The 57,671-nt window shown below is 49.0% G+C and carries 59 protein-coding genes and 1 pseudogene (1 of these 60 cut by a window edge); 54 read left to right on the top strand and 6 right to left on the bottom strand.

The genetic code is table 11. The features are described 5' to 3' along the window. Nucleotides 1-5 precede the first annotated feature (5 nt). From frr to A1sIIB76_RS04265, 24 genes are all read left to right on the top strand, one after another. Nucleotides 6-569, top strand: a complete 564-nt coding sequence (gene frr, locus A1sIIB76_RS04380) for a ribosome recycling factor (protein WP_095697096.1) — start codon at nt 6-8, stop codon at nt 567-569. Nucleotides 570-592: 23 nt separating this feature from the next. Further along, nucleotides 593-1,453: a phosphatidate cytidylyltransferase gene (locus tag A1sIIB76_RS04375; protein ID WP_095697095.1), complete on the top strand. Its 861-nt coding sequence runs from the start codon at nt 593-595 to the stop codon at nt 1,451-1,453. Further along, entirely contained in the window at nt 1,450-2,571 is a 1,122-nt protein-coding gene (gene rlmN, locus A1sIIB76_RS04370) for a dual-specificity RNA methyltransferase RlmN (RefSeq protein WP_095697094.1), read from the top strand. The genes A1sIIB76_RS04375 and rlmN overlap by 4 nt, the downstream gene beginning before the upstream one ends. A gap of 13 nt (nt 2,572-2,584) precedes the next feature. Further along, complete coding sequence (locus A1sIIB76_RS04365) at nt 2,585-3,055, top strand: DinB family protein (protein WP_095697093.1); 471 nt, start codon at nt 2,585-2,587, stop codon at nt 3,053-3,055. Between the two features lie 3 nt (nt 3,056-3,058). After that, entirely contained in the window at nt 3,059-4,486 is a 1,428-nt protein-coding gene (locus A1sIIB76_RS04360; RefSeq protein WP_095684858.1) for a gamma-aminobutyraldehyde dehydrogenase, read from the top strand. A gap of 135 nt (nt 4,487-4,621) precedes the next feature. Then, a complete protein-coding gene (locus A1sIIB76_RS04355; RefSeq protein ID WP_095697367.1) occupies nt 4,622-5,788 on the top strand; it encodes an ABC transporter substrate-binding protein in 1,167 nt (388 codons plus the stop codon). Beyond that, nucleotides 5,789-6,940, top strand: coding sequence for an ABC transporter ATP-binding protein (locus A1sIIB76_RS04350; RefSeq protein ID WP_095675004.1), 1,152 nt, complete (start codon nt 5,789-5,791; stop codon nt 6,938-6,940). Beyond that, complete coding sequence (locus tag A1sIIB76_RS04345; RefSeq protein WP_095697092.1) at nt 6,937-7,785, top strand: ABC transporter permease; 849 nt, start codon at nt 6,937-6,939, stop codon at nt 7,783-7,785. Before A1sIIB76_RS04350 ends, A1sIIB76_RS04345 begins: the two co-directional genes overlap by 4 nt. Next, complete coding sequence (locus A1sIIB76_RS04340; protein ID WP_095675002.1) at nt 7,782-8,576, top strand: ABC transporter permease; 795 nt, start codon at nt 7,782-7,784, stop codon at nt 8,574-8,576. The genes A1sIIB76_RS04345 and A1sIIB76_RS04340 overlap by 4 nt, the downstream gene beginning before the upstream one ends. Continuing rightward, nucleotides 8,573-9,721, top strand: coding sequence for a 1-deoxy-D-xylulose-5-phosphate reductoisomerase (gene dxr / locus A1sIIB76_RS04335; RefSeq protein ID WP_095697091.1), 1,149 nt, complete (start codon nt 8,573-8,575; stop codon nt 9,719-9,721). The genes A1sIIB76_RS04340 and dxr overlap by 4 nt, the downstream gene beginning before the upstream one ends. Then, nucleotides 9,721-10,860 carry a M50 family metallopeptidase gene (locus A1sIIB76_RS04330; RefSeq protein ID WP_095697090.1) on the top strand — a complete coding sequence of 380 codons (1,140 nt, stop codon included), beginning with the start codon at nt 9,721-9,723 and terminating at the stop codon, nt 10,858-10,860. The genes dxr and A1sIIB76_RS04330 overlap by 1 nt, the downstream gene beginning before the upstream one ends. A gap of 53 nt (nt 10,861-10,913) precedes the next feature. Continuing rightward, nucleotides 10,914-12,068, top strand: a complete 1,155-nt coding sequence (gene ispG / locus A1sIIB76_RS04325) for a flavodoxin-dependent (E)-4-hydroxy-3-methylbut-2-enyl-diphosphate synthase (RefSeq protein WP_190286261.1) — start codon at nt 10,914-10,916, stop codon at nt 12,066-12,068. 21 nt (nt 12,069-12,089) lie between these two features. Beyond that, nucleotides 12,090-13,823: a proline--tRNA ligase gene (locus A1sIIB76_RS04320; RefSeq protein ID WP_095697088.1), complete on the top strand. Its 1,734-nt coding sequence runs from the start codon at nt 12,090-12,092 to the stop codon at nt 13,821-13,823. A gap of 73 nt (nt 13,824-13,896) precedes the next feature. After that, nucleotides 13,897-14,373: a ribosome maturation factor RimP gene (gene rimP / locus A1sIIB76_RS04315; RefSeq protein WP_095697087.1), complete on the top strand. Its 477-nt coding sequence runs from the start codon at nt 13,897-13,899 to the stop codon at nt 14,371-14,373. Beyond that, entirely contained in the window at nt 14,373-15,341 is a 969-nt protein-coding gene (gene nusA, locus A1sIIB76_RS04310; RefSeq protein ID WP_095674995.1) for a transcription termination factor NusA, read from the top strand. Before rimP ends, nusA begins: the two co-directional genes overlap by 1 nt. A gap of 180 nt (nt 15,342-15,521) precedes the next feature. Beyond that, nucleotides 15,522-18,233 carry a translation initiation factor IF-2 gene (gene infB / locus A1sIIB76_RS04305; protein ID WP_095674994.1) on the top strand — a complete coding sequence of 904 codons (2,712 nt, stop codon included), beginning with the start codon at nt 15,522-15,524 and terminating at the stop codon, nt 18,231-18,233. A 14-nt stretch (nt 18,234-18,247) separates the two neighbouring features. Beyond that, nucleotides 18,248-18,688 carry a 30S ribosome-binding factor RbfA gene (gene rbfA / locus A1sIIB76_RS04300; protein WP_095674993.1) on the top strand — a complete coding sequence of 147 codons (441 nt, stop codon included), beginning with the start codon at nt 18,248-18,250 and terminating at the stop codon, nt 18,686-18,688. Next, nucleotides 18,688-19,563, top strand: coding sequence for a tRNA pseudouridine(55) synthase TruB (gene truB, locus A1sIIB76_RS04295; protein WP_095674992.1), 876 nt, complete (start codon nt 18,688-18,690; stop codon nt 19,561-19,563). Before rbfA ends, truB begins: the two co-directional genes overlap by 1 nt. A gap of 18 nt (nt 19,564-19,581) precedes the next feature. Next, a complete protein-coding gene (locus tag A1sIIB76_RS04290) occupies nt 19,582-20,469 on the top strand; it encodes a bifunctional riboflavin kinase/FAD synthetase (protein WP_095674991.1) in 888 nt (295 codons plus the stop codon). A 145-nt stretch (nt 20,470-20,614) separates the two neighbouring features. Further along, a complete protein-coding gene (rpsO, locus tag A1sIIB76_RS04285) occupies nt 20,615-20,884 on the top strand; it encodes a 30S ribosomal protein S15 (protein ID WP_095674990.1) in 270 nt (89 codons plus the stop codon). Between the two features lie 172 nt (nt 20,885-21,056). Next, complete coding sequence (locus A1sIIB76_RS04280) at nt 21,057-23,258, top strand: polyribonucleotide nucleotidyltransferase (RefSeq protein WP_095674989.1); 2,202 nt, start codon at nt 21,057-21,059, stop codon at nt 23,256-23,258. A 4-nt stretch (nt 23,259-23,262) separates the two neighbouring features. Then, on the top strand, nt 23,263-24,540 hold the full coding sequence (locus A1sIIB76_RS04275) for a M16 family metallopeptidase (RefSeq protein WP_095697086.1): 1,278 nt from the start codon (nt 23,263-23,265) through the stop codon (nt 24,538-24,540). Beyond that, nucleotides 24,537-25,271, top strand: a complete 735-nt coding sequence (gene dapB, locus A1sIIB76_RS04270; protein WP_095674987.1) for a 4-hydroxy-tetrahydrodipicolinate reductase — start codon at nt 24,537-24,539, stop codon at nt 25,269-25,271. The genes A1sIIB76_RS04275 and dapB overlap by 4 nt, the downstream gene beginning before the upstream one ends. A gap of 16 nt (nt 25,272-25,287) precedes the next feature. After that, on the top strand, nt 25,288-25,545 hold the full coding sequence (locus A1sIIB76_RS04265) for a glutaredoxin domain-containing protein (protein ID WP_095684841.1): 258 nt from the start codon (nt 25,288-25,290) through the stop codon (nt 25,543-25,545). Here A1sIIB76_RS04265 and A1sIIB76_RS04260 read toward each other — a convergent pair. Further along, nucleotides 25,542-25,847 carry an AzlD domain-containing protein gene (locus A1sIIB76_RS04260; RefSeq protein ID WP_095684840.1) on the bottom strand — a complete coding sequence of 102 codons (306 nt, stop codon included), beginning with the start codon at nt 25,845-25,847 and terminating at the stop codon, nt 25,542-25,544. The genes A1sIIB76_RS04265 and A1sIIB76_RS04260 overlap by 4 nt on opposite strands. Continuing rightward, nucleotides 25,844-26,512, bottom strand: coding sequence for an AzlC family ABC transporter permease (locus tag A1sIIB76_RS04255; protein WP_223298752.1), 669 nt, complete (start codon nt 26,510-26,512; stop codon nt 25,844-25,846). The genes A1sIIB76_RS04260 and A1sIIB76_RS04255 overlap by 4 nt, the downstream gene beginning before the upstream one ends. A gap of 60 nt (nt 26,513-26,572) precedes the next feature. Here A1sIIB76_RS04255 and thyX point away from each other — a divergent pair, with 60 nt between their 5' ends. From thyX to A1sIIB76_RS04200, 11 genes and pseudogenes are all read left to right on the top strand, one after another. After that, on the top strand, nt 26,573-27,292 hold the full coding sequence (thyX, locus tag A1sIIB76_RS04250) for an FAD-dependent thymidylate synthase (protein ID WP_095674983.1): 720 nt from the start codon (nt 26,573-26,575) through the stop codon (nt 27,290-27,292). Nucleotides 27,293-27,308: 16 nt separating this feature from the next. Further along, nucleotides 27,309-28,205 (top strand): 4-hydroxy-tetrahydrodipicolinate synthase, encoded by an 897-nt coding sequence (gene dapA / locus A1sIIB76_RS04245; protein ID WP_095674982.1) that lies wholly within the window; start codon nt 27,309-27,311, stop codon nt 28,203-28,205. 9 nt (nt 28,206-28,214) lie between these two features. Next, nucleotides 28,215-29,900 (top strand): ribonuclease J, encoded by a 1,686-nt coding sequence (locus A1sIIB76_RS04240; RefSeq protein ID WP_095674981.1) that lies wholly within the window; start codon nt 28,215-28,217, stop codon nt 29,898-29,900. Nucleotides 29,901-29,949: 49 nt separating this feature from the next. Further along, a complete protein-coding gene (locus A1sIIB76_RS04235) occupies nt 29,950-32,271 on the top strand; it encodes an FtsK/SpoIIIE family DNA translocase (protein WP_190277034.1) in 2,322 nt (773 codons plus the stop codon). A gap of 124 nt (nt 32,272-32,395) precedes the next feature. After that, nucleotides 32,396-33,127 (top strand): helix-turn-helix domain-containing protein, encoded by a 732-nt coding sequence (locus A1sIIB76_RS04230; RefSeq protein WP_095674980.1) that lies wholly within the window; start codon nt 32,396-32,398, stop codon nt 33,125-33,127. A 38-nt stretch (nt 33,128-33,165) separates the two neighbouring features. Continuing rightward, a complete protein-coding gene (gene rimO, locus A1sIIB76_RS04225) occupies nt 33,166-34,548 on the top strand; it encodes a 30S ribosomal protein S12 methylthiotransferase RimO (RefSeq protein WP_095674979.1) in 1,383 nt (460 codons plus the stop codon). Then, nucleotides 34,545-35,105, top strand: coding sequence for a CDP-diacylglycerol--glycerol-3-phosphate 3-phosphatidyltransferase (pgsA, locus tag A1sIIB76_RS04220; RefSeq protein ID WP_095674978.1), 561 nt, complete (start codon nt 34,545-34,547; stop codon nt 35,103-35,105). The genes rimO and pgsA overlap by 4 nt, the downstream gene beginning before the upstream one ends. Next, nucleotides 35,106-35,579, top strand: coding sequence for a CinA family protein (locus A1sIIB76_RS04215; protein ID WP_095674977.1), 474 nt, complete (start codon nt 35,106-35,108; stop codon nt 35,577-35,579). It begins immediately after the preceding gene. Between the two features lie 30 nt (nt 35,580-35,609). After that, nucleotides 35,610-35,799: pseudogene (locus A1sIIB76_RS04210) on the top strand (helix-turn-helix domain-containing protein); the annotation flags it as partial. A 60-nt stretch (nt 35,800-35,859) separates the two neighbouring features. Beyond that, entirely contained in the window at nt 35,860-36,387 is a 528-nt protein-coding gene (locus A1sIIB76_RS04205) for a TetR/AcrR family transcriptional regulator (protein ID WP_223298323.1), read from the top strand. An 11-nt stretch (nt 36,388-36,398) separates the two neighbouring features. Next, the gene (locus A1sIIB76_RS04200) at nt 36,399-36,599 is read left to right on the top strand and encodes a DUF3046 domain-containing protein (RefSeq protein WP_095674974.1); all 201 of its coding nucleotides are present in this window, start codon (nt 36,399-36,401) and stop codon (nt 36,597-36,599) included. Nucleotides 36,600-36,602: 3 nt separating this feature from the next. Here the strand turns inward: A1sIIB76_RS04200 and yaaA are convergent, their stop codons facing one another. Further along, nucleotides 36,603-37,157 carry a peroxide stress protein YaaA gene (gene yaaA, locus A1sIIB76_RS04195; protein WP_095697084.1) on the bottom strand — a complete coding sequence of 185 codons (555 nt, stop codon included), beginning with the start codon at nt 37,155-37,157 and terminating at the stop codon, nt 36,603-36,605. A 201-nt stretch (nt 37,158-37,358) separates the two neighbouring features. On the opposite strand from yaaA, the gene recA reads away from it, so the two are divergent. Both recA and A1sIIB76_RS04185 read left to right on the top strand, forming a co-directional pair. Further along, entirely contained in the window at nt 37,359-38,438 is a 1,080-nt protein-coding gene (gene recA, locus A1sIIB76_RS04190) for a recombinase RecA (RefSeq protein WP_095674972.1), read from the top strand. Then, a complete protein-coding gene (locus A1sIIB76_RS04185) occupies nt 38,438-38,944 on the top strand; it encodes a regulatory protein RecX (protein ID WP_420021859.1) in 507 nt (168 codons plus the stop codon). The genes recA and A1sIIB76_RS04185 overlap by 1 nt, the downstream gene beginning before the upstream one ends. On the opposite strand, the gene A1sIIB76_RS04180 is transcribed toward A1sIIB76_RS04185, so the two are convergent. Next, nucleotides 38,945-39,664: an IclR family transcriptional regulator gene (locus tag A1sIIB76_RS04180; protein WP_095697082.1), complete on the bottom strand. Its 720-nt coding sequence runs from the start codon at nt 39,662-39,664 to the stop codon at nt 38,945-38,947. Nucleotides 39,665-39,734: 70 nt separating this feature from the next. Here A1sIIB76_RS04180 and leuC point away from each other — a divergent pair, with 70 nt between their 5' ends. The 6 genes from leuC (at nt 39,735) to A1sIIB76_RS04150 (ending at nt 45,355) form a co-directional block, all read left to right on the top strand. After that, nucleotides 39,735-41,126: a 3-isopropylmalate dehydratase large subunit gene (gene leuC, locus A1sIIB76_RS04175; protein ID WP_095684829.1), complete on the top strand. Its 1,392-nt coding sequence runs from the start codon at nt 39,735-39,737 to the stop codon at nt 41,124-41,126. 14 nt (nt 41,127-41,140) lie between these two features. Beyond that, nucleotides 41,141-41,740 (top strand): 3-isopropylmalate dehydratase small subunit, encoded by a 600-nt coding sequence (gene leuD, locus A1sIIB76_RS04170; protein WP_095674968.1) that lies wholly within the window; start codon nt 41,141-41,143, stop codon nt 41,738-41,740. 245 nt (nt 41,741-41,985) lie between these two features. Then, complete coding sequence (locus A1sIIB76_RS06955) at nt 41,986-42,438, top strand: HU family DNA-binding protein (RefSeq protein WP_095684827.1); 453 nt, start codon at nt 41,986-41,988, stop codon at nt 42,436-42,438. A 75-nt stretch (nt 42,439-42,513) separates the two neighbouring features. Continuing rightward, a complete protein-coding gene (locus A1sIIB76_RS04160) occupies nt 42,514-43,293 on the top strand; it encodes a lysophospholipid acyltransferase family protein (RefSeq protein WP_095684826.1) in 780 nt (259 codons plus the stop codon). Beyond that, a complete protein-coding gene (locus A1sIIB76_RS04155) occupies nt 43,290-44,291 on the top strand; it encodes an NAD(P)H-dependent glycerol-3-phosphate dehydrogenase (RefSeq protein ID WP_095697081.1) in 1,002 nt (333 codons plus the stop codon). The genes A1sIIB76_RS04160 and A1sIIB76_RS04155 overlap by 4 nt, the downstream gene beginning before the upstream one ends. Next, nucleotides 44,288-45,355, top strand: a complete 1,068-nt coding sequence (locus tag A1sIIB76_RS04150) for a D-alanine--D-alanine ligase family protein (protein WP_095697080.1) — start codon at nt 44,288-44,290, stop codon at nt 45,353-45,355. Before A1sIIB76_RS04155 ends, A1sIIB76_RS04150 begins: the two co-directional genes overlap by 4 nt. Here A1sIIB76_RS04150 and A1sIIB76_RS04145 read toward each other — a convergent pair. Next, nucleotides 45,352-45,585: an Lrp/AsnC family transcriptional regulator gene (locus A1sIIB76_RS04145; protein WP_095697079.1), complete on the bottom strand. Its 234-nt coding sequence runs from the start codon at nt 45,583-45,585 to the stop codon at nt 45,352-45,354. The two genes, A1sIIB76_RS04150 and A1sIIB76_RS04145, sit on opposite strands and share 4 nt — an antisense overlap. Before the next feature lie 53 nt (nt 45,586-45,638). Between A1sIIB76_RS04145 and thiL the strand changes: the two genes are divergently transcribed. Further along, nucleotides 45,639-46,553 carry a thiamine-phosphate kinase gene (thiL, locus tag A1sIIB76_RS04140; protein ID WP_095697078.1) on the top strand — a complete coding sequence of 305 codons (915 nt, stop codon included), beginning with the start codon at nt 45,639-45,641 and terminating at the stop codon, nt 46,551-46,553. 6 nt (nt 46,554-46,559) lie between these two features. Here thiL and rpmB read toward each other — a convergent pair whose 3' ends face one another. Further along, nucleotides 46,560-46,745, bottom strand: coding sequence for a 50S ribosomal protein L28 (gene rpmB, locus A1sIIB76_RS04135; protein ID WP_095674961.1), 186 nt, complete (start codon nt 46,743-46,745; stop codon nt 46,560-46,562). Nucleotides 46,746-46,896: 151 nt separating this feature from the next. On the opposite strand from rpmB, the gene recG reads away from it, so the two are divergent. From recG to A1sIIB76_RS04085, 10 genes are all read left to right on the top strand, one after another. Further along, a complete protein-coding gene (gene recG, locus A1sIIB76_RS04130) occupies nt 46,897-49,062 on the top strand; it encodes an ATP-dependent DNA helicase RecG (RefSeq protein WP_095697077.1) in 2,166 nt (721 codons plus the stop codon). Between the two features lie 2 nt (nt 49,063-49,064). Then, on the top strand, nt 49,065-49,652 hold the full coding sequence (gene rsmD / locus A1sIIB76_RS04125) for a 16S rRNA (guanine(966)-N(2))-methyltransferase RsmD (RefSeq protein WP_095684821.1): 588 nt from the start codon (nt 49,065-49,067) through the stop codon (nt 49,650-49,652). Between the two features lie 29 nt (nt 49,653-49,681). Next, nucleotides 49,682-50,164: a pantetheine-phosphate adenylyltransferase gene (coaD, locus tag A1sIIB76_RS04120; protein WP_095674958.1), complete on the top strand. Its 483-nt coding sequence runs from the start codon at nt 49,682-49,684 to the stop codon at nt 50,162-50,164. Beyond that, nucleotides 50,161-50,649: an ATP synthase subunit B family protein gene (locus tag A1sIIB76_RS04115; RefSeq protein WP_223298751.1), complete on the top strand. Its 489-nt coding sequence runs from the start codon at nt 50,161-50,163 to the stop codon at nt 50,647-50,649. The genes coaD and A1sIIB76_RS04115 overlap by 4 nt, the downstream gene beginning before the upstream one ends. A 21-nt stretch (nt 50,650-50,670) precedes the next feature. Then, a complete protein-coding gene (locus tag A1sIIB76_RS04110; protein WP_095697076.1) occupies nt 50,671-51,240 on the top strand; it encodes a YceD family protein in 570 nt (189 codons plus the stop codon). Between the two features lie 94 nt (nt 51,241-51,334). Next, on the top strand, nt 51,335-51,508 hold the full coding sequence (rpmF, locus tag A1sIIB76_RS04105; protein ID WP_095674956.1) for a 50S ribosomal protein L32: 174 nt from the start codon (nt 51,335-51,337) through the stop codon (nt 51,506-51,508). A gap of 49 nt (nt 51,509-51,557) precedes the next feature. After that, the gene (gene rnc, locus A1sIIB76_RS04100; protein WP_236856100.1) at nt 51,558-52,190 is read left to right on the top strand and encodes a ribonuclease III; all 633 of its coding nucleotides are present in this window, start codon (nt 51,558-51,560) and stop codon (nt 52,188-52,190) included. Nucleotides 52,191-52,257: 67 nt separating this feature from the next. Continuing rightward, the gene (gene smc / locus A1sIIB76_RS04095; RefSeq protein WP_223298750.1) at nt 52,258-55,794 is read left to right on the top strand and encodes a chromosome segregation protein SMC; all 3,537 of its coding nucleotides are present in this window, start codon (nt 52,258-52,260) and stop codon (nt 55,792-55,794) included. 18 nt (nt 55,795-55,812) lie between these two features. Then, a complete protein-coding gene (gene ftsY, locus A1sIIB76_RS04090; RefSeq protein ID WP_095697075.1) occupies nt 55,813-56,649 on the top strand; it encodes a signal recognition particle-docking protein FtsY in 837 nt (278 codons plus the stop codon). A gap of 156 nt (nt 56,650-56,805) precedes the next feature. Continuing rightward, nucleotides 56,806-57,671: the 5' portion of an ammonium transporter gene (locus tag A1sIIB76_RS04085; protein ID WP_095697074.1), read on the top strand. It continues 439 nt past the right edge of the window; only the first 866 of its 1,305 coding nucleotides appear in the window; its start codon is at nt 56,806-56,808; the stop codon falls past the right edge of the window.

Genomic DNA, 57,671 nt, shown 5'->3' with positions numbered 1-57,671 from the left:
AGACCATGGCAGATGTAACCAGCGCACTTCATGAAGCGACCGAGAAGATGAATAAGGCTGTGGAAGTTGCCAAAGATGACTTTGGCGCTATTCGCACCGGCCGTGCTCACCCTGCCATGTTTAACAAGATCATGGTCGATTACTACGGTACCTACACTCCACTTTCACAGCTTGCCTCTATTCAGATCCCGGAATCACGGATGGCAATCATCTCTCCCTTTGATAAGGGCGCAAGTGCCTCAATTGAAAAAGCAATCCGGGAATCAGATTTGGGCGTCAACCCAGCTTCCGATGGCGCAGTGATTCGAGTGAGCTTTCCGCAGTTAACGGAGGAGCGCCGTAAGGATTACATCAAGGTGGCAAAGACTAAGGCGGAGGATTCAAAGATTTCCGTGCGCAATATCCGCCGCACTGCAAAAGAATTGATGGAGAAGTTAGAAAAAGATGGCGATATTGGAAAAGATGATTTAAGTCGTGGTGAGAAAGAGCTTGAGAAGATCACATCAGATCATGTGGCCAAGATTGATGAGCTTTTAAAGCATAAGGAGGCTGAGCTTCTAGAAGTCTAAGACTTCCTTGGGGCTCACTTACCGTGTCTGATTTACATTCGATTAACGAGGCTATTAATAAGCGCGCTGGTCGAAAACTTCTGCCCTCCATCCTGGTCAGCCTGGGAATCCTTCTCCTTGTCTGGTTATCACTTTCAACCTTCCGAGTTCTATTTGCTGTTCTAGTTACTGGCGCAGTCATTCTTGGAATCCGTGAGATCAATCGCGCCTTTACCGCCGTAGATATTCACATTCCACTCTGGTCCTTAACTACCGCCTCGATTGCACTGTGTGCATCAACCTGGCTTGGGGGAGTCTCTGGTTTAGCTGTTGCAACCGCAATCTCCTTCCCAGCATTACTAGTTCTCTTGCTACCGCGTGGAACTGAAAACTTCGTCAAGACTGCTTCAGCTTCAGCACTGGCTCTTATCTATCTACCATTTTTGGCTGGATTCTTGATTCTGCTGGCTCGCCCCTATAACGGACTTGAGCGCGTAATGACCTTCGTCATTCTGGTTTCGTGCAACGACACCTTTGCTTATCTGACCGGAGTTCTGATCGGTAAGCGTCCTCTTGCACCAAAGATCAGCCCGAAGAAGACTATTGAAGGTCTTGTTGGCTCTCTGATCTTTACGGTAATCGGTGGTTCACTCGCTTTTCGTTACATTATGGATTCTGATTGGTGGTTAGGTGCAGCAGCTGGCGTGCTCACCGTCTTTACCGCAACGGCCGGAGATCTCATTGAATCTGCACTGAAGCGAGATGTTGCCATTAAAGATATGGGAACTCTTCTGCCTGGACATGGGGGAGTTATGGATCGCCTAGATTCAGTTCTCTTTGCCGCACCTGCCTTGTGGCTCGCACTTGAAATTGTGCGACGTGCGCAAGATTCAGGTCTGATATGACAACTAATTCAGAGTTGAAATTAGTCTTTGATGAGCCAGTACAACGCAAGAAGGCTCCGAAGCATTTAGCTGATCTGGCACCGGCTGATAGAAAAGCATGGGCGAAGGAACTTGGTTTTCAACCATTTCGCGCAGCTCAAGTTGCAACGCATTACTTCTCTCATCTGTCTCACACACCCGATGATTGGTCTGATATCCCGGCAGCCGAGCGCCAAGTAATTGCTGATGCACTGACGCCAAAGATGATTGAGCTAGTGACCACTCGCACGACCGATGGTGGCATGACTCGCAAAGACTTGTGGAAGTTACACGATGGAGTTCTCGTCGAATCAGTATTGATGCGTTACACAGATCGCACAACAGTCTGCATTTCATCCCAAGCAGGATGTGGCATGAACTGTCCATTCTGTGCCACGGGCCAAGCTGGCCTTACTCGCAATTTATCGGCGGCAGAAATAACAGACCAAATCGTTGCCGCAGCTCGGGCCTGTGCCAATGGTGAGCTGCCAGGAGGACCCACAAGACTTTCCAATATTGTCTTTATGGGAATGGGTGAACCACTTGCTAACTACAAGGCAGTGGTGCGCACGCTGCGTAACATCACTGACCCCAACCCTGATGGCCTTGGCATCTCTGCTCGTTCAGTAGTTGTCTCTACCGTTGGCCTTGTTCCAGGAATCGAAAAACTGACGGATGAAGGGATTAATTGCACCTTAGCTGTTTCACTTCACACACCTGATGATGAACTCCGCGATTCACTTGTGCCAATTAATAATCGGTTTAATGTTCGTGAAGTACTTGCGGCAGCCGATGCCTATGAGAAGAAGACGGGTCGCCGCTACTCGATTGAGTACGCACTTATTCGCGATATCAACGATCAATCTTGGCGTTCAGATTTATTGGGAAGATTGCTGAAGAATCGCAATGCTCACGTGAATTTGATTCCGCTGAATCCAACCCCCGGATCTAAGTGGACCGCTTCAAGGCGGGAAGATGAAGCAGAATTTGTGCGAATTCTTGAGTCTTACGGTGTTCCGGTAACGGTGAGAGATACTCGTGGCCGAGAAATTGATGGAGCTTGTGGTCAGTTGGCCGCTAGCGAGAAGGAGAAGATTTAACTAGTATCCCGATATGGATATGAAGGAAGCAGCAGCGGCCTATGAGGCAGCCAGTCAGTATTTTCTTAACTTAGCGCGGGCGCTAACTCCAGAATTGTTGGATGTGCACGCAGAAAATGAATGGTCTGCTCGCCAATGTATTCATCACATGGCAGATTCGGAAGCCCAGTCTTATGCCCGCTTGCGCAGGCTGATTGCCGAGCCAGAGGGCTCGATTATTCAAGGATATGACGAAGGTGCCTGGGCTAATGAAGCAAAGCTTGGTTATGTTGACGCGCCGGTTGCAAACGCAATCGCTGTCTATGCCGCAGTGCGGGCAAGTTCACTAGATTTAGTGAAGCGCTTAGAGGAAAGTGATTTAGAGAAGTTTGGCGAGCATAGCGAATCAGGTAAATTCACTGTGGCCAGATGGCTAGAGGCGTATACAAAGCATCCATATGATCATGGTGATCAGATGGTTAGGGCAACGAAGGGTCAGGCATAAGAAGTGAAGAAGTTACAGAATTTCATCAATGGAAAATCAGTTGATAGCGCATCGGGTGAAGTCACAACCCTGATTAACCCGGCTACTGCCCAGCCTTTTGCCACCGCTCCTAAATCAAACGCTGCCGATATTGATAAGGCGATGAAGGCAGCAAGTGCCGCTTTTGTTGATTGGCGAGATTCCACACCATCTGAGCGCCAGAAAGCTTTGCTTAAAATTGCCGATGCCATTGAATCTAGAGCAGATGAGTTTGTTGCCATTGAATCAGAGAACTGCGGCAAGCCTGTGGGGCTTACCGCATCGGAGGAAGTTCCACCGATGGTGGATCAGATTCGCTTCTTTGCTGGTGCTGCTCGTAATTTGGAAGGTAAATCGGCCGGTGAATATATGAAGGGGATGACCTCATTTATTCGCCGCGAGCCGGTGGGAGTCTGCGCTCAAGTAACTCCGTGGAATTACCCCATGATGATGGCAGTGTGGAAATGGGCACCAGCTATTGCAGCTGGAAATACCGTTGTATTGAAGCCAAGTGATACCACACCAGCATCGACTGTCTTTATGGCACAGATCATGAGTGAGTTCTTACCTGATGGCGTGATCAATGTGGTCACTGGTGAACGTGAAACTGGTGCGCTACTAGTTGATCACCCAACTCCTGCCATGGTCTCTATTACCGGGTCGGTGCGCGCAGGTATGGAAGTTGCAGCAGGGGCTGCCAAATCACTTAAGCGCGTTCACTTAGAACTCGGCGGCAAGGCACCCGTTGTTGTCTTTAACGATGCTGATTTAGCAGCTGCGGCAGAAGGAATTGCTATCGCCGGATTTTTTAACGCCGGACAAGATTGCACTGCGGCTACTCGCGTGCTTGTGCAAGCCGGGGTGTATGACGAGATGGTGAAGTTATTAGCCGATCAAGCCACAAATCAGATTGCTATGGGTATGCCTTCAGAAGATGTCTTAGTGGGGCCGGTAAATAATAAGAACCAGTTTGACCGGGTCAGTGGCTTTATCTCCCGCGTGCCATCACATGCTCGGGTTGTGGCAGGGGGAGCGCCTACTGGATTAGCTGGCTACTTCATCGCACCTACGGTCATTGCAGATCTGAAGCAGAGTGATGAGTTGATTCAATCTGAAATCTTTGGGCCAGTAATTACCATTCAGAAGTTTGGCGATGAGGCAGAGGCGGTGGCGATGGCCAATGGCGTTGATTACGGCCTGGCATCTTCGGTCTGGACCAAAGACCATGCTCGCGCAATGCGGATGGCTAAGGCCTTTGACTTCGGATGCGTCTGGATTAATACCCACATCCCACTGGTGGCGGAGATGCCACATGGTGGTTTCAAGCGCAGTGGATATGGCAAGGATCTCTCCAGCTATGGCTTTGAGGATTACACCCGCATCAAGCATGTGATGAGCAACCTCAACGCGTAAGCATCAGGGGCATAAATCGGGTGAGAAAATCACCAGAAATTAACCGATTTATATTTGGCCTAGGGGGCAAAGAGTTACATAATGGGCCCTGCTCAACCGTCCCTTATTCCGGCAATTCAAAAAGGAGCCTTAACTATGGCTAAAAAACCGCTCTCTCCAGAAGCACGTTCAATTATCAATTCTAAAGTTTCGCGTCGCGCCGTTTTAGCTGGCGCTGGCGCAGTAGCTGGTGCAAGTGCGCTCGCTGCATGTGGTTCCGGTGGTGGATCTTCTGAGAACGCCATTCGTTGGGGCAACTGGCCGCTCTACCTTGATGTTGATGACTCAGGTAAGAATTATCCAACGCTGCAGGCATTTATTAAAGACAGTGGCATTGATGTTAAGTATTTGGAAGATTACAACGATAACGATGAGTTCTTTGGAAAAGTTCAGGCACAGCTAAAGTTAAAGAAAGATATTGGCTATGACCTAGTCTGCCCAACGGATTGGATGGCTGGCCGCTGGATTCGCCTCGGCTATGCGCAGAAGTTTGATTCTGCAAATATTCCAAATAAGAGCAATATCGTCGACACACTTGCCGCACCTTCTTATGATGCAAACCGCGATTACTCACTGACCTGGCAAGGCATCATGGGTGGTTTTGGTTGGAACACCACCAAGAATCCAAAGGGCATTCGCACACTCGATGATCTCTTCTCACCAGCTAATAAGGGAAAGATTGTGGTTCTCTCTGAAATGCGCGACACCATCGGAATCATCTTGATGGCGCAAGGTGTCAACCTACAGACAGTGACCGAAGCACAGTTTATGAATGGCGTTGACTTCCTAGCGCAGAAGATTGCTGATGGTTGGATTCGCGGAGTTAAGGGCAACGAATACGCTGAAGATCTCACATCAGGGGATGCAACTGCGGTCATTGGTTGGTCTGGCGATATGTTTATTCTAAAGTCAGAAAATGAAGGAAAGTTTGACTTTGCCATTCCAGAGTCAGGCGGAACTATCTCTGGCGATAATATGTTGATTCCTTCAACTGCAACCCCTGAGGCAAAGGCCAATGCGGAGAAGCTTATTAATTACTATTACGAGCCAGCAGTTGCCGCAGAAGTTGCGGCCTATGTTAATTACTTCTGTCCGGTCAAGGGCGCCCAAGCTGAGATGGAGAAGATTGATCCTGATCTAGCAGCAAGTGAGTTCATCTTCCCAACTGCTAAGACCATGGCCAACCTTTCGGTATTCCGTGCTCTAACACCAACGGAAGAGACAACCTGGACTGAAGCTTTCCAGAAGGCTGCCGGAAACTAAGTGTCAGATGCGGCAAGTTCTGCGCGGGGAGATCTAGGGCTTTCACACTTAACAAAGAGTTACGGTGATTTCACGGCCGTTAATGATTTGTCCTTGATCATTCCGAAGGGCTCTTTCTTTGCACTCCTTGGTCCATCCGGATGTGGAAAGACAACGACGCTTCGCATGATCGCGGGGCTAGAAGAACCTACGCAGGGAACTATCTCTTTGGGTGCTACTGACATTACCTATACGAAGCCGTATCAACGTCCTATCAATACCGTCTTTCAGAACTACGCCCTCTTTCCGCATCTGACCATCTTTGAAAATATTGCCTTCGGCCTACGCCGTCGCGGTATTAAAGATGTTGATGATGCGGTCAATAAGGCGTTAGATCTAGTGGAACTTCCACATCTTGCCCAACGCAAACCAACTCAGTTATCTGGTGGACAACAACAGCGCATCGCACTTGCTCGCGCCATTGTGAACCGGCCAGCGCTGCTTCTCCTTGATGAACCACTGGGCGCACTTGACCTTAAGCTGCGTCGTCAGATGCAGATTGAACTTAAGTGGATTCAGAAGGAAGTGGGAATTACCTTTGTGCACGTTACCCACGATCAGGAAGAAGCCATGACCATGGCTGACACCATCGCGGTGATGAACGAGGGCGAAATTGAGCAGATGGGTTCGCCAGCAGAACTCTATGACAATCCCAAGACCGCCTTTGTTGCCAACTTCCTTGGGCAGTCAAACCTGATTAAAGGAAGTATCACTGGCTCCGATGGAGCTAATCAAATTGTTGATCTCTTTGGGCAGAAGATTTCCCTGCAGAAAGATCGCTCACACGCAGTTGATAACTCAATTTTGGCAGGTATCAGACCAGAGAAGTTCCGTATTTCACGTCTTGAAACATCAACTTCTGGAAATGTGCTCACCGGCGGCAAGATTGAAGATGTTTCCTATATTGGCGTTTCTACCCAATACCAAGTGCTGATGCCATGGGGACAAGAGCTCATGGTCTTTGAACAAAACGATGATGGCGTTGCACCCTTTAGCGTTGGTGAGAGCGTGAACATCTCATGGGAGCCTGTCTTTACCTTTGCCCTACGTGGCGATGATGATGCCGAAGCCGGAACTGAAGTAAATCCCGAAGAGGATTTAGAAGAAGAATGAAAAAGATCAGCACCCCGTATCTCCTGTTGATTCCGGGGATGGGGTTCCTCTTCATCTTCTTCATACTTCCCTTATTTAACCTTGCTCAGACTTCTACCCAGACTCCAGTGGGTGGGGGAGATACAGGTGAGTACGAACAGACCTGGCGCTTTGCTAATTACTTCGATGCCTTTGTGGAAAATAGAGAGCAATTTGGTCGCTCATTTCTCTATGCACTCATTGCTACCGTTCTTGCGCTAGCAATTGCTTACCCACTTGCCTACACAATTGCATTTAAGGGTGGAAGATTTAAGAATGTGATGCTGGTACTTGTGATTGCGCCGTTCTTTACCTCCTTCTTACTTCGTACCATTGCGTGGAAACAAATTCTTGGCGAAGAAGGTTTTGTTGTTCCCACACTTCGCTCGCTGCACGTCATCTCCGAGAGCACGACCCTGACCTCTAGCGCTTTTGCGGTGGTCATGGGTATGACATATAACTTCTTACCCTTCATGACTCTGCCGCTCTATGCCTCCATTGATCGCATCGACCCGCGCACACTTGAAGCATCAGGTGATCTCTATGCCAATGGCTTTACTACTTTCCGCCGCGTGACTCTTCCGCTTTCGATGCCGGGAGTTGTTGCCGGAACGCTGCTGACATTTATTCCAGCAGCTGGTGATTATGTGAATGCGGCAATTCTGGGTAGCCCGCAGACAAAGATGTTGGGCAATGTGATTGAGTCCAGGTACTTTAGAATTGTTGATTACCCAACGGCTTCGGCGCTCTCATTTACGCTCATGGTCTCAATCTTGATTCTGGTTACCGTCTATGTGCGTAAAGCTGGAACCGAGGAGTTGGTATGAACACACTCTCGCGCTGGTTTGGCCGTAACTTACTTCGCATCTATGCCGTGGTTGCCTTTACCTACCTATTTATTCCAGTTGCCTACACCTTTGCCTTCTCATTTAATGACTCCGGCAAGAGCAATCTCATCTGGAAGGGTTTCACCTGGGCTAATTGGCAGAACCCATGTGGTGCACCTGAAGTGTGTACTGCGCTAGGAAATTCAATCAAGATCGGTTTACTTGCCACAATCTTTTCCACAATCCTAGGAACAATGATCGCTTTTGCTATTGGTCGTCATAAATTTAAGGGTCGTTCATCAACGAACCTACTTATCTTCTTGCCGATGGCAACCCCCGAGATTGTTCTTGGAGCCTCGCTGCTCTCACTCTTCCTTGTCTTTCAGATCAATCCAGGGTTCTGGCCGACAGTCATTGCCCATGTTCTTTTCTGCATGTCATTCGTTGTTGTCACCGTCAAAGCTCGTATTGCAAGTTTAGATCCACGGCTAGAACAAGCTGCCATGGATCTCTATGCAAATGAACGAGAAACTTTCCGCAGAGTAACTCTTCCTTTGGTGGCTCCAGGAATTGCAGCGGCTGCGCTCTTGGCTTTTAGTCTCTCCTTCGATGACTTCATCATTACCAACTTCAACTCTGGCACCATGACGACCTTTCCAAAGTTCATCTACACATCTGCCGCCCGTGGAATTCCAGCACAAGCAAATGTGATTGGTTCAGCTATGTTCTTCCTCGCACTTGCCATCGTGATTGTTGGGCAGCTGGTAACACGTAAACGCAAAGTTTCATGACCCGCGAACTTGTCATTCTTGGATCCACAGGCTCAATCGGCGTTCAGGCGCTGGAGATTGTGGAAGCTAATCCGGAGCTCTTTTCGGTAGTTGCTATCACTTCAGCTGGAACTCATCCGCAGCTAGTGATTGAACAAGCGAAGAAGTTTGCGGTGAAGCTAGTGGGTGTAACAAAGAACGCTGAGATTATTCGCCAAGGACTACCTGGAGTGCAGGTAGTAGATGGCCCCAATGCATCTACTGAAATAGCGGCAATTACCTGCGATGTTGTGCTCAATGCAATTACTGGCTCTATTGGCTTGGCACCCACACTTGCAGCGCTGAAAGCTGGCAATCATGTGGCACTGGCCAATAAGGAATCACTGGTTGCGGGTGGAGATTTAGTGATTGCCCACGCTAAAGCTGATCAAATTCTCCCGGTTGATTCTGAGCATTCTGCAATCTGGCAAGCGCTGCTGGGTGAGAAGAAATCTGAAATTTCTAAGTTAGTTCTTACCGCAAGTGGTGGGCCATTTCGTGATCGCGCTGACTTGTCTACCGTGACTTTGCAAGAAGCACTTGCACATCCCACATGGACCATGGGACCTGTTGTGACAATTAATTCAGCCTCCCTGATGAATAAGGGACTTGAAATTATTGAAGCTCACTATTTATTTGGCATTGCCTATTCACAGATAGAGGCAGTGATTCACCCGCAATCTGTGGTGCACTCGATGGTCGAATTCATCGATGGTTCAACTATCGCCCAAGCATCACCGCCGAATATGAAGGGGCCAATTTCATTGGCGCTCAGCCATCCGCATCGCGTTGCTCAGGCGACGAAGCCAATTGATTGGAGTACTTCTCACACTTGGAACTTTGCTCCCATTGATGAGAGTCGTTTTCCAGCGGTGGCACTTGCTCGCACCTGCGGTGAAATTGGGGGAGGACTCCCAGCTATTTTTAATGCTTCTAACGAGGTTGCCGTGCAAGCATTTATCGATGGGCAGATCTCATTTACCGACATTTTCGCCATTGTCAGTCAGAGCGTGGATCACCTTCGGGCATCAGCGGCCACAACTCTGCGCGATTTGGAAGATGTCAGTGCGGCAGAAGATGATGCTCGCCAGATAGCCGGTGAATTAGTTAAGAAAGTAGCTCTGTGATGAAAGTACTTGGAATCTTAGCTTTTGCAGTTGCGCTGCTTCTCTCTGTCATGGTGCACGAATTCGGGCATTACATCACCGCTAAGAAATTTAATATGAAGGTAACTGAATTCTTCCTAGGGTTCGGTACCAAGTTGTGGTCCTTTAGAAAGGGCGAGACCGAGTTTGGCGTGAAGGCGATTCCAGCCGGTGGCTACTGCCGCATCGAAGGAATGACACCTACTGATCGGATGCCGGCCGGGGAAGAATCGCGAGCTTTCTTTACCGCCTCATCGGGTAAGAAGTTGATTGTTTTAGGTGCAGGATCGTTCGCACATTTCATGATTGGCTTCCTGCTCATCTTCTCAATCTTCTTTGGAGTTGGTTACACCGCTCTACTTTCTAATATTGCCCAAGTTTCTCCTAACTCTGCCGCGTCCGAAGCAGGTTTTCTAGCTGGAGATAAAATCATTGAAGTAGATGGCCAGAAAGTTAAGGATTGGTATCTTGATTCGCGCAAGATTGCCGAGTCGCAAGGCAAGCAGATGCGATTTACTATTGAGCGTGCAGGTGAGGTTCTTACTCTTACTGCCACACCGCAATATGTCCAAGAGCAAAAGCGATATGTGCTGGGCGTGGTCACCCAGATCGGAAACAAACGAGAAAGCTTTTTCCCTGCCATATCTGCCTCTGCTAAAGCCACAGTCACGCTGACCAAAGAATCAGTGAAATCACTCTTTACTCTTCCTTCTAAGGTGCCACAGCTTATTCGCCAAACATTTATGGGAGAAGAGCGCAATCCTGATGGGCTTGTGGGAATTATTGGCGCAGCTCGAGTCTCAGGCGATGCGGTGAGTTCGCAGAACCTTAATAGCAATGAAAGAGTTTCCACCTTCATCCTTATCGTTGCCAGCTTAAATATTTTCGTTGGGCTCTTTAACTTACTGCCATTTCTGCCACTCGATGGTGGTCATATGGCCATTGCAATTGCCGATGAAGTCCGTGCCCTCTTTGCACGCATTCGCAGGAAGCCTCGGCCAGCAGGAATTGATGTCAATGTTATGACACCAATCACCATGGCTGTCTTTGGCGTCTTAGCTGTGCTGACGTTGATACTTCTTGTGGCAGATATCATCAATCCAATATCACTCAACTTCTAGCGCACACTACTCACCACCAGGAGCAAGATTGCGCGAGATAGGGCAGAATACGCATCATGGTTGATCTCGGAATTCCAAGTGCTCCACCGCCAACGCTGCACCCGCGTCGCAAGACGCGTCAGCTCAAAGTTGGCTCGGTTGGGGTTGGGTCCGAATCACAGGTAAGCGTGCAATCGATGTGCACCACTCTCACATCAGATGTCAACGCTACTTTGCAACAGATTGCAGAGCTCACCGCATCTGGTTGCCAGATTGTTCGAGTTGCCGTGCCTTCCCAAGATGATGCTGATGCACTGGCACAGATTGCTAAGAAATCTCAGATTCCAGTGATTGCAGATATTCACTTTCAACCAAAATATATCTTTGCCGCTATCGATGCTGGGTGCGCCGCCGTTCGTGTGAACCCTGGCAATATCAAGCAGTTTGATGACAAGGTCAAAGAAGTTGCCAAGGCGGCGGGAGATGCCGGCATTCCAATTCGTATTGGTGTGAACGCTGGTTCGCTAGATCCGCGACTGCTTGCAAAATATGGTAAGGCAACTCCAGAAGCTCTGGCTGAATCAGCGCTCTGGGAAGCATCACTATTTGAAGAGCATGGCTTTGGCGATATCAAGATTTCAGTCAAGCATCACGATCCGGTCACGATGGTCAACGCTTATCGAATTCTTGCCGCCAAATGTGATTATCCGCTGCACCTCGGGGTAACAGAAGCTGGTCCAATCTTTCAAGGAACAATTAAGTCTGCAACTGCCTTTGGAATCTTGCTAGCCGAAGGAATTGGCGACACTATTCGCGTCTCACTATCGGCGCCTCCGGTGGAGGAAGTAAAGGTTGGCATTTCTATCCTTGAATCACTGAACTTGCGTCAGCGTAAACTTGAGATTGTTTCTTGCCCATCATGTGGTCGCGCTCAAGTAGATGTCTATACCTTGGCTGAGAAAGTACAGGCAGGTTTGCAAGGAATGACAGTTCCACTGCGCGTTGCAGTCATGGGTTGCGTCGTCAACGGTCCTGGCGAAGCTCGCGAAGCAGACCTTGGTGTTGCATCTGGAAATGGAAAAGGTCAGATCTTTGTGAAGGGTCAAGTCATTAAAACAGTGCCGGAAGCACAGATTGTTGAAACTCTGATTGAAGAAGCGATGCGCTTAGCCGAAGAGATGGAAGCCGCCGGCGTTGCATCAGGAGTACCTTCCGTCACTACTTCGTAATCCTCCGGTAGGGTTCGCATTATGTTGCGAATGTCCACTCTCTTCTTGCGTACTTTGCGCGATGACCCAGCTGATGCTGAAGTTCCAAGTCATCGCCTCTTAGTACGCGCTGGATATATTCGTCGTATTGCAGCCGGGGTCTATTCCTGGCTACCACTAGGCGTCATCACACTTCGTAATATTGAAAACATTGTTCGCCAAGAGATGGATAAGGCTGGCTTTCAAGAAGTTCACTTTCCAGCGCTTTTGCCGAAAGATGCCTATGAGCAGACTGGTCGCTGGACTGATTACGGGCCAGATCTCTTTCGCTTGCAAGATCGAAAAGGTGCAGATTACTTACTAGGGCCAACTCACGAAGAGATGTTCACGTTGATGGTTAAGGGTGAGTACTCCTCTTATAAGGATTTGCCGCTCTCGCTCTATCAAATACAGACCAAGTATCGCGATGAAGCTCGTCCACGTTCTGGAATTATTCGTGGGCGCGAATTTGTCATGAAAGACTCTTATTCATTTGACCTCACCGATGAAGGTCTAGTTGATTCCTACATGCGCCATCGCGCTGCCTATATTGCAACCTTTGATCGGCTGCGCCTTAAGTACAACATTGTCAGTGCGGTATCAGGTGCCATGGGTGGCTCGGCATCAGAGGAATTCTTGGCACCATGTGAAACTGGTGAAGATACGTATGTTCTTTGTGAAAAGTGTGGCTATGCCGCAAATGTGGAAGCGGTGACAACAGTTGTTGCACCAGGTGACGCATCGACAGTGCCGGCACAAGAAGTCTTTGATTCACCTAACACTCCCACCATCGACACATTGGTTGAACTTCTGAATGCCAAGTTTGGCGGGGGATATGACGGGGCAAAGACTCTTAAGAACGTCATGCTGCTGGCTGATGAGAAAGCGATTTCCGTACTTGTGCCTGGCGACCGCGAAGTTGATCTCAAACGATTGCAAGCAAATCTTGCTGGTGTCAATGACTTGCGAGTATTTGAAGAGGCAGATTTTGCAAAGTTTCCAGGACTTGTGAAGGGTTACATCGGACCGCAAGATGCAAAGAAGAATGGCATCACTGTCTATGCCGATCCACGCATTGCTCCTGGCACAGCATGGGTAACAGGTGCCAATGCCAAAGATAAGCATGCACGTAATGTGGTCAATGGTCGCGACTTCGCTGTTGATCATTACGTGGAAGCAGCGCAGATTCGTCAAGGAGATGCATGTCCTAAGTGCACAGCTCCAGTTGTAATTGATCGCGCTATTGAAATTGGTCATATCTTCCAGCTGGGTCGCAAATATGCGCAGGCACTTAACCTCACTGTGCTCGATCAAAATGGAAAATCACAAGTTGTCACCATGGGTTCCTATGGAATTGGTGTCTCGCGCGCAGTTGCTGCCATTGCCGAACAGAGTTATGACGAGATCGGACTTTCTTGGCCGGTAGAAGTTGCACCTGCCAAGGTGCATGTTGTTGCCACAGGCAAAGAGGATAATATTTTTGAGACAGCCGAGAAGATTGGCGCCGAGCTAGAGGCGCGCGGAATATCTGTGATGTTAGATGATCGACGCGGCACTAGCCCAGGAGTTAAGTTTAAAGATGCCGAACTGATTGGAATTCCAGTCATTGTCGTTGTGGGCAAGGCGCTGGAAAACGGGAACGTTGAAATTCGGGTGCGCAATAGTGGTGAAATGTCAGAGATTGCCGTAGTGGGCGCAGTTGATGCAATCGCAGCTCTTCTACCCACCTTGCCCTAGTTAACAGTTTGTGGTCAACCACTGATAAAATCTGCTCTACAACTTAAGAACAATTAAATATGAAGGGCTAGAAATGGCAATCACGGATCAAATAGCGCAACTGGTTACACCTGCAGTTGAAGCTCAAGGATTCTTCCTGGAAGAAGTCTTACTTGTATCACCCGGCAAGCACCGCATTGTTACCTGCATCGTTGATGGCCAGAGTTCCTTAAATATGGATCAAGTCACCGCAGTCTCACGCGCCATCTCAGAACTTCTCGATGAATCCGCCTTTATGGGAGAAGCACCCTTTACCTTGGAGGTTACTTCTCCAGGTGTTGATCGCCCGCTAACTAAGCCACGTCACTTTGCCAAGAATGTAGATCGATTGCTCAAGGTTGTGCGCAATGATGGTGAGGTCGTTACTGGCCGAATCTCTGGAAATACTGAAACTGAGCTCACGCTGTCGGTAACGGAGAAGAAGGAAGTAAAAGAAGTTGTGATTGCGCTATCTGATATCAAGCGCGCAACAGTTGAAATTGAATTTAACCGGAAAGATAGTGATAAGTAATGGGCGTCGATATTGAGGCGCTCAAGCAACTGACCGATGCCAAAGGTATGCCGCTAGAGCAGTTGATTCAGGCAATCGAAGCTGGTGTGCTCACCGCATATTCTGAGACACTTGAGCCAAACCGATATGCGCGCGTGCAACTTGATCGCGAAACTGGAGACATTGCGATATTTGTTCCAGAGTTCAATGAACTAGGAGAGCGCGTTGCCGAGAATGTGCTTGAGGTAGAGGGCTTTGATCGCACTGCCACTTCCACTGCACGCCAAGTAATTAAACTTCAGATGCGTGCAACTAACGATGCTGAAATCGTTGGCGAGTTCACTGCCTCCGTCGGTGATGTCATCTCCGGAATTGTGCAACAGGGGCGCGATCCTAAGATGATCAACGTCAACCTGGGTCGAACAGAAGGTCGCATTCCGCCGCAAGAGCAGGTTCCTGGGGAAGTCTTTAACCATGGCGATCGCATTAAATGTTTTGTGGTTGAGGTAAAGCAAGGACTTAAGGGTCCAGAAATCATGTTATCCAGAAGCCACCCAGCACTGGTCAAGCAGTTATTTGCACTAGAAGTTCCGGAGATACAAGATCGCATCGTTGAGATTATGGCGGTTGCGCGAGAGGCAGGACATCGTACAAAGATTGCCGTGCGCTCTCACCGTGCTGGAGTTTCATCAAAGGGTTCACTGATTGGCCCAATGGGTTCTCGTGCACAAGCTGTCATGAATGAGCTACACGGAGAGAAGATTGATATCGTCGATTGGGATGAAGATCCAGTTAAGTTTGTGGCTCACGCACTTGCTCCAGCCAAAGTAACGAGTGTGACTATCGTCGATGAATCAATTCGTTCTGCAAAAGTCATTGTTCCGGATTACCAACTATCGCTGGCCATCGGAAAAGATGGACAAAATGCCCGTCTTGCCGCACGACTTACCGGCTGGCGAATAGATATCCACCCCGATACTCCCGCGTGAAATAGGGATTTCTCACCTCATTCGCTAGACTGGGGCCATCGCATAAGCGCATACGCGTGAGTGCAATTACTGAAATGGATGCGAAAGATATGAAACTCAAATGAGCTCGTTTACATCATGAGGTCGAACAACTAGGGCTCGCATCCCACAAATTTTAATGCGGGCCAAGACAGGAGAAATGTGTCAAAGGTCCGCGTACACGAGTTAGCAAAGCAGCTCGGTATGGAGAGCAAGGAAGTCCTTGCAAAGCTCCAAGAAATGGGCGAATTCGTCCGATCAGCATCATCAACAGTGGAAGCACCGGTTGTGCGCAAGTTAGTTGCGCTATACCCAGATGCTAAGCCTGCCGAAGAGAAGAAGCCTGTTAAAAAGGCTGCGGCGAAGAAAACTGCCGCCTCCAAGAAAACTGCTGAAGTAAATCCAGAACTTGCAGCAGAGTTAGCTGCCGAACTCGGCGTAGATCTTGCAGCCCTGAAAGCATCACGTGATGCTGCTGCAACCGCCCACGAAGAAGCAAAGAGTGCTGCAGCTGCAGAAGCTCACGCACCTGTGGCACCGACTACACCCGCTACACCTGGTGCACCACGTCCAGGAAATAATCCATTTTCATCAGGGGCAGCAGTTCCACGTCCACCGCGTCCTGGTAACAATCCATTTTCAACAGGTGGCAGCGTTCCTCGCCCACCTCAAAGACCAGCAGGTTCAACGGGTGCACCACGTGCCGGTATGGCAGGTGCTCGTCCCGGTTCTGTTCGTCCAGGTTTTGCAGCACGTCCTGGTGGTGCACGTCCGCCAGGTGCTGGTACTGGAACTGGAACTGGAAACTATCCACCACGTACAGGCGGCGCACCAACTTCATCAGGTCCATATCGTTCACAAGGGAATGCTCCAGCAGGTGGCGCACCTGGTGGTCCACAACGTCCAGGCGGCGGTGCTCCTAATCGCGGTCCAGGTCGTGGCGGAACTGCAGGTGCATTTGGAAAGAATGCAAGTAAATCTTCAAAGCGTAAGCAGAAGTCACGTAAGGCGCTGCGCGAAGAATTCGACAATATGCAAGCTCCACAATTAGGTGGAGCAGTTATTCCTCACGGTGATGGCAAGACAAAGATTCGCATGCGCCGTGGCTCATCACTTGCAGATTTTGCAGAGAAGATCAATGCAGATCCAGCAGCGTTGGTATCAGCGCTATTCCACCTAGGTGAAATGGTGACTGCAACGCAATCTGTTGATGCCGACACATTTGAAATTCTCGGTGCCCAACTTGGATATGTCATCGAAGTTGTTTCGCCTGAGGAAGAAGATCGTGAGCTCTTACAGGGATTTGATATCGATCTCGCTGCCGAAATGAGCGACTACGACGAGGAAAATCTCACTGCTCGCCCACCAGTTGTCACTGTTATGGGACACGTGGATCACGGTAAGACATCACTCCTTGATGCAGTTCGTAAGACTGAAGTGATTAAGGGCGAAGCTGGTGGCATCACACAGCACATCGGTGCCTACCAAATTCACCATGATCACGATGGCGTCAATCGTGCGATTACATTTATTGATACACCAGGTCACGAAGCCTTTACCGCTATGCGTGCACGTGGTGCCAAAGTCACTGATATTGCAGTGCTGGTAGTTGCAGCAGATGACGGCATCATGCCTCAGACGATTGAAGCACTTAACCACGCACAGGCAGCTGATGTGCCAATCGTGGTGGCAGTGAACAAGATTGATAAGGAAGGCGCCAACCCAGATAAGGTCCGCCAGCAACTTACTGAGTACAACTTGATTGCCGAGGAGTACGGCGGAGACACAATCTTCGTAAACGTCTCTGCTAAATCAGGTGTCGGAGTCAATGAACTCATTGATTCAATCTTGCTCACAGCAGATGCTGCTATTGATCTGCGCGCGGTGGCACTAGATGTCGCTCGCGGTGTTGCCATTGAAGCTCACCTCGACCGTGGTCGTGGACCAGTTGCCACTGTTCTTGTGCAGCGCGGAACACTCAAAGTCGGAGATGCCATCGTTGCCGGAGGATCATTTGGTCGCGTGCGCGCTATGCACGATGAAGATGGAAATACGGTTGAAGAGGCAGGACCATCACGTCCAGTGCAGGTTCTCGGATTCACATCCGTTCCTAATGCTGGGGATACATTCCTGGTTGCCGAAGATGACCGCACATCTCGTCAGATTGCTGAAAAGCGTCAAGCTGCAGAGCGCAACGCGCAATTGGCGAAGGCGCGCAAGAAGGTCTCACTTGAAGACTTCATGGAGCAATCCAAGATTTCAACTCTTAACCTCATCCTTAAGGGTGACGTTTCTGGTTCGGTGGAAGCACTCGAAGATGCACTGATGCAGCTCGATGTTGGCGCTGAAGTAGATCTACGAGTTATTCACCGCGGTGTTGGCGCAATTACTAAGAGCGATATCACTCTTGCATCTGCCTCAACTGCAGTTGTTATCGGCTTTAACGTTAAGCCAGAGCCACAGACTGCTATCTATGCTGATCAAGAAGGCGTCGAAGTCCGTTTCTACTCAGTTATCTATAACGCAATCGAAGAGATTGAACTCTCACTTAAGGGACTCCTTAAGCCAGAGTTTGAAGAGGTCATACTTGGCAGCGCTGAAGTACGCGATCTCTTTAAATCTTCAAAGGTTGGAACTATTGCCGGTTCGGTCGTCAGCGATGGAATCATTCGCCGAAATGCAAAGGCACGTGTCATACGTGGCGGAGCAGTCATTGCCGAAGAGGTCACTATCGAATCGCTCAAGCGATTTAAAGATGATGCCACTGAAGTCCGTGAGGGCTTTGAATGCGGTATCGGGGTAGGCAAGGGTGCTGACCTTCAAGTGGGAGACATCATTCAGGTCTTTGAGATGCGTGAGAAGAAGCGCGCATAACGCTTCGAAAAGAAATGGGAAATTCACACCGCAGCCAGAAGGTTGCAGACCGCATCAAGGTAGTAGTGGCACAGCTGCTTGAGACAAAGATTAAAGATCCGCGTCTTGGCTTTGTCACTGTTACCGATGCGCGGGTGACCGGAGATCTCCAGAACGCCTCTATCTTCTATACCGTCCTTGGTGGAGATGATGAGCGCGCTGCAACCGCCGCCGCACTCGAATCAGCAAAAGGTGTGATCCGCAGCGCTGTGGGAAAAGATTTAGGTACCCGCATTACGCCATCACTTGAGTTCATTCTTGATGGACTTCCAGAATCTGCCCAAGCACTTGACTCACTTTTAGAGCGAGTTCACCAACTTGATGCTGAAGTTGCGAAAGCGCGCGAGAATGCAAAGCCAGTGATGGAAGATGCCTATAAAGTCCCACGCGTCGTAGAAAACAAATTTGATAACTAATGACAGATGGATTCCTGGTTGTAGATAAAGCTGGGGGAATGACCAGTCATGATGTCGTAGCAGTGGGGCGAAAAGCACTGGGCACACGCAAAGTGGGCCATGCCGGAACACTTGATCCGATGGCTACAGGAGTATTAGTCCTAGGTTTCGGAAATGGCACACGCCTTTTGCAATACATCACCGATGGCGACAAGTCATACGTTGCAACAATTGTTCTTGGCGCATCAACTGTGACCGATGATAAAGAAGGCGAAGTGATTGCAACTACCCATGCAGCAGATGTTACTGATGGCGAGATTGCAAGAGTGTTAAAAACTATGGTTGGCACCATCGCCCAACGCCCATCATCTGTCTCGGCCGTAAAAGTTGGCGGAGAGCGTGCTTATGATCGTGTGCGAGCTGGTGAGAAGTTTGAACTGGGGTCGCGCCAAATAACAATCTCGCAACTAGATATTCTGGCAATTCGCCATTTAGCTGCCACAACTGAAGTTGATATTGAAGTGACCTGCTCAGCTGGAACATTTATTCGCGCCATTGCCCGCGACTTAGGGGAGGCGTTAAAAGTTGGGGGACACCTAAGCGCCTTGCGCCGCACGCGAGTTGCTGGCTTTAGTGAAAAAGATGCAGTCTCTTTTCAAGACCTTAAAGATCAGAAGTTCACACCACTAAAGCTTGCCGATGTGGCCCGGGTTACTTTTTCGGTGCGCGAGCTCACTCTGGAAGAAGTCACAGAGTTATCTTTTGGCAGGCCCCTGTCGGAAAATGGCGCCACCTCTATTACTGCTGCGATGTCACCAGATAATCGACTCATCGCACTGCTCAAAGATGATGGAATACATGCAAAACCCATCGCTGTCTTTGCGGCAGCGAACTAGGTAAGGCAAGATTGGAATATGTCCGAGACTAACGTTGTACTCATTGGGGTATTCGATGGGGTACATAAGGGACATCAACAACTGCTTAATCGCGCAAAAGAGATTGCAGCTGGACGACCAATCGTTGCCCTGACCTTTGATCCACATCCAACAACTGTTTATGCCCCTACGAAGGTGCCCACTTCTCTGACAACCCTGGCAGATCGGGTGGAACTCTTAAAGATTCACAACGCTGATCAGGTCGCGGTAATGAAGTTCAATGAGAAGTTTGCTGCAATGTCTCCCGAAGATTTTGTAGCCAATGTCTTGGTAGGCCAACTGCATGCCAGCACCGTGGTGGTGGGCAAGAACTTCACTTATGGTCACAAAGCAGCTGGAAATGTTGATTCACTTATCGCAGAGGGCCGCACACATAATTTCACAGTTGATGTGCAGGAGCTGAAAGCAGATACCGAGGTCATCTCATCTTCGCGCATTCGCACGCTAGTAATTGAAGGAAAAGTTGAAGAAGCGCGCACGCTTCTATCGCGACCTCATCGACTAGATGGCGTGGTGGTGCATGGTGAAAAGCGCGGCCGGGAAATCGGTTATCCCACAGCTAATTTAGGAAATATAGAGGGACAGACTATTCCTGCCGATGGTGTCTATGCCGGGTGGTTGACCGTGGGAATTAATTTCTGGCCAGCGGCAATTTCGATTGGTACCAATCCAACATTTGCAGGGGAACGCGCCAGACAAGTTGAAGCGTATGCACTTGATCAAGAGGGGCTAGAGCTCTATGACAAGAATGCATCGATTGAATTCGGTTGGTATCTACGCCCCACTCTGAAATTCGATAGCTTGGAAGAGCTATTGGTCCAGATGAAGAAAGATTGCGATAAAGCACGCGAATTAACCGAGAAATAAGGGCAATTCAGCCTCAATTTCACTTATCCACACCCCACAGGTAAACTTTGACCTGTCCAACGAGAAAGTGATTTCCCGTGATTCAAACCGGGAAGCCTCTTGAACAGTACTGATGTACTTAACATGAAAAGGAATACAGCAACCAATGGCACTAACACCAGAAGTAAAGAAAGAAATCATTGCGAAGTACGGCTCATCAGCTACTGATACAGGAAGCCCTGAAGCTCAGATCGCTTTATTGTCACGTCGCATCGATGACATTACGACTCACCTTAAGACCAACCCACATGATCACCACAACCGTCGTGGTCTGTTGTTGCTCGTAGGTCAGCGTCGTCGCATCTTGCAGTACCTCGCAAAGACAGATATCAATCGTTACCGTGGAATTCTCGAGAAACTCGGAATCCGTCGCTAATTAAGTAAGAACTACCCGCCGGGGGACTAATGGTCCTCGGTAGTGGTTTCCAGATGTTTGCATCTGTGAACTTCGATCGAAGATTCATTCGTTTCGCCTTGCGAGTAGTTACCGCTTCCAAGCTGTGCTCATGCACCTTGGAATATGCAACAAACGAATCAAAGGAGGACCCATGGAGGGTCAAGACGTAAAGACAGCAATAGCCGTTATCGATAACGGAAAGTACGGAAAGCGCGAGATCAAGTTCGAAACCGGACGCCTCGCAAAGCAAGCAGCAGGAGCTGCAGCTGTGTATCTAGATGATCAGACAATGATCTTCTCGGCAACAACAGCATCAAAGACACCTAAAGATCAATTCGATTTCTTCCCACTTACAGTTGATGTAGAAGAGAAGATGTATGCAATTGGCAAGATCCCAGGATCATTCTTCCGTCGTGAAGGCCGACCATCAGAAGAGGCAATTCTTACCTGCCGTCTGATTGATCGCCCATTGCGTCCATCATTTATTAAGGGACTTCGTAACGAAGTACAAATCGTTGTGACAGTAATGGCACTCGATCCTGACCACATGTATGACGTGATTGCTATCAACGCAGCATCAATGTCAACACAACTTGCAGGTCTGCCATTTTCAGGTCCTATCGGTGGAGTGCGTGTTGCACTTATCGAAGGCCAGTGGGTTGCATTCCCAAATCACTCACAGGTTGAGAACGCCGTTTTCGATATGGTCGTTGCAGGTCGCGTGACAGCTGACGATGTAGCAATCATGATGGTGGAAGCAGAAGCGACATCACGCACAATCGGTCTCATCGCCGGTGGCGCAGCAGCACCTACGGAAGAAATTGTTTCGCAAGGACTCGATGCAGCTAAGCCATTTATTCGCATTCTCTGCGAAGCGCAGTCAAAGCTGGCAGCAGTAGCTGCAAAGCCAACTGCAGATTTCCCAGTCTTCTTGGATTACCAAGATGATGTCTTTGCCGCAGTTGAAAAGGCTGCAAAAGATGATCTTGCAAAGGCGATGACAATCGCAGGTAAGCAAGAGCGCGAAACAAAGATTGATGAAATCTCTGCTGCAACTAAGGAATCTGTCTCTGCTGCCTTTGAAGGTCGCGAGAAGGAAGTTCCAGCAGCGTTTCGCTCACTGACAAAGAAGCTTGTTCGGCAGCGCGTATTGCGTGACAAGATCCGTATCGATGGCCGCGGTCTTCGTGATATTCGTGCCTTGTCTGCAGAAGTTGAAGTTATTCCTCGCGTTCACGGATCTGCAATCTTCGAACGAGGAGAGACTCAGATTCTCGGAGTGACAACTCTTAATATGCTCAAGATGGAACAGCAGCTCGACACAATGAGCCCTGAGACATCAAAGCGTTACATGCACAATTACAACTTCCCACCATATTCAACTGGTGAGACCGGTCGTGTGGGAACTCCAAAGCGTCGCGAAATCGGCCACGGAGCACTTGCAGAGCGCGCACTTATTCCAGTACTTCCAACTCGCGAAGAGTTCCCTTACGCAATCCGTCAGGTCTCTGAAGCACTTGGTTCAAATGGATCCACATCAATGGGTTCAGTTTGTGCATCAACGCTGTCAATGCTCCAAGCTGGTGTGCCACTAAAGGCTCCAGTTGCCGGTATTGCAATGGGTCTTATCTCAGATGACGTTGATGGCAAGATTGAATACGTTGCTCTGACAGATATTCTCGGTGCTGAAGATGCATTCGGAGATATGGACTTTAAGGTTGCCGGAACGAAGGACTTTATTACCGCCCTTCAACTTGATACCAAGCTCGATGGAATTCCAGCCTCAGTTCTCGCTGGCGCACTTCATCAGGCAAAGGAAGCGCGTTTAGCAATTCTTGATGTCATGAATGAAGCAATCGATACACCGGATGAGATGAGCCAATACGCTCCTCGCATCATCTCGGTGAAGATTCCAGTAGATCAGATCGGTGCAGTAATCGGGCCTAAGGGCAAGATTATTAACCAGATTCAAGATGAGACTGGCGCAGATATCTCGATTGAAGATGATGGAACTATCTACATCGGTGCCACCGATGGGCCTTCAGCTGAAGCAGCTCGCGCGCAGATTAACGCGATTGCTAATCCACAAATGCCAGAAGTGGGAGAGCGATACCTCGGAACTGTTGTGAAGCTTGCAACATTCGGTGCATTCATCTCATTGATGCCAGGTAAAGATGGCCTGCTCCACGTATCTCAGATTCGCAAGATGCATGGTGGAAAGCGCATTGAAAACCTAGAAGAGGTCATGAAGGTTGGCGACAAGATTCAGGTTGAAATCGGCGAGATTGATCCAAAGGGCAAGCTCTCTTTGGTTCCAGTTCTCGAAGATGGATCGACTCCAGCTGCTGAATAAGTAGATGTCAGTTAAACGCTCAGTTCACGCAAGTGGCCTGCGTATTGTTACGGAAGAAGTTCCGTCAGTACGCAGCGCTGCTGTGGGAATTTGGGTCAATGTAGGTTCTCGTGATGAAGCACCAGCTACGGCTGGTGCTTCTCATTTTCTGGAACATCTGCTCTTTAAAGGAACAACAAGTAGAACAGCGTTAGAGATATCTTCATCCATTGAGTCAGTCGGCGGTGAGATGAATGCCTTTACCTCTAAGGAATACACCTGCTTCTACGCCCGCGTAATTGATACTGACTTACCAATGGCAATCGATGTGGTTAGCGATCTCATCACTTCCTCCGTTGTCTCAGCCCTAGATGTCGATGCCGAGCGCAAAGTAGTTCTTGAAGAAATTGCGATGCGCGATGATGATCCCAGTGATCTGGTGCACGATCTCTTTAGCGATACCTATTATGGCGATACGCCGATCGGGCGCCCAATTCTAGGAACGATTGATTCAATCAATGCGATGTCTCGCAACGCAGTCTTTAACTACTATAAGAAGAAGTACTTACCGCAAGATCTGGTTGTTGCTGTGGCCGGCAATATCAAACATAAGCGCGTGGTTGCGATGGTTGAGCAAGCCCTTTCGCGCGATAACTTCCTTGATGTCATGGCTGCCCCTGTTATTCGCCCCAATATTCCGATTAAGAATTCAAAGCAACAATCTGTTGGTCTGATGTATAAAAAGAGCGAACAAGCTCATATGTTCTATGGGATGGAAGCTGTTGCAAGGGCAGATGAACGTCGCTTTGCGATGGGAGTTCTCTCTGCGGCCCTCGGCGGCGGCATGTCATCGCGCCTCTTCCAAGAGATTCGCGAAAAACGTGGTCTTGCCTACTCCGTCTACTCATATGCGCAACAATTTGCTGGCTCTGGCCTCATTGGTTTTTATGCCGGATGTAACCCAGCCAAAGCGGTGGAAGTCGTCGAAATTATTCGCAGCGTCTTAAGTGATGTTGCCGAAAACGGGATGACTCATGAAGAAATTGATCGCGCCAAAGGCGCTGTGCGTGGATCCCTGGTATTAAGCCAGGAAGATACTGGTTCGCGCATGAGCCGCATCGGCAAGAATGAGATTGTGTATGGCCAAGTGATGGATTTCGATGACATTCTCACCTCAATTGACCGAGTGAGCGCTCAAGACATACGCGAAATTGCCAGCGAGTTCTTGGTCAAAACGCCTACCCTTGCTCTTGTCGGTCCATTTAAAAATGAAGCGAAATTTGAAAAGGTGTTAGAGCGATGATCAAAGTTGCAGTCATTGGTGCGCGTGGTCGCATGGGTTCTGAGGTAGTAAAGGCTGTCAATGAAGCCAAGGATCTCGAACTCGTTGCGCAACTTGATCTTGGAGATTCACTCGACGCACTTCTTGCAAGTGGGGCAGTAGTTGCGGTTGATTTCACAACACCTGATTCAGTCATGGCTAACCTCGAATTTTTGATTTCTCACAACATCAATGCGGTTGTGGGCACAACTGGCTTTGATGATGCGCGCATTGCCAAGATTAAGTCTCTGCTGGCTAACTCAAAGTCAGGGGTACTAATTGCTCCCAACTTTGCCATTGGGGCAGTACTCATGATGGAGTTTGCAACCAAGGCAGCTAAGTACTTTGAATCTGCTGAAATCATTGAACTGCATCACCCAAATAAAGTTGATGCGCCTTCCGGGACAGCCAGTCGCACAGCTGAACTTATGTCAGCTTCGCGCAAAGAAGCTGGCCTACCTGTGATGCCAGATGCGACAACTACTTCGCTAGCTGGAGCACGCGGTGCCACTGTGGGAGATATTCCAGTGCACTCGGTTCGTGTGCGCGGATTGGTTGCCCATCAAGAGGTATTACTCGGTGGAATTGGTGAAACACTTTCAATACGACATGACTCGATAGACAGAGTAGGTTTCATGCCAGGGGTACTCCTTGGAGTACGGAAAGTTGTGACACATCCAGGGCTGACTTTCGGCCTGGAAAACTTTATGTAAGAAAGAGGGAACTCTCATGGCACTTGTAGATATCACGATGTATGGAGCCGACTGGTGCGGAGACTGCCGTCGTTCCAAGCGACTCTTAGAAGAACTTGATGTTCAGGTCACTCATATTGATGTTGAAGTAGATGAATCTGCAGCAGCCAAGGTCCGTGAGATCAACGGGGGAGCGCAGTCAATTCCAGTGCTTGTCTTTTCAGATGGCACTCACATGACAGAGCCATCAGATAATGATTTGAAGGCAAAGCTAACTTCGCTGGGAATTATCTAGAAGCGATACAAAAGCGCGGAAGTAAGGGCTGCAGATATCACTACAACAAAGTAAGGCGCTTTGAGCAGAAGTGCAATGAGTGCCACAGTAACACCGGCAAGGCGCTGATCAATAACCCAGATACCTTTTTCGGTCACAGTTTGAACTCCGACCAAGGCGCTCAAGAGCGCAACTGGTATCAGGGTATTAATGCGCAACATTCGTGGGTTTGTCAGATATTTCTCAGGGATTAAGTAACCTGAATACCGCAGGGCAAAGAGTGCGATGCTGGAACCGATAACACCTATCCAGAGCGCGTTCATCTGCGCACCTTCCAGCCAAAGATCACGGCAAGTACGACGGTGGAGATAATTGGTAGACCGGCGCTGAGTACCGGACTAAGAAGGACTGCCAAGACAAGTGCGCACACCGCTAGCGCCCGTTCTAATTTATTTCTCAGCCTTGGCCACACAAGTCCTAAGAATGCCGCTGGAACTGCAGCATCGAGGCCCCAGGCGGAGGGATTTCCCATTGCCTTCGCACCGAGTGCGCCCAATAGTGTGAAGATGTTCCAGAAGATATAGACACCAACGCCGGTTAACCAGAAGCCTTGCTTCATCGCCGTAGACCCTAGTTTTTCTTGACTTAAGGCAACACCAGTTGATTCATCAATAGTTACTTGCGCTGCAATTACCTTCCGCAATCCAGAGACTTTCAGAAGAGGTGCCATGCGAAGTGCATACAACATATTTCTCACACCAAGAAGTGAAGCCGTTGCGATCCCTGCAATGGCGCTTCCACCTGCGCCCATGACGCCCACTACTGCAAATTGAGATGCGCCAGAGAAAGTCAGAAGAGAGAGTAAACAAGTCTGCAGAACTGAGAACCCCGCGGCGATACTGGCGGCGCCAAATGCAGTTCCATAAAGGCCCACCGTCAGGGAGACGCTCAAGCTTTGGGATGCGGTGGTGCGGTTCACTCTGGACACGCGGACATTCTGCCCTAGATATGCAGCAAGTGGAGGGGGGTAGATAGATAAGGTGCGAACATGTCTGAGACCGTAATTTATAGAGACGATGTATCAGTAGAGCTTGTTAAATCAAGTGCAAGTGATGCTGATGTCATTTGGGCCGCTCGAGTATCAACCGCCGGTGAGCAGTCACTTGATGAAATTGGTGAAGATCCAGCGCGATCTGCCGGGCTGATTAACTATCTTGCACGCGAACGCCATGGATCACCTTTCGAGCACACCTCGATGACTTTCTTTGTCTCAGCACCCATCTTCGTCTTCCGTGAATTTATGCGCCATCGCATCGCTTCCTATAACGAAGAATCTGGTCGCTACCGTGAACTCAAGCCAGTTTTCTATATTCCTTCGAAAGAGCGCAAACTTATTCAGGTTGGTAAGACTGGTGCTTACACATTTGAAGATGGAACGCCAGAACAATTTGAAATAACAGTTAAGGCGATGAAGGATGCATATGTCATTGCCTATGAGTCATATGTGAAGATGTTAGAGGCTGGCGTTGCCCGCGAAGTTGCGCGAGTAGTTTTGCCGGTCGCAACGTATTCATCTATGTATGTCACCATGAATGCACGTGCACTGATGAACTTTTTATCCCTGCGCACATCTCGTGAAGGTTCGCACTTTCCAAGCTATCCGCAGCGAGAAATCGAGATGGTTGCCGAAAAAATGGAAGCCGAGTTCGCGAAATTGATGCCTTTGACATACGGAGCCTTTGAAAAATCTGGTCGTATTGCGCCTTAAGCGATAAGATGCGCGGATGAGTATCCAGCCTCCTTTTGGTCGATTAATCACCGCAATGGTGACCCCATTCAATAGTGATGGTGCAATCGATTGGGATGGCGTTGCCACATTGGCACAACATCTTGTTGATACCGGACATGATGGAATTGCAGTCAATGGCACAACCGGTGAAGCTCCCACCACAAAGTCTTCGGAAAAACTTGAGATCATCAAAGTGGTCAAGAGCGTCGTTGGCGAAAAGATCTGTGTTCTCTCAGGTGCTGGCGATAATGAGACCGCTTACACAGTTGAACAAGCTAAGCGTTCCCAAGATGCGGGGGCAGATGCACTGCTGGTGGTTACTCCTTATTACAACAAGCCTCCCCAAGCTGGAATCGAAGCGCACTTTCGCGCAGTAGCCGCCGCAACTGATCTTCCCATCATGATGTATGACATCCCAGGTCGCACCGGTGTTGAAATCGAATCTGACACCATCGTCAAACTCTTTGAAAGCGTGAAGAACATTGTTGCCCTCAAAGATGCCAAGGGAAATATCGCAGCCACATCATGGGTGATTAAGCGCTCAGGTATTCCGGTCTATTCCGGTGATGACATTCTCAACCTGCCCTTCCTCTCAGTTGGAGCAGTTGGATTCGTCTCTGTCTGTGGCCACACCGCTGGCTTAGAACTCAAAGCAATGCTCGATGCTTGGTTTGCTGGAGATGCACCACGCGCACTTGAAATTCATCAGAAACTTCTTCCAGTCTTTACTGGAACCTTCCGCACACAAGGTGCAATTTTGACCAAGGCAGCGATGTCTCTCATGGGACTCCCAGGAGGAACTACTCGTCTGCCACTCGTTGATGCCACCGAAGCACAGATCGAACAATTACGAAAAGATCTTATTGCTGGTGGAATCACGTTGAAAAAATAATTTGACTGTATGACTCAACACCCGCATCCAAACTTAGGAACTCCTAGCAAGCTAGTGGCTGGGGGAGTTCGCATCGTCGCCCTTGGTGGAATCTCTGAAATCGGTCGCAATATGACCGTCTATGAAACTAATGGAAAGCTACTGATCATCGATTGCGGAGTTCTCTTTCCAGAAGATAATCAACCCGGAATCGATTTAATCCTGCCTGATTTCTCCTACATCCGAGATCGCCTTGCTGATGTAGTTGGAATCTTTCTTACCCATGGACATGAAGACCATATCGGGGCAGTTCCATACTTACTGCGCGAACGTGGTGATATTCCGGTCTATGGCTCTCCGCTGACAATCGCTCTCATCGCCGCTAAATGTAAAGAACATCGAATTTCTCCACTGATGCGCGAAGTTCGAGAAGGACTGCGCGAAGATGTCGGACCATTTGAATTAGAGTTTATTGCGGTCAACCATTCGATTCCGGACGCACTTGCCGTTGCCATCCACACAAGTGCTGGAACAATTCTTCACACCGGTGATTTTAAAATGGATCAACTTCCACTCGATGGTCGCATCACAGATTTGCGAACATTTGCCCGCTTAGGTGAAGAAGGCGTAGATCTATTCCTGGTTGATTCCACCAATGCCGACGTTCCTGGCTTTACGCCATCGGAGCGGGAAATCATGCCAGCGCTTAATCGGGTAATTTCATCAACAAAGCGCCGAGTTATTGTTGCCTCATTTAGTTCGCACGTGCATAGAGTGCAGCAGGTCATTGATACGGCAGCTCTTCACAATAGAAAAGTTGCATTTATTGGGCGTTCGATGATTCGCAATATGAAGATTGCACAAGAGATGGGATACCTCACCGTTCCCTCAGGGATTTTATTTGATGCCCGAGAATTAGAAAACTACGACGATAACGTGGTGCTCATCTGCACAGGTTCGCAAGGTGAACCGATGGCAGCACTTTCCCGGATGGCAAACGGTGATCACCAGATCAGAGTGGGAGAAGGCGATACCGTCATCTTGGCATCCTCACTGATTCCAGGTAATGAGAATTCTGTCTTTCGCATTATTAATGAACTCACTCGATGGGGCGCTAAAGTGGTGCATAAAGCGAATGCCATGGTGCATGTCTCAGGTCACGCAGCAGCGGGTGAACTTCTCTACTGCTACAACATCGTCAAGCCTAAGTACGCCCTTCCTGTGCATGGCGAATGGCGTCACCTAAAAGCTAATGCAGAGCTCGCAATCGAATCAGGTGTCCCGCGCGAGAACGCATTCATTATTGAAAATGGCATTGTTATCGACCTGATTGATCACCACGCCGAAGTTGTTGGCGCTGTGCCATGTGGTTTTGTCTATGTCGATGGTGGCAGCGTTGGCGATATCACCGAATCATCTCTCAAAGATCGCAGGATTCTGGGTGAAGAAGGATTCATCTCTGTCATTGTTGTGATCGAATCGCAAACTGGAAAAATTGTTGCTGGACCTGACATACATGCGCGTGGCTTTAATGAGGACATCGCACTCTTTGATGAGGTGAAAGGGCAGATTGAAAAAGCTCTAGCTGCTGCAGTTGCAGAGGGCGTCAATGGAACGCATCAGTTGTCACAAGTTGTGCGTCGCACCATTGGGGGATGGGTAGGCCAAAAACATCGCCGGCGCCCGATGATTGTTCCAGTAGTCATCGAGGTCTAAGCGGCGCGCCTACGCTCGCTAAAAAAACTCTCCACCTAAGATTGAATGTGTGGCTAAGAAAAAGAAAAGCACATCCGCACGCTCAGCACTGGGCTCCATTGGTCGCGGCTTAGCCATACTCTGGCACTACCTTGCTAAATTTTTAGGTGCATCAGTTCGATTCGTTGCTCGCGGTGCGCGAGATTTAGATCCGGCACATCATCGAGATGGCGCAGCACTCCTTGTTCTTTTAACTTCACTGGCAGCATTTGCTGGAACTTGGTTTCAGGCAGATAACTATGTGGGGCGCAATCTCTATTCATTTTTCTACGGGGCATTTGGTCGCATCGGTGTTTTAGCACCGCTAGTCCTGCTCTACTTTGCAGTGCGACTCTTTAGAAAACCTGACGATGCTCACGTCACTGGCCGAATCACTATTGGAACGCTCACGCTATTAGTGAGCACAACAGGTTTAGCACACCTGCTCAACGGTTCACTTGGGGCAGTTAATGCAACGGGTGCTACTGCAATCAGAGAAGGCGGTGGCTTACTTGGGTACTGGGTAGCGTTGCCGTTGGTTGCTCTGATGACATCACTGCTTGCTTATCCAGTTCTGATTGCAATCTTTCTCTTTGGGCTTCTCATTATCACTGCCACCCCAATTTCAAAGGTGGGAATTAAACTCAAAGTCATCTTCATCTGGCTCTGGTCTAAAAAGCCATCACGGAGCAAGGATGAGTTTGAGATTTCAGATACGCCACCTTTTGAATCTCCTGTGGTCGCCTGGAATCAGGATGAAGATGAGATTGATGAAGAAGAGTTCGATGAAGAGTTCACCGTTGAGATTCCCAGAGCTCCGTTGGAAGCACAACTTAAAGAGGCTCCGAAAAGTGATAGACGTCCTGAGCAACTCTTGCTCACCAGTGATATTAAATATGAGCTGCCTTCACATGATCTGCTCAAGTTAGGACCTGCTGCAAAGGCGAAGAGCAAAGCTAATGAAGTTGTTGTGGCCTCACTGACTGAAGTATTTAAACAATTTGAAATTGATGCTGAGGTAACAGGCTTTATGCGTGGGCCGACTGTGACGCGCTATGAAGTTGAGCTGGGGAATGCGGTTAAAGTCGAACGAATTACCGCTTTATCGAAGAATATTTCCTATGCTGTTGCAAGCAACGAAGTGCGAATTCTTTCCCCGATTCCGGGTAAATCTGCGGTAGGTATTGAAATTCCTAACGCTGATCGTGAAATTGTCGCCCTCGGTGATGTCATGCGCTCTAGCGTTGCCGGTCAAGATCACCACCCAATGCTGGTTGCACTTGGCAAGGATGTTGAAGGTAATTTTGTCTGTGCAAACCTTGCGAAAATGCCTCACTTATTAGTAGCTGGTGCAACGGGTGCGGGTAAATCTTCCATGATTAACGCCATGATCACCTCGATTTTGATGCGTGCTACACCTGATGATGTGCGCCTGATTTTAATTGATCCAAAGCGCGTGGAACTCACCGCCTATGAAGGTATTCCACATCTGATTACTCCAATCATTACCAATCCGAAGAAGGCAGCGGACGCGCTCACCTGGGTTGTGCGTGAAATGGATCTTCGTTATGAAGATCTTGCAACTTTTGGCTTTAGACATATTGATGATTTCAATAAGGCTGTTCGTGCTGGAAAAGTTGTGACTCCTCCGGGATCAGATCGCATCGTTGAGCCCTACCCGTACTTACTTGTCATCATCGATGAGTTAGCAGACCTCATGATGGTCGCTGCTCGCGAAGTAGAAGAATCGGTAGTGCGAATTACACAGTTGGCAAGATCTGCAGGCATCCACTTAGTGCTAGCTACACAACGCCCAAGTGTGGATGTCGTCACCGGTCTTATTAAGGCCAACGTTCCTTCACGTCTATCTTTTGCAACATCATCACTCGCCGATAGTCGAGTTATTCTCGATAGTCCTGGAGCTGAAAAATTGATTGGCCAAGGTGATGCACTGTTTATCCCAATGGGTGCAAGTCGTGCGATAAGAATTCAAGGTGCTTATGTTTCAGAGCGTGAAATTGAAGCGGTGACAACCCATGTTAAGAAACAACTTTCACCACGTTATCGTGATGACGTTACACAGGTAGCGCAGGTAAATAAGAATATTGATAAAGAAATTGGCGATGATTTAGAGATACTGATTCAAGCTGTTGAGTTAGTAGTAAGCACTCAATTTGGTTCAACTTCTATGTTGCAGCGAAAGTTGCGAGTGGGATTTGCAAAGGCTGGACGATTGATGGATCTGATGGAATCTAGGGGAATCGTAGGACCCTCTGAAGGCTCCAAGGCCAGAACCGTCTTAGTTAAACAAGATGAGATTGACTCTGTGCTTGCCACGCTTCGCGACTATTAACAGCAGGTAAATTTGGTGTGGTTTTTGTGGGTGAGACTTATCTTCACCACCCAGATCTGTTCTCAACCGGGGTAGTTAGTTATTACAATTGCCTTCTTCTCAATACATTTAATGAGGGACCTTCATGAGCACAGGCAGCGAACTACGCGATCAACGCGAGGCTGCTGGCATTTCTAAAGATCAGTTAGCCGCGCTGATTAGTGTGCGAGCCGGATTAATCTCGCAAATGGAGCTCAATGATTTTTCACATTGTGGTGGCGACACCTACGCAAGAGGACACCTTAAAAATATCGCTCTTCGACTTGGTTTAGCCGCAGATTATTTTGTCGAGATGTACAACGCTGAGCACTCATCAGAACATAGAGGTATTCACGATCAGCTCCTTGATAACAATGTTGGAACAATCCCTCGTGAGGCCAGAAAAATATCTTGGAAGTTACCGGCGCTTATCTCTGTTGCCATCTTGGTTGTCGCGGGTTCTATTCAGATCGTAGTATCAAATCAATCCTCGGTAACAACTCCTGAAGTTGTTGCTAAACCATCACCGGTTGCCTCAGTCACACCAGAGGCCACGCCAACACCGGCACCTACCGTTTCCACCTCAGCATCGCCTTCAACCGGATCTGTCTCACTAGTACTAGAAGCCACGCGAGGTAATTCATTTATCAATGTGGTCGTTGATGGCAAGAGTGTTATTAAAGGTTCAATATTTCAAGGTGAAACCAAGAGTTACACTGGTGCCACCTCGGTCAGCATTTACCTGAGTAATCCGGCAGGTGTAGATGTGACACATAATGGAAAATTATTGAGCCCGCTCGGCGGACAGAATCAGGAAATCCGTCGCACCTTTCGCTAATTAAGATTTCTTACCGATAACCCTGTAACATCACCTTCATGTCTCGCACCGTAGCTATTGTCACTATGGGGTGCGCCCGTAACGATGTTGACTCAGAAGAACTCGCTGGCAGATTAGCCGCCGATGGCTGGACCCTGGTCGCAGACGTTGAATCTGCAGAGGTCGCAGTTGTTAATACCTGCGGTTTTATTGAATCAGCGAAGAAGGATTCAATCGATGCCCTCTATGCCGCGAACTCACTTAAAGGTCATGGCACCACAAAGGTAGTTGTAGCCGTGGGTTGCATGGCAGAACGCTATGGAAAAGAGCTGGCCGAGGCGCTTCCGGAGGCAGATGCAATTCTAGGTTTCGATGATTATCAAGATATCTCAGAACGCTTGCAATCAATTATTAGCGGTAATGCACATACGCCACACGTTCCACGCGATCGTCGCGCACTACTTCCCATCGCACCAGTTGAACGCGCAGCTGCGCGTGATGAAAGTTTTGCATCGTCAGTCGGCGCTGGTGGTTCCCTCTTTCGTAAGCGGCTAGGAGATGCACCCTGGGCGCCACTAAAGATTGCTTCAGGCTGCGATCGTCGTTGCTCCTTCTGTGCAATTCCATATTTCAGAGGCTCATTTATCTCACGTAGGCCGACTGAGATTCTGCAAGAAGCCACATGGCTTGCCAATAATGGCGTGAGTGAACTCTTTCTGGTCAGTGAGAACACCACGAGTTATGGCAAGGACCTCGGTGATATCAAGTTGATGGAGAAGATCCTTCATGAATTTGCCGAAATCCCTAGAGTTGAGCGAGTTCGTCTTTCTTACCTGCAGCCTGCCGAAATGCGACCATCACTGCTGCAAGCGATGATTGAGACCGAAAAAGTTGCGCCGTATTTTGATCTCTCTTTCCAACATACCAGCCCTACAGTGTTACGTCGGATGCGCCGTTTTGGTGATTCAGAAAAATTCCTACACCTGATCACGCAAATCCGCGCACTCTCACCCGAGGCCGGAATCAGATCAAATTTCATCGTTGGTTTTCCCGGTGAGACCGAAGCCGATTACAACGATTTAGCTGAATTTATAACGGAAGCAAAGTTAGATGCAGTGGGAGTATTTGGATATTCCGATGAAGATAATACGGAGGCGATAGATCTTTTGGATAAGGTCGCTGATGAGGTAATCCGCCAACGAGTAGAGTCACTGTCATCACTAGCCGATGAGATGGTTTCGGTGCGCGCACAAGCTCGCATCGGTGAACATGTGCGGGTTCTCATTGAAGATGCCGAACTACAAGAAGGACGCGCGGCTCATCAAGGCCCAGAAGTAGATGGCACAACATCATTTATTGGCACCTCATTTGCTGTCGGTGAGTATGTCGATGCGGTGATTATTGAATCGATGGGCGCAGATTTGGTGGCGCAGGCACAATGAGGATTCCTTCATTCATCACACCGAATTGGCTGACAGTTACTCGAATTCTTTTTATTCCGGTGGGTGTCTACTTTCTCTTTCTTGATGGGGGAGATAACGCTGGCAACCAAATAATTGCCTGGACCATATTCTTCTTCTTAGGACTCACAGATTTTGTTGATGGAAAGTGGGCGCGGCAATCGAATCGCATCACAGCCCTTGGCACCTTTCTCGATCCAGTAGCCGATAAAGCACTGATTGGCTCGGCGATGATTTCACTCTCCATCCTTGGCCGCTTTCCGTGGTGGATGACGATACTTATCCTCACCCGTGAAATCGGAATCACAATATTTCGTTTACTTGTCATTCGAGATGGTGTAATTCCTGCCAGCAAGGGCGGAAAGTTAAAGACTTTCTTCCAGGGTTTCGGTGTGGGCTTCTTCGTGCTGCCACTGCCAGCTTCCCTTGATTGGTTTAAGTTCGCATTTATCTCAGTGGCAATCATTTTGACACTCACCAGTGCCTATGAATACATCAACGCCTGGCGCACAAGTGCGGGCAAAGGCAAGGTTAAATAGATGGCCACACAATCTCCAGCGCAATCAATTATTGAAACATTAACTTCCCGTGGTCAGACACTTGCCGTTGCTGAATCTCTGACTGGTGGGGGACTTGGTTTCGCACTTACCCAAGTGCCGGGGGCATCTGCGGTTTTTCTTGGTGGCATCATTTCCTACACAACTGATGTCAAGGTGCACGAACTTGGTGTTGGGCAATCAGTCATTGATCAATACAAAGTAGTCAGTGAAGAGGTAGCGATTGAAATGGCAGAGGGGGCAAAGAATAAGTTTGCAACTACTTGGGCGATTTCAACAACGGGCGTAGCCGGCCCCGGGGATTATCAAGGGGTGCGCGAAGGAACAGTCTGGATCGCAATTCGTGGCCCTATCAATCAAAGCCTGACGCTTACCCTGGATGGCGGGCGCGATGGCGTGCGCCAAGGCGCTATATCCAGCGCAATCGGTACCTTTGCGCGTATCCTTAGCGCTTAGTACCTCACGAGATTCGAAAGGAGCGTTGCCATGGTTCTACTTCGCCAAGCAGTGGGTCACACACTTCGTAACGCTCGCACAAATCAATCTCGCACCCTTCGCGATGTCGCGCGGGAAGCACGCGTTTCACTCGGTTATCTGTCGGAAGTAGAGCGCGGACAGAAAGAAGCTTCTTCTGAACTTCTCAATGCAATCTGCGAAGCGCTCGGCCTGACTCTCTCTTCGGTCATGACCGGGGTAACTCACGAACTCGCATCTCGTGAAAGTGCAAAGCTCTCCGTTGTCGACGCAGCCTAAGTACCTATTGCAAGGCGGGATACACCGCCGTACCGAGAGTGCAATCCTCGAAGGAACAAAGAAACTAATTTCCCAGTTTGGCATCTCTAACGTTTCCATGATTGAAATTGCCGATGCATCTGAAGTATCTCGCGCCACTTTATATAACCACTACCGAGATAAGAGCGCGGTATTACTTGCCCTCTTAACTGCCGAAGTAGAACGACTTGTTGAGTTGGCCGAGCGCGCTGGCACCCCAGCCGATGCGCTAGAAACCTTGTCGCGTGAAGTCTCAGCCGATACCGCACTTGCTTCCATGAGAACACACGATGGGCAGATGCTGATCGCAATCATGTCTCATTCAGAAAATCCGCTCTATCTCACCCTTGCGCAATGCATCTATGGGGCAATCAAATCTGAGGCGGGCACCGGAGTTGCCATGCGCTGGCTGCTTGGACAGGTAATGCAACCAATAACTCCGAAACAATCACGTGAGCAGGCAGAGTTACTCGTCGATCGCACATTGTTTTAAGAGATTTAGCTATGCGCATTTCAGATCTGCGGGAACGCTTAACGCTCTCATTCGGTGAATCCTGGGCGCCATCTTTCGCACACGATATTGCCATCAGCGAGCTTGCATCTATGACAGTCAATGAAGCACTAGCTGCCGGACGGGAAGCCGATGAAATTTGGCGGGCAGTGTGTAAGCAATGTCCGAATGAAACCCAGAAGTACCGGTATTAAGCCCTAAACGGCGATGACTTCTAAGACCCAGGGCTGCAGACCCGCAGCCGGTGTTAAGGCGCAGGGATATTTCTCAGAGACGATGGCATAGAGATCTTCCGGAGTCTGCGGCGTAGCGCGAGATTGCAGCAGCCAGCGCGTGATTTCACCGCGGGTCTTTTTAGACATATGAGTCACCACCGTGCGCACGCCGTTAACCACCGTTGAAACCTTTACCTCCACCGTGATTTCAGGTGGAGCTGTCCATACGCTCTTATAGGTCGAGGAGCGGCAGTCGATAATGAGCTGGCGCTCGCGGGAATCAAGGGCTGCGCCAACACTGGGCCGCATCAACTTGTTATCAATCTTGGCCTTGTAGCTCTCAATGTGATCACTTGGCCCAATAGCCCCGTATTTGGCGGAGATAATGGCGATTACCGATTCACCGCGCTTCTTGGCCGCGGGTGAGAGCGTGGGCCAATCCAGTGCCTGATAGAGGACCCCGGTATAGACCGAGATCGCGGGGGTGGGTTTAGTGGTCGCAAGCTTCTTTTCGGACGGGGGAAGCAGGATCAACATGCGACACACCCTACTTGTCAGTGGCTGCTAATAAGGTTCGAACAGATGTTCGGATATAGTTTCCCTGCACAACCAGAGCGGTGCTCAGCCTTCGCCCACAGCGTCTCTATAACGCCACGGGCCGTAGCAGAGAATTCCGTACCTTCTGGGCCAACTACCAACGGTGGCGCTCGCCAACGTTCGAGATATAAGGAGAAGACAGTGGCTGCTGAAAAATCAAAGCCTGAAGATAACAAATCATCTGACCGTCAAAAGGCGTTAGATACCGCACTTGCCCAAATCGAACGTCAATTTGGTAAAGGCTCAGTAATGAAGATGTCAGATCGACAAGCACAGGTAATCGAAGTAATTCCAACTGGTTCTATCGCACTGGATATCGCACTTGGAATTGGTGGACTACCACGCGGTCGTATCGTTGAAATTTACGGACCAGAATCTTCCGGTAAGACAACTCTTACCTTGCACGCAATCGCAAATGCCCAGAAGGCTGGCGGCATCTGCGCATTTATCGATGCCGAGCACGCATTCGATGCTGAGTATGCAAAGAAGCTTGGCGTTGATATCGATGCGCTCCTTGTCTCACAGCCAGATACTGGTGAGCAAGCACTTGAAATCATGGACATGCTCATTCGTTCAGGTGCACTTGATCTCGTAGTTGTTGACTCGGTTGCAGCGCTGGTACCACGTGCTGAAATCGAAGGCGAGATGGGCGATTCCCATATGGGTCTGCAGGCACGCCTGATGTCACAAGCGCTGCGAAAGATTACTGGCGCACTGCATCAATCAAAGACCACCGCAATCTTTATCAATCAGCTTCGCGAAAAGATTGGCGTCTTCTTCGGTTCACCTGAGACAACAACCGGTGGAAAGGCGCTTAAGTTCTACGCCTCAGTTCGCCTTGATATCCGCCGTATTGAAACGCTCAAAGAGGGAACAGAATCTGTCGGTAACCGTACTCGCGTTAAAGTGGTGAAGAACAAGATGGCGCCACCATTTAAGCAAGCAGAGTTTGACATCATCTACGGTGTGGGAATCTCACGCGAAGGATCAATCATTGACATGGGCGTAGAGCTCGGAATCGTGAAGAAGTCCGGTGCTTGGTACACATACGAGGCAGATCAACTAGGTCAAGGTAAAGAGAATTCACGAGCATTTCTTATCAATAACCCAGATCTAGCAAACGAGATAGAGTCAAAGATTCGTGCCAGCTTCGTGCCCGTTGAAGTCGATGCAGCGCTCATTGCTGAAATCGATGAAGCTGCAGCAGAGGTTGATTTCTAATTTCACTGCAATTTGCAAAGGTTGAGAGAGGCGAGGGCTCTGACCCTTACGAAGTAGCTCACGCAATTGCGCTTAACGCACTTGTGACTCGAGCAAAAAGTAAGGGCGAGCTCCTCGCTCATCTTAAAACCCGTGGCGTAGAAGATGATGTGGCGCATGCTGTCATTTTTCGTCTGCAAGAAAGTGGCCTGGTGAATGATCGTGAATTCGCCCTTGCCTGGGCCACCTCGCGACATGAGCATAAGAAGATTTCAAAGCGCATCATTGCGGGGGAGCTTCGTCAAAAAGGTGTCACCCAAGAGCAGATAGATGAAGCACTTGATGGCATCGATGACGAATCTGAATATCGATCAGCCTTTGAACTTGGCTTTAAGAAATACAACACTATGTCTCGGCTAGCACCTGATGTGCAGGTTCGCCGCATTCAATCGCTCTTAGCCCGTAAAGGCTTTAACTTCACCATTATTTCTCGAGTGCTTAAAGAACTCGATTTACTTAATAACTAACTACTTACCTGATTTCAAATGCTCGCTTAGTCGTTCCGCCGTTGCCACAACTGCAGCGGCATGTAGTCGGCCAGGCTGGCGGCCCAGTCTTTCAATAGGTCCACTAATAGAGACAGCTGCAATAACTTTTCCATTGGGTCCGCGCACGGGGGCGGAGACAGATGCAACGCCGGCTTCACGTTCGCCAACAGATTGCGCCCAACCGCGTCTGCGATCTGCAGCTAGATGTGCTGCTGTGTATCTAGCATTTTTTAACCCGCGATGAATTTTCTCTGAATCTTCCCACGCCATCAAAATTTGGGCCGCAGATCCTGCGTGCATCGTCAGTGATGCACCGATTGGCACAGAGTCACGAAGACCAGATAAACGCTCTGCTACCGCAACACAGATTCGAATATCTCCTTGGCGACGATAAAGTTGGGCAGATTCTCCGGTGGCATCGCGCAGGGCGGCCAGTGCCGGAGTTGCCACTGCAATCAGGCGATCTTCACCGGCTGCAGCTGCTAACTCACCTGAACGAGGCCCGATAATAAAGCGACCATTGAGATCGCGTGACACAAGATGATGAAATTCCAAGGCAACGGCGAGCCTATGAGCTGTGGGACGGGCAATTCCAGTGGCGGCTACGAGTTCGGCCAGGGAGTGAGGCCCTGATTCCAGCGTGGCCAGGATGTATACGGCTTTATCTAAGACGCCGACTCCGCTATTCTTCTTATCCACAGAGTGATATTAGCATCCCATTCTGTGAGACGCAATTTAGTGAACGCAAAGATGAGGAGCACCAGAGATTATGGGTAAAACACTCGCGGAGAAGATTTGGGATGACCATATCGTTCGTAGCGCAGAAGGTGAACCTGATCTGCTCTATATCGATCTGCATCTGATCCATGAAGTAACAAGTCCACAAGCTTTCGATGGTCTGCGTCTTGCGGGTCGCCCAGTGCGTCGTGCTGATCTGACAATTGCAACCGAAGATCACAACACGCCAACGCTAGATATTCTCAAGCCGATTGCTGATCCGGTTTCAAAGTTGCAGATCGATACTTTGCGCAGCAATGCGAAAGAATTTGGTGTCCGTCTTCACTCACTGGGAGATGCCGACCAAGGCGTAGTTCACGTTGTTGGCCCGCAGCTTGGAATTACCCAGCCAGGCATGACTATTGTTTGTGGAGATTCACATACTTCCACCCATGGTGCATTTGGCGCAATCGCATTTGGTATTGGTACCTCAGAGGTAGAACACGTTCTTGCAACACAGACGCTGCCATCACGTCGACCAAAGACAATGGCTATAAATGTTGAGGGAACACTCAAAGCTGGCGTGAGTGCGAAAGATATTATTCTTGCAATTATTGCCCAGATTGGTACCGGCGGCGGCCAGGGATACATCATTGAATACCGCGGTTCTGCAATTCGAGCACTGTCTATGGAAGGCCGCATGACGGTCTGCAACATGTCCATTGAAGCCGGAGCGCGTGCGGGGCTAATCGCACCAGATCAGAAGACATTTGATTACATCAAGGGCAAGCCACATGCACCGGAGGATTTCCAGGGCGCTCAGAAGTATTGGCAGAGCTTGTTTACCGATGCTGATGCAAAATTCGATGTTGAAATCACAATCAATGCAGATGAGCTAGAACCATTTGTCACATGGGGTACTAACCCAGGACAAGGGCTACCGCTCAATGCATCAGTTCCCAATCCTGCTGAGATTAAAGATGCCGAAGAGCGTGGAGCTGCCGAACGCGCTCTGCAATACATGGGACTAGTAGCCGGAACGCCACTAAAGAAGATAGCTATTGACACTGTTTTCTTGGGCTCTTGCACCAATGGCCGGATCGAAGATTTACGTGCTGCTGCTTCAATTTTGGAAGGTAAGAAGATTGCAACCACGCTACGCATGCTGGTAGTTCCTGGCTCTGAACGAGTACGTCAGCAAGCAATGACGGAGGGGCTAGATAAAGTCTTCACCGATGCCGGCGCTGAATGGCGTAATGCTGGATGCTCCATGTGCTTGGGCATGAATCCAGATCAACTTGCCGTTGGAGAACGTTCGGCATCTACATCTAATCGAAACTTTGAAGGGCGACAAGGAAAAGGTGGACGTACTCACCTGGTCAGCCCATTAGTTGCTGCCGCAACAGCTATTCGCGGCACACTTTCATCACCGGCAGATTTGTAAGAGAGGCTAAGAAAATGGATAAGTTTATTAAACACACTGGAACCGGCGTTCCACTACGTCGCAGCAATGTTGATACCGATCAGATCATCCCGGCTGTCTATTTAAAGCGTGTGACACGTAGTGGCTTCGAAGATGGTCTCTTCTCAGCTTGGCGCTCAGATCCTGAATTTGTACTTAATAAGCAAGAGTTCAAGAGTGGCACCGTGCTTGTGGCCGGGCCAGAGTTTGGAACTGGATCATCGCGCGAACATGCGGTCTGGGCGCTACAAAACTACGGTTTCAAGGTAGTGATCTCTAGCCGCTTTGCAGATATCTTCCGAAACAACTCCCTCAAAGGTGGATTATTGACCGTCATAGTTCCACAGGCGGTCGTTGACGCTCTTTGGGATGCAATCGAGAGCGAGCCAACCACTGCAATTACCGTCGACCTTGAGGCGCGCACAGTTTCCTATAACGCCATCACGGTGAGCTTTGAACTCGATGATTACACCCGCTGGCGCCTCATGGAGGGGCTAGATGACATCGGATTAACCTTGAAGCACACTGATTCCATCGACGCTTTTGAAGCAAAGCGCCCGGCATATAAGCCAAAGACGCTACCCATACGGATTTAAACCCACTTCACGTGTGAAAATGAGCGTGTAGTAATGCTTTTTTTCAAGGGGTGAGTGGGATGTGTAAAACCCTCAATTAAAGAATGAGAGTTTTTTACGCACAAATAAGCAATTTTTAGGGAAATAATTCGTTGCGACACGCGCGCGTTAATAACGCTCTCACCCCATGAATAGGTTTATGTTTTACGCAGTTAGGCAAAAGCTTAATTATTTAAGCGTAAAACTTCTCATTAAGGGGAAACTGAATGAATAAGGCCCAGTTCATCGCTGCGTTGGCCCCACACTTCAACGGCAGCAAGAAAGATGCAGCACACGCTGTAGATGTAGTTTTTGACACAATCGTTCGTAACATGTCAGCCGGAAACGACGTCATGATCAACGATTTCGGTAAGTTCAAGAAGGTTGATCGCAAGGCACGTATGGGTCGTAACCCATTCACCGGCGAGACAATCAAGATCAAGGCGTCAAAGAAGGCACGTTTCCTTCCTGCAAAGGCACTCAAGGAAATTATTGCTGGAGATCGCAAACTTGGTCCAGCTCCTAAGCCAGAAGTTAAGGCAGCACCTAAGGCAGCAGCGAAGAAAGCTGTAGCTAAGAAGAAGCCAGCAGCGAAGAAGAAGCCAGCAGCTAAGAAGAAGGTTGCTAAGAAGGCTCCTGCAAAGCGCAAGCCAGCAAAGAAGGCAGTTAAGAGACGTTAATTCTTAACACTTTTCACAAGAAGGAGTCTTGCGAAAGCAAGGCTCCTTCTTGCTTTCCCCGTTACCATAGCGAACATGGCAGAGTTCAAGCTTTCTTATGAACCGCCACGTGGTTTTCCACTAGGCACAAATCTCACCTATAAAGTCTTTGCAGCTATTTTGATTCCAATTTTCAATCTCTTTATGAGCAGAGATTGGAAAGGGGCGCAGAATATTCCAGCCCAGGGCAGAGTCATCGTCGCAAGCAATCACATGTCCTATCTCGATGTCCTGGTCTTCACGCACTTTCTTTTTCGAAATGGCAGAGCCCCTCGATATCTTGGCAAGGTTGGGGTTTTTCGAGTTCCCGTGGTTGGCAAAATTCTTTTAGCATCTGGTCAGATTCCGGTGGAGCGAGAAACTATCGATGCTAAGAATGCAGTCGATCATGCAAAGATTCTGCTGGAGTCCGGACATATGCTCGGTGTTTATCCGGAAGGAACTCTTACCCGAGATGGGCAGATGTGGCCCATGATTGCCAAGACGGGGTGCGCGCGCCTTGCGCTAGAAACAGATACGCCCGTCATCCCGATTGCGCAGTGGGGCTCACAACTTGTCGTTCCGAATTACACAAAGCGAGTAAAACTCTTTCCGCGCAAGACAATTGTCATTAGAGCTGGCAAGCCGGTCGATCTCTCGCCTTGGAAAGGAAAGCACGAGGACCCCCAGGCGCTGATTGAAGCAACAGCTAAAATCATGCGAGAAATTACCGTCCTGCTCGAGGATATTCGTGGTGAGAAGCGACCTGAAGTAATCTTTGACCCGCACACATCAGATCTTCCACGGATAGGTAACTTTAAGAAGAAGAGAGCATGAGCAAAGTAACTGTTTTCGGTGCCGGCGCCTGGGGTTCAACCATGGCGCAGGTCTTAAGTGATGCGGGAAATGAAGTACTCCTTTGGGGTCGCAGTGAATCTGTCATCACAGAAATCTCCACCGCTCATACCAATGTGAAGTATTTAGGTAGCCACATACTGCCCGATGACATCATTGCGACTACCAGTCTGGACGATGCATTCGCGTTCTCGCAGATGTATGTACTTGCAATCCCTGCGCAAGAGATCCGGGCAACACTGGAAGATTGGAAGGCTCGCTTTCCATCGGACTGCACCATTGTGAGTACCCTCAAAGGAATTGAAATATCCACTCAAATGCGTATGACCGAGGTTATTGAAGACGTTCTCGGTGTGCATAAGATTGCAATCATTACCGGACCTAACTTGGCCGATGAACTTGTGCTTCGTCAGCCCGCCGGCGCTGTTGCTGCGGCAACGTCGCAAGTGCTAGCTGATCAGATTAGAGAGTTATTTCGCACTCCCTATTATCGTGTCTATACATCAACTGATGTCATGGGCTGCGAACTTGCTGGCGCCATTAAGAGTGTTATCGCACTAGCGGTTGGGCTATCAATTGGCATGGGCTTTGGCGAAAATACCCAAGCGATGTTAATTACCCGCGGGCTTAATGAAGTCGCACGATTATGTGCAGCCCACGGCTCTGATCCGTTATCTGCCGCCGGCTTAGCAGGCATGGGAGATCTTGTTGCCAGTTGCGGCTCGCCACTTTCGCGCAATAGAACCTTTGGTGAAGTCATTGGTCGCACAGGTTCTATGAGCGCTGCCCGCGCACAGATGGTGAAAACTGTCGAAGGCGTTGCATCATCGAGTGCGGTACTTGAAATTGCCCATCGCGTGGGTATCGAAGTTCCCGTAATTGAAGCAGTAGCTGACATTGTGAGTGAAAAACTCACTCCAGAAGCAGCGTTACAAAGATTGATGGAGATAACCACCAAAGCTGAAAACTTCATCCGATGACACAGCGCGTAGCAATTATTTGTGGTGGACGTAGTAGTGAGCATGAAATCTCGTGTATCTCTGCCGGGGGAGTCCTTGCCGCCATTGATCGCACAGCCTATGAACCCATTCTGATTGGAATTACCAAAGAAGGCTCATGGGTTTTGATTCCAGAAGATCACACCATGGCAATCGTTAATGGTGTTCTTCCATCTGTTCCACAGAACGCTCCAGCAGTTGTTGTCGATGTTGCCGGATTTTCTAGTGGTGGAAAAGATTTGAAGATAGATATCGTATTTCCGTTATTGCACGGTCCATATGGTGAGGATGGAACTATTCAAGGACTGCTTGAGATGGCAGATATGCCGTATGTGGGTTCCGGAGTTCTTGCATCGGCTGTGGCGATGGATAAATCATTTGCCAAGCCAATATTTGCTTCCCACGACATTGCAACTGTTCCGGGAATAGTCGTTAAAGAAGGTGCCTGGAAATCTAGTGCGGCTGCCATTACGAAAGAGATTGCAGGTCTGGGTTATCCAGTATTTGTTAAGCCGGCACGTGGTGGATCTTCGCGCGGGACAACAAAGGTAAAGAGCGCCGACCAGTTACCAGCTGCAGTTGCCGAAGCCCACCGCTTTGACTCGAAAGCAATGGTGGAAAAGGCGATAGTTGGCTCTGAGATTGAATGCGCTGTCCTAGAAATTGATGATGCTCCGCAAGCCTCGGTTGCCGGAATGATTCATATCGATTCTAGATTTGAGTTCTATGACTTTGAAGCAAAGTACTTAGATGGTGCAACCTCGATAGAACTTCCAGCACCTATAGATAGCGCAATTGCAGAAAAGATCCGTAACTCTGCAATCAAAGCATTTTTAGCACTTGGCTGTTCTGGCCTTGCCAGAGTGGATTTCTTCCTGAGCGAAAAAGGTGAAGTGATTATTAATGAGCTCAATACGATGCCTGGATTTACGGCGACTTCGGTATTTCCAAAGATGTGGGCTGCAACGGGAATTGGGTATTCCGAAGTTATTACGCATTTATTAGAGGGAGCGCAAAAGCGCACCAATGGGGTGCTGGGTAATTAATTAGTTACGGGACAAGTAAGTGTGCGAGTAATACCTGGAACCGCTTGAACCTTCGAGAGAATTGCGCGTCCGAAATCTTCCATCGATGGCGACTCTGCGCGCATGATGACATCGTATGGACCAGTAACGCCTTCAGCGAGTGAAACTCCTGGGATTGACTTGATGGCATTAGCAACGGATGAGGCCTTGCCTACCTCAGTTTGAATCAAGATATAAGCCTGTATAGACATTTGAGTTCCTTTCGCTTCGCCCTAACGTTATCTCATGTCATAGGCTTATGGCTATGGGGTTTAGTGAAGCGGATGTGATCTCCGTACTTAAGGAAGTTTTTGCAACCACTGACCCCCGTCTGCTAGTCGGAATTGGTGATGACGCTGCTGTCGTTCAGGGCGCAGAGCGTCAAGTAATCACAACCGACGTTGCTGTTGCAGGGGTGCATTTTCGAACCGACTGGTCATCACCCTTTGATATCGGGCGCAAAATTACCGCAGCTAATGTTGCCGACGTTCTGGCTATGGGTGCTACCTGTGATTACTTAGTTGCTGCAGTGACCCTGACGGGCACCGAAGATTTAACTTGGATTGAACAACTTGCTCGTGGCATGAAAGCTGAGGCAGATCGTGCGGGAGCATTGATTGTTGGTGGAGATATTGCTCGCTCATCGGTGATAACGATTGCTATGACGGCAGTGGGTCGCTGTGATGCGCCCATACTTCGAAGCGGTGCCCGCGCTGGTGATGACATCTTTATCTCCTCACTTACTGGCTGGTCTGCTGCAGGTCTTGCACTGCTCTCGAAAGAGAAGCCACCTGCAGGAGCAATTGCCACAAAAGCGATTTCAGAATTTTCTGCTCCCACACTTGATTACGAATTGGATTTTTCTCAGGCAAGCGCGCTTTGTGACATCAGTGATTCACTTCTGATTCAGGCCCAGCAATTGGCTGCGGCATCAGGTGTGTGCCTGCACTTTGAGACTGAGTTCTTTCAAGAGATAGAAGAGTTTGCAGAGCTACAAAAACTAGCAATTGATAGCGGCTGTGATGTGTGGGATTGGGTCTTAGGCGGGGGAGAAGATCATGTATTTCTTGCAACCGGTAAAGACTTACCCGGAGTGCGCGTAGGAAGAGTTATGTCAGGTTCTGGAATTTCGGGGATAGAAATGAAAAAGGCCCCAGTTTCCTGGAGCCATTTCAATTAAAAGAATTTAGCGTGTGACTTTGCCGGCTTTAAGGCATGAAGTGCAAACGTTCTGACGCTTTGATGATCCGCCTACTAAAGTCTTTACGCGCTGAATATTTGGATTCCAACGGCGACGTGTCTTCACCTGTGAGTGTGAAACGTTATTGCCAAAGCTTGGTCCCTTGCCACAGATGTCGCATGAAGATGCCATGGGTGGTTCTCCTTCTAGATTAAACGCTCGTAATCGAACAGGGCGTAAGGGTAGCAAGAGGGGCGGCTTTGGGCGAATCCGATGAAATTTATGCTCAAAGCACACGCTCTTAAATCAAGGCGGATTGCAACCGAGGCGAGAGAATGTCGCCATGGCAACCCTGGACTCGAAACTAGTTGGAGTATTGGGTGATCGCACAACAAAGGTACTGCGAGATTTATACGGCTATCTCACGGTTGGGGATTTACTTCATCACTACCCGCGTCGCTATTTAGTGCGCGGGGAACTTTCAGATATTTCAGAGCTTAATGAGGGCGATGAGGTAACTATTCTGGCTGAAGTATTTAGCGCCAGTAACCGGCGGCTGCAGGGAAGAAAAGGCAACATTCTTGAAGTCATCGTTACTGATGGAAGTGCGAAGTTATCGCTCACCTTCTTTAACCAAGCATGGCGTGAGAAAGATTTAAAGATTGGTAAGCAAGGACTCTTTGCTGGCAAGGTGGGAGTCTTTAACGGCAAACGTCAGCTTGCTCATCCTGATTATGAGCTGATTGCCGATGGCAATGATGTCGATGCCGCGGTGGAAGGTTTTGCGGGCAAGTACCTGCCTATGTATCCAGCAAGTTCAAAGATGCCGTCTTGGAAAATTGCTCAATGTATTGAATTAGCAATAGGCGCACTCGATGAAGTTCCGGATTTCTTACCCGAATTAATACGTGAAAAGTATGGATACCCCACACTGCACCAAGCACTAGTGCAACTACACAATCCGGTAGATCTCGATAGCGCAGAGAAGGCACGAGAGCGACTTACCTACGATGAAGCGTTCTTGCTTCAATTGTTACTACTTACACGACGGAAAGAACTTAAAGGCCTCGATGCAGTTGCGCGAGCCGTCACAGCAGATGGACTCCTGAAAGAATTTGATTCAGCTCTACCCTTTGAACTTACCGCGGGACAGCGCGCGGTTTCGGCAGAGATTGAGAATGATTTAGCGCAGCCGCATCCGATGAACCGGCTGCTGCAAGGTGAAGTAGGTTCAGGAAAGACAATTGTTGCGCTGCGAGCGATGCTGACTGTCATTGATAACGGGGGACAGGCGGCGCTGCTTGCACCCACTGAAGTCTTAGCTGCGCAACATCTGCGCACCATTCAAACCCTACTTGGCCCGCTTGCTCATAGTGGAATGTTGGGTGGGTCAGAGAAAGCAACTCATGTCACTCTCATCACCGGTTCACAGAACGCGGCAGCTCGCAAAGAGGCGCTAGCGCAGGCAGCATCAGGTGCGGCCGGAATTGTGATTGGCACTCATGCACTTCTTGGGCAAAGCGTTGAGTTTAAAGATCTAGGTTTGATTGTCGTCGATGAACAGCATCGTTTCGGTGTTGAACAACGCGATGCGCTTAAAGGCAAAGCAGTCACGCCGCCACATTTATTGGTCATGACTGCAACACCAATCCCACGCACAGTTGCCATGACGGTATTCGGAGATCTCGATGTATCAACTCTGCGCGAACTTCCACTTGGGCGACAGCCGATTACGACTCATGTCATTCCAGTGTTAGAAAAACCCGGCTTCCTGGAACGTGCGTGGGAGCGAATTCGCGAAGAAGTATCACAAGGGCATCAGGCCTACGTTGTCGCACCTCGCATCGCAGCCGGCACATCAGAAGATGCTGATATTGATTTTCTGATGGGAGAAAGTTCATCCACGCTCGCATCAGTTGAAGACCTCGGCCCACTTCTTTCCGGGGGCGCCCTACAAGGACTTCGTGTTGCGCCCTTGCACGGGAAACAGGCTGCCGAACTTAAAGATGCCACCATGAAAGCATTTAGCAATAAAGAAATTGATGTTCTAATTTCAACGACTGTTATTGAAGTAGGTGTGGATATTCCCAATGCCACAGTGATGGTCATCATGGATGCCGATCGATTTGGAGTGTCACAACTTCACCAATTGCGTGGTCGCGTGGGTCGAGGCACTTCACCTGGACTATGTCTGCTTGTGACATCAGCACTTGCTCAAACTCCAGCACGTGAGCGATTAGAAGCAGTTGCTGGCACCACCGACGGATTTGAACTTTCGCGCATTGACTTAGAGCAAAGACGTGAGGGAGATGTATTAGGTGCCAGTCAATCTGGATCACGATCACATCTGCGATTACTACGCGTCCTGCGTGATGAATCAATGATTGAGCAGGCACGTGAAGATGCATCTAGAATTCTCGATGGAGATATCAAGGAGCATCCACTTCTTGAAGCTGAACTTGCCCAGATACAAGCAGATGCCACTGCTGAATTTATAGATAAGGCTTAACCATGAGAATCATTGCCGGTCGCGCAAAAGGGCGAAACATCGATGCCGTTGCATCTGCCACACGCCCTACATCTGATCGTGCGCGCGAAGCGCTCTTCTCAACGCTGGCATCTGAATTTGGAGACTTTGATGGATTGCAAGTTCTCGATTTATACGCTGGTACCGGTGCGATTGCACTAGAGGCGCTCTCTCGAGGAGCATCGGTTGTTCACGCAGTAGAAAAGGATGAGCACGCAGCTCAAGCGATTGAGAAGAACTATGAGAATATCAAGAGCGCACAGTGCTCTGGAATGTTTCATCTCTACACCATGGGCGTAAATCGATTCTTGCAAGATAAGGCACAGCTGCAATATCACTTCGTATATGTAGATCCTCCCTATGACCTCGATGACCTTGATGTGATTGAAACCCTGATCCAGCTTGTCTCTGGTGGCTTCTTACATCCACAGGCACTGATTGCAGTGGAGAGAAATAGCAGAGTGCGTGAGATTTCCTGGCCCGATGGTCTGGAGCAAGTGCGTGAAAAGAATTACGGCCAAGCAACTATTTTCTATGGTTCTCCCACGCCTGTAGATGCGCAAAATGGATAACAACTCGAATCATTGCTAGCGTTTGCACTATGAGACGCGCCGTTTGTCCCGGGTCATTTGATCCCATCACCTTTGGGCATTTAGATATTATCGAGCGCGCCAGCCATCAATTTGATGAAGTAATCGTGACCGTCTTTGTGAACCGTAAGAAAGCAGCGCTCTTCACTATTGAAGAGCGGATGCAGATGATTCAGCAAAATGTTGCAAAGTTTAAGAATGTCCGTGTTGACTCTGGGGACGGACTCCTCGTTGAATACTGCAAGGCAAACAAGGTGCAGGCAATCGTTAAGGGCTTGCGCGCAGTCACAGATTTTGATTATGAGTTACAGATGGCTCAAGTGCACACCCAAGCTTCGGGTGTGGAGACCATGTTTATGGCAACTTCGCCAACTCATTCATTCTTATCGTCATCAATTGTTAAGGAGCTTGCTCACTTTGGCGGAGATGTGTCAACCATGGTTCCGGAAAATGTTCATCAAGCACTCAAAGCACGAGTAGGAGCATCAGAATGACAATGGATTCAATCGAGAAACTTAATACCGCGATTGCGATGATTGAAGAGGCACGTGGTGTGCCACTTTCTGCCTCCTGTGTTGTCCATCGTGGGGAGATGTTGGAAATTTTGCAGAGTGCCCGTGACTTTCTCCCAGTTGATTTCTTAAGTGCCGAAGCCATCTTGCAAGATCGTGATCGAATTATTGATGAGGGTCGAAATAGCGCTGAAGCGATGATTGCAACGACACGTGAAGATGTCTCACGAATGATTGAGCAAACTTCAATTGTGCAGGCAGCGCGCGATGAGGCCCAGAGAATTCTCGATGATGCTCGCGCAATAGCCGAAGATGAGCGACGTGAGGTCGAGGCATATATTGACGCTCGCCTTGCCACCCTAGAAGTCATTCTTAATAAGACTCTCGATGCAGTTGCTCGTGGACGCGAACGACTTGAAGGTGCGGGCGATAACGACGTTTTATCTCAGCTAAACACTGATCGCTAGTTAGCAAGAGGACTGATTTAGATGTATAGAAATACCGAACCTTTCATGCTCAATACTTACGAGCTTGCTCGTCGTGCCGGAGAGATGAAGGAATATCAACTTGATATTGCGGCCAATGCGCGTATTGGAGTGCCGCTGATTGCAGTTCCAGAAGGCGATGTCATTGAAGTTGACGCCCGGCTTGAATCAGTGACTGAAGGAGTTCTTCTCAGCGCTGAAATCTATGCCGTGGCGCATGGCGAATGTATTCGCTGCTTAGACCCAGTTGAAGTTGTCATCGACCGAAAAATTCAAGAGCTTTATCGATACGAGCCTACAAATGAAAAAGGACGCAAGAAAAAGCGCGTAGAAGAAGATATTGATTTAGAAGATGTTGAAGAGTTGCAGATGGAGGGGGACCTCATGAACCTTGAGATTCCCATCATCGATGCAATTATTCTCACTCTGCCGGTGAACCCGCTCTGCTCCGAAGAGTGCCTGGGCTTATGTCCTGATTGCGGGGAAAAGTGGGAATCCCTTCCAGAGGACCATGCCCATGAAGTCATCGATGCTCGCTGGTCGGGTCTTGGAAGCCTGGATTTTGGCAATTAAGCAGATATGGGCGATACTTAGCCCTATCGCAACACCAGCTAGCAGATCTAGATTTGCAGCAATCAAGTAGCCATCAAGATTAAGGAAGATTACCGTGCCAGTACCAAAGCGAAAAATGTCTCGTTCAAAGACACGTTCCCGTCGAAGCATGTGGAAGACAACTGCAGCGGCTCTTTCAACTTGCCCACAGTGCCAGCAACCAAAGCTCAACCACGTTGCTTGCCCAACATGCGGCACATATAACCGCCGTCAGGTTCTAGAGGTCTGATCTGTACTCAAACCTTCTTAAGCAATTAGGGATCGAACTTTCTCCAGAACTGCTTGAGTTAGCCTTTACCCACCGTTCCTTTGCTTATGAAACTGGAATATCAACGACCAATGAGCGCCTGGAATTTTTAGGTGACTCTGTTTTAGGCCTGATCGTCACCGAAGAGCTCTATGTTAAATATCCAGATCTTGATGAAAGTCGTTTATCTCCACTGCGTTCAGGCATAGTCAATATGCGCGCACTTGCAGATATCGCGCGAACTCTCGAACTCGGAAAATATATCCGTTTGGGCAAAGGCGAAGAAGTCACAAATGGCAGAGATAAAAACTCTCTTCTTGCTGATGCACTAGAAGCCTTAATTGGCGCTATTTATCTTGAATGTGGATTTGAAAAATCAACTACCGTGGTTCGCCAATTGATTAAAGAGACCCTCGATAGTGCAATGTCGAAAGGCGCCGGACTTGATGGAAAGACCGCGCTGCAAGAGTTATTAGCCGCGCAAGGCAAGGGATCTCCTGAATATCAAGTCAGTGAAACAGGTCCAGATCACGATAAGAGTTTTACTGCAGTTGCACTAGTTGCTGGTGCTGCGATTGCAGAAGGAAGTGGAAAAAGTAAGCGCGAGGCAGAACAATCAGCAGCCCGCACCGCTTTGGAAATTCTTTCTCTACTCGAGCCTTAAACCCTCAAGTTCAACTTGACCCGAGTCGCTTTTATACCAAAGGCGCACACACCGGTAGGTTTACCGCGTGTATTTGAAGAGTCTGACACTTAAAGGGTTTAAATCCTTTGCCTCTGCCACCACTCTTCGACTCGAACCCGGGATCACCTGCGTGGTCGGACCTAACGGCTCTGGAAAATCTAACGTCGTTGATGCACTCACATGGGTGATGGGCGAGCAGGGCGCAAAATCTCTGCGTGGTGGAAAGATGGAAGACGTTATCTTCGCCGGAACATCTGGCCGAGCGCCGCTTGGTCGCGCTGAAGTTGCAGTCACTATCGATAACACCGATGGCGCGCTACCGATTGAATACACCGAAGTAACTATTTCTCGCATCCTCTTTCGCAATGGACAGAGTGAATACCAGATCAACGGTGAAGCATCACGACTTCTCGATATTCAAGAGCTATTAAGTGATTCCGGTATTGGCCGTGAAATGCACGTCATCGTTGGGCAAGGCCAACTGGATGCAATTTTGTTGGCAACACCGGAAGAGCGACGAGGATTTATTGAAGAAGCTGCCGGTGTTCTTAAACATCGTAAACGTAAAGAGAAAGCGATTCGCAAGCTTGACTCCATGCAAGCAAATCTTGCGCGCGTTAATGACCTCACCGTTGAACTCAGGCGTCAACTTCGTCCGCTTGGCAAACAGGCAGAGGTCGCCAAGAAGGCAGCCACCATCCAGGCAGACCTCCGTGATGCAAAGCTGCGATTGCTGGCAGATGATTACATTGCAATGTCAAAGACCCTCGATGCAGAAGTTGCAGATGAGAATGCCCTACGCGAACGCCGTGCTCTAGTTGAGACAGAACTCGACAGAGTTCGTCGCCGAGAAGAAGAACTTGATGCCACCTCAGCTATTGAGAGCCCGCTATTAATTAGTGCACAAGAGAATTTCTATTCATTAAGTGCGCTGCGTGAAAAATTTAGAGGCACGCAATCACTTGCGCAAGAACGTTCACGATTCTTAGCCGAAGAAGCAGAGGAAGCTCGTAATGCTGGGCGCGATCCGCAAGCTCTAGACCAAGAAGCTGCAGCGCTGCGCATTGAAGAGTCTCGACTGCGTGCAGAAGTTGTTCAGGCGCAGAGCGCACTCACACAAGCAACAACTCTCTTGGGCACTGCCGAGGCAGCGCTCAAGTCCGAGGAAGACACCATTGCTGCGGCGATGCGCGCAATTGCTGATCAACGCGAAGGTACGGCGCGTCAAGAAGGACATATCAAATCTCTGGCGGCACGACTAGATGCAATCACAGAAGAAATTTCACGTGTCCAGGCTGCACGCACAGAAGCACAATCTCGGTTAGATATTGCAAAGGTTGATTACGCTAGATTTGAAATGGAAATCGGTAACGCCGATGCCGGAGAACAAGGCCTCGATTCTGAATTTGAAGTCGCAAAGAGCGCACTTGATGCCGCGAAGAAATCTCACGAAGAACTCATTGATGCCGAGCGAGCAGCTGATCGTGAGCGAAATGCCCTCGAATCAAAGCTGGAAGCGATTCGTATTACTTCGCAATCACGCGATGGGGCTGCAGAATTGGTACGCGATTCACGTGGCGTGCAGATTCTGGGAAGTATCGCTTCTCTCATTGAAATTGATAAAGGATGGGAAGCTGCAACGGCTGCCGCACTCGGGGGACTGGCAGATGCAGTAGTTGTAAAAGATCTTTCTTCTGCAGTGAGCGCTCTGACAACACTTCGCCGTGAAAATCTCGGGCAAGCAGATGTGCTGGTCTATGAATCTGGCCAACAATCTGCGACTTCTACCCCTAGTGGCCTCACCTCTCTTCTTGGCCACGTTCGCTCAAACCAAATTTCTGAACTCTTAACATCACTTCTATCAACAACAGTTGTGGCCGATAACCCATCTGAAGCCGAAGGCATTTTGCGTCAACACAAGTCAGTCACTGTGGTTACTCGTGATGGTGATGTATTTTCATCACACCGCGCACGAGGAGGCTCCGCCTCTTCTCGTTCACTCATTGAAATCTCCGCACTTGTTGCCGACCTGGGTGCAAAGTTAGAAGATATCAACCATAAGAGTGACCGTTTGAAATTTGAAATTTCAACTGCAGTAACTGAGGTAGAAAATAAGCAATCTAGTTTTGACTCAGCACTAGCTAAACTCAACGAATCAGATGCTCGTATTGCAGCGCTTACCGAGCAATTAGCGGTTTCAGGCCAGAACATTAAATCGGCCGGGGCTGAAGTAGATCGCCTCACAGTTGCAATCAATGAAGCGACTTCTGCTAAGTCTCGTGATGAGAATGAACTAGTTATTGCTCGCACGCAAATGCAGCAACATGGTGAGATAACCGAGCCGGATCACTCAAGTGTGGAGGAGATTCGCAACTCTGTCTCACAGGCTCGAACAACTGAAGTTGAAGCACGTCTTGCAGTGCGCACAGCCGAAGAGCGAGTTACATCAATCTCAGCGCGTGCGTTAGCACTAGAAGAATCAGCGCAAGCAGAACGCGATGCCTCTGAACGCGCGGTATCGCGACGTGGAGCCAGAGCTAGAGGTGCCATTATTTCTCAAGCAATCGCTGAAGCGGCCTATGAAGTTCTCATTAAAATTGAACGTTCTATTGCAAAAGCACAGACTGAACGTTCCCGGCTAGAGACAAACCGTTCTGATCGAGAAGGTGAAACGCTGACTGTACGCGCACGAAATCGCGAACTGACATCTGAACTCGACCAACTCACTTCGAGTGTTCATCGTGATGAGATAGCGCGCGCAGAACAACGCATGCGAGTAGAAGCACTTGAGATCAAGGCAGTTGAGGAACTTGGAATCGATATCCCAACTCTGATAAATGAATATGGTCCCGATAAGGATGTACCTACATTTATCGAAACTGAGTCAGGTGAAATTGTTGCAACCGAACTGATTCCATACCGCCGTGATCAGCAGGAGAAGCGACTCGCTGCAACTGAACGTTCGCTCACACTACTAGGCAAGATTAATCCGCTAGCTCTTGAAGAATATAACGCCCTGGAAGAACGTCTTAAGTTTCTTGCTGAGCAGCTAGAAGATCTAAAGAACACTAAGAAAGATCTGCTGGATATCATCAAGGAAGTTGATGATCGCGTGCAAGACATATTTATGCAGGCTTATGAAGAAGTGGCTGAACACTTTAAAGATATTTTTGCCCGACTATTTCCAGGTGGCGATGGTCGACTCTTCCTGACTAACCCGGATGATTTACTCAATACTGGAGTCGATGTGGAAGCGCGTCCGCCAGGTAAGCGAGTCAAGCGTCTCTCACTTTTATCGGGAGGCGAGAAGTCACTTACTGCAATCGCCATGTTGATTGCTATCTTTAAATCTCGACCAAGTCCGTTCTATGTGCTCGATGAAGTAGAGGCCGCACTCGATGATGTGAACTTAGGTCGCCTGCTCACAATCCTGGAAGAGCTACGCCAAAGTTCACAGTTGATCATCATCACCCACCAGAAGCGCACTATGGAGATAGCTGATGCCCTCTATGGCGTGACAATGCGCGGAGATGGTGTGACTGAAGTGATCTCACAGCGTTTACGTGAATCTGAAACCGCGTAATCTGTTAGTCGGTTAACGATGGGTCTTTTTAATCGTTTAGTAGCCAAAGTTCGTGGAATTTCCACAGCATCAGCACTCGATTGGTCGGAGATTGAGACCGAGCTACTCTCATCAGATTTAGGCCCATCACTTGTCACAGAGTTGTTGGTGGCCGCGAAGAAGATGCGCGGAGATGATGCAGAAGGTGCGATTAAAGAGATTCTGCGAAGTAAATTTTCTGGCAAGTCTCGCGCGCTAGCCACTGGAGATGGCCTTCAGATAGTTGTTATTGTCGGCGTTAATGGCACGGGCAAAACCACCTCGGTTGCAAAGCTAGCAACACATCTACATTCGCAAGGAAAGTCCGTACTCCTTGGGGCAGCCGATACTTTTCGCGCCGCAGCTGTTGAGCAACTAACAACATGGGGTGAACGCATCGGTATTGAAACTATTTCAGGAAAAGAAGGAGCCGAGCCGGCATCGGTCGCATTTGATAGCGCTAAACGCGCTCTAGAAGTAGGTGCCGATTTTCTCTTAATAGATACCGCAGGTCGACTTCATAATAAGAGTGCGCTCATGGATGAACTTGGCAAGGTAAAGCGAGTTGTAGAAAAGGTCACACCGATCTCTGAAGTTCTCCTGGTCATTGATGCGACCACCGGGCAGAACGGTCTTACGCAGGCAAAAGTATTTAGCGAAGCTGTTGATGTCACCGGACTGATTCTGACCAAGCTCGATGGAAGTGCGCGCGGTGGGGTAGCCCTGGCCATTGAGAGCGCTCTGGATATACCCATTAAGTTCATCGGAACTGGGGAAGCCGCCACGGATTTCACCCCCTTTGATGCCGAGAAGTACCTAGAGGGCTTGCTCGCGTAACCCACTTGTAACAATTGGGGTGCATTTGTGACACACCCTTAACCTGCAAATCCATCTCCTGTAATGCGCCGTAGGCATCTTTGCGCCATCTCAACGACGAGTATCTCAATCGTATGCAATGGATTCTGATAGAAGGAATTCGGAAATGGACTCGATATGGAAGAAGTAGTTCTTAATAGCGGTGACACCGCATGGATGCTGGCAAGTACAGCCCTTGTACTTTTGATGACTCCAGGCTTGGCATTTTTCTATGGCGGAATGGTTCGCACGAAAAGTGTTCTAAACATGATGATGATGTCGATGGTGACAATCGGAATCGTGAGCGTTCTATGGGTTATCTATGGTTTCGAATTAGCTTTTGGATATAAATCAGATTCACCTTGGTATGGTGGATTCGGACTAAGTAATCTTGGTGGGCAGGTAAATGAGCTCGCCAATAATGGCGGCGTGTATCCAATTCCAGTTCTCGTCTTTGCAGCCTTCCAATTAATGTTTGCAATCATCACTCCAGCACTTATCTCTGGTGCCATTGCTGATCGTGCAAAATTCACTTCGTGGGCAATCTTTGTCGCGATCTGGTCAACAGTTGTCTACTTCCCAGTGGCTCACTGGGTCTTCGCATTTGGAAACAAGATTGGCGACACAATCACTAGCACTGGATATCTCGCCGGTAAGGGAGTCCAAGACTTTGCTGGTGGAACTGCCGTTCACATCAATGCCGGCGCTGCAGGTTTGGCACTTGCAATCGTTCTTGGAAAGCGCATCGGGTGGCGTAAAGAATCAATGCGTCCACACTCATTGCCACTGGTAATGCTTGGCTCAGGTTTACTGTGGTTTGGTTGGTTTGGCTTTAATGCTGGATCTTCCCTTGCTGCAAATGGAATCGCAGGACTTGCCTTTATGAATACTCAGGTCGCAACTGCGGGTGCAGTAATCGGTTGGCTCTTAGTTGAAAAGATTCGCAATGGACATGCAACATCATTGGGTGCGGCGTCAGGTGCGGTTTCAGGTCTTGTGGCCAT

The organism is Candidatus Planktophila versatilis, assembly GCF_002288265.1.
GTDB lineage: Bacteria > Actinomycetota > Actinomycetes > Nanopelagicales > Nanopelagicaceae > Planktophila > Planktophila versatilis.
Note: the sequence above shows the minus strand (reverse complement) of the source record. Positions and strands in the feature narration are given on the sequence as shown.

What these genes read in the sequence shown, in the direction of transcription:
- A1sIIB76_RS04275 (WP_095697086.1), top strand. Translation starts at nt 23,263, where the DNA reads ATGTCAGTTAAACGCTCAGTTCACGCAAGTGGCCTGCGTATTGTTACG.
- dapA (WP_095674982.1), top strand. Translation starts at nt 27,309, where the DNA reads ATGAGTATCCAGCCTCCTTTTGGTCGATTAATCACCGCAATGGTGACC.
- rsmD (WP_095684821.1), top strand. Translation starts at nt 49,065, where the DNA reads ATGAGAATCATTGCCGGTCGCGCAAAAGGGCGAAACATCGATGCCGTT.
- thiL (WP_095697078.1), top strand. Translation starts at nt 45,639, where the DNA reads ATGGGGTTTAGTGAAGCGGATGTGATCTCCGTACTTAAGGAAGTTTTT.
- A1sIIB76_RS04265 (WP_095684841.1), top strand. Translation starts at nt 25,288, where the DNA reads ATGGCACTTGTAGATATCACGATGTATGGAGCCGACTGGTGCGGAGAC.
- leuC (WP_095684829.1), top strand. Translation starts at nt 39,735, where the DNA reads ATGGGTAAAACACTCGCGGAGAAGATTTGGGATGACCATATCGTTCGT.
- A1sIIB76_RS04260 (WP_095684840.1), bottom strand. Translation starts at nt 25,847, where the DNA reads ATGAACGCGCTCTGGATAGGTGTTATCGGTTCCAGCATCGCACTCTTT.
- A1sIIB76_RS04160 (WP_095684826.1), top strand. Translation starts at nt 42,514, where the DNA reads ATGGCAGAGTTCAAGCTTTCTTATGAACCGCCACGTGGTTTTCCACTA.
- pgsA (WP_095674978.1), top strand. Translation starts at nt 34,545, where the DNA reads ATGAGGATTCCTTCATTCATCACACCGAATTGGCTGACAGTTACTCGA.
- A1sIIB76_RS04200 (WP_095674974.1), top strand. Translation starts at nt 36,399, where the DNA reads ATGCGCATTTCAGATCTGCGGGAACGCTTAACGCTCTCATTCGGTGAA.
- A1sIIB76_RS04345 (WP_095697092.1), top strand. Translation starts at nt 6,937, where the DNA reads ATGAAAAAGATCAGCACCCCGTATCTCCTGTTGATTCCGGGGATGGGG.
- A1sIIB76_RS04155 (WP_095697081.1), top strand. Translation starts at nt 43,290, where the DNA reads ATGAGCAAAGTAACTGTTTTCGGTGCCGGCGCCTGGGGTTCAACCATG.
- A1sIIB76_RS04290 (WP_095674991.1), top strand. Translation starts at nt 19,582, where the DNA reads ATGTCCGAGACTAACGTTGTACTCATTGGGGTATTCGATGGGGTACAT.
- ftsY (WP_095697075.1), top strand. Translation starts at nt 55,813, where the DNA reads ATGGGTCTTTTTAATCGTTTAGTAGCCAAAGTTCGTGGAATTTCCACA.
- A1sIIB76_RS04110 (WP_095697076.1), top strand. Translation starts at nt 50,671, where the DNA reads ATGTATAGAAATACCGAACCTTTCATGCTCAATACTTACGAGCTTGCT.
- A1sIIB76_RS04365 (WP_095697093.1), top strand. Translation starts at nt 2,585, where the DNA reads ATGGATATGAAGGAAGCAGCAGCGGCCTATGAGGCAGCCAGTCAGTAT.
- rbfA (WP_095674993.1), top strand. Translation starts at nt 18,248, where the DNA reads ATGGGAAATTCACACCGCAGCCAGAAGGTTGCAGACCGCATCAAGGTA.
- dapB (WP_095674987.1), top strand. Translation starts at nt 24,537, where the DNA reads ATGATCAAAGTTGCAGTCATTGGTGCGCGTGGTCGCATGGGTTCTGAG.
- truB (WP_095674992.1), top strand. Translation starts at nt 18,688, where the DNA reads ATGACAGATGGATTCCTGGTTGTAGATAAAGCTGGGGGAATGACCAGT.
- A1sIIB76_RS04240 (WP_095674981.1), top strand. Translation starts at nt 28,215, where the DNA reads ATGACTCAACACCCGCATCCAAACTTAGGAACTCCTAGCAAGCTAGTG.
- rlmN (WP_095697094.1), top strand. Translation starts at nt 1,450, where the DNA reads ATGACAACTAATTCAGAGTTGAAATTAGTCTTTGATGAGCCAGTACAA.
- A1sIIB76_RS04280 (WP_095674989.1), top strand. Translation starts at nt 21,057, where the DNA reads ATGGAGGGTCAAGACGTAAAGACAGCAATAGCCGTTATCGATAACGGA.
- A1sIIB76_RS04330 (WP_095697090.1), top strand. Translation starts at nt 9,721, where the DNA reads ATGAAAGTACTTGGAATCTTAGCTTTTGCAGTTGCGCTGCTTCTCTCT.
- coaD (WP_095674958.1), top strand. Translation starts at nt 49,682, where the DNA reads ATGAGACGCGCCGTTTGTCCCGGGTCATTTGATCCCATCACCTTTGGG.
- A1sIIB76_RS06955 (WP_095684827.1), top strand. Translation starts at nt 41,986, where the DNA reads ATGAATAAGGCCCAGTTCATCGCTGCGTTGGCCCCACACTTCAACGGC.
- rpsO (WP_095674990.1), top strand. Translation starts at nt 20,615, where the DNA reads ATGGCACTAACACCAGAAGTAAAGAAAGAAATCATTGCGAAGTACGGC.
- A1sIIB76_RS04355 (WP_095697367.1), top strand. Translation starts at nt 4,622, where the DNA reads ATGGCTAAAAAACCGCTCTCTCCAGAAGCACGTTCAATTATCAATTCT.
- rimP (WP_095697087.1), top strand. Translation starts at nt 13,897, where the DNA reads ATGGCAATCACGGATCAAATAGCGCAACTGGTTACACCTGCAGTTGAA.
- thyX (WP_095674983.1), top strand. Translation starts at nt 26,573, where the DNA reads ATGTCTGAGACCGTAATTTATAGAGACGATGTATCAGTAGAGCTTGTT.
- A1sIIB76_RS04115 (WP_223298751.1), top strand. Translation starts at nt 50,161, where the DNA reads ATGACAATGGATTCAATCGAGAAACTTAATACCGCGATTGCGATGATT.
- rimO (WP_095674979.1), top strand. Translation starts at nt 33,166, where the DNA reads ATGTCTCGCACCGTAGCTATTGTCACTATGGGGTGCGCCCGTAACGAT.
- recG (WP_095697077.1), top strand. Translation starts at nt 46,897, where the DNA reads ATGGCAACCCTGGACTCGAAACTAGTTGGAGTATTGGGTGATCGCACA.
- A1sIIB76_RS04340 (WP_095675002.1), top strand. Translation starts at nt 7,782, where the DNA reads ATGAACACACTCTCGCGCTGGTTTGGCCGTAACTTACTTCGCATCTAT.
- A1sIIB76_RS04215 (WP_095674977.1), top strand. Translation starts at nt 35,106, where the DNA reads ATGGCCACACAATCTCCAGCGCAATCAATTATTGAAACATTAACTTCC.
- leuD (WP_095674968.1), top strand. Translation starts at nt 41,141, where the DNA reads ATGGATAAGTTTATTAAACACACTGGAACCGGCGTTCCACTACGTCGC.
- A1sIIB76_RS04230 (WP_095674980.1), top strand. Translation starts at nt 32,396, where the DNA reads ATGAGCACAGGCAGCGAACTACGCGATCAACGCGAGGCTGCTGGCATT.
- dxr (WP_095697091.1), top strand. Translation starts at nt 8,573, where the DNA reads ATGACCCGCGAACTTGTCATTCTTGGATCCACAGGCTCAATCGGCGTT.
- yaaA (WP_095697084.1), bottom strand. Translation starts at nt 37,157, where the DNA reads ATGTTGATCCTGCTTCCCCCGTCCGAAAAGAAGCTTGCGACCACTAAA.
- nusA (WP_095674995.1), top strand. Translation starts at nt 14,373, where the DNA reads ATGGGCGTCGATATTGAGGCGCTCAAGCAACTGACCGATGCCAAAGGT.
- A1sIIB76_RS04320 (WP_095697088.1), top strand. Translation starts at nt 12,090, where the DNA reads ATGTTGCGAATGTCCACTCTCTTCTTGCGTACTTTGCGCGATGACCCA.
- frr (WP_095697096.1), top strand. Translation starts at nt 6, where the DNA reads ATGGCAGATGTAACCAGCGCACTTCATGAAGCGACCGAGAAGATGAAT.
- rpmB (WP_095674961.1), bottom strand. Translation starts at nt 46,745, where the DNA reads ATGGCATCTTCATGCGACATCTGTGGCAAGGGACCAAGCTTTGGCAAT.
- A1sIIB76_RS04145 (WP_095697079.1), bottom strand. Translation starts at nt 45,585, where the DNA reads ATGTCTATACAGGCTTATATCTTGATTCAAACTGAGGTAGGCAAGGCC.
- A1sIIB76_RS04150 (WP_095697080.1), top strand. Translation starts at nt 44,288, where the DNA reads ATGACACAGCGCGTAGCAATTATTTGTGGTGGACGTAGTAGTGAGCAT.